The sequence below is a fragment of the Pseudomonas sp. Fl4BN1 genome (genome assembly GCF_009908285.1).
Taxonomy (GTDB): domain Bacteria; phylum Pseudomonadota; class Gammaproteobacteria; order Pseudomonadales; family Pseudomonadaceae; genus Aquipseudomonas.
Window position 1 is genome coordinate 1 of record NZ_JAAARM010000047.1, and the last position, 40,456, is coordinate 40,456.

34 protein-coding genes and 2 pseudogenes are annotated in these 40,456 nt (G+C 62.1%); 13 read left to right on the top strand and 23 right to left on the bottom strand.

The features are described 5' to 3' along the window. From GV818_RS30470 to GV818_RS30480, 3 genes and pseudogenes are all read right to left on the bottom strand, one after another. Positions 1-283: pseudogene (locus tag GV818_RS30470) on the bottom strand (ShlB/FhaC/HecB family hemolysin secretion/activation protein); the annotation flags it as partial. 141 nt (positions 284-424) lie between these two features. Further along, a complete protein-coding gene (locus tag GV818_RS30475) occupies positions 425-802 on the bottom strand; it encodes a hypothetical protein (protein WP_161757545.1) in 378 nt (125 codons plus the stop codon). A 140-nt stretch (positions 803-942) separates the two neighbouring features. Next, a complete protein-coding gene (locus tag GV818_RS30480) occupies positions 943-2,283 on the bottom strand; it encodes a DEAD/DEAH box helicase (RefSeq protein WP_161757546.1) in 1,341 nt (446 codons plus the stop codon). 193 nt (positions 2,284-2,476) lie between these two features. Between GV818_RS30480 and GV818_RS30485 the strand changes: the two genes are divergently transcribed. After that, positions 2,477-3,775: a mechanosensitive ion channel family protein gene (locus tag GV818_RS30485; protein WP_161757547.1), complete on the top strand. Its 1,299-nt coding sequence runs from the start codon at positions 2,477-2,479 to the stop codon at positions 3,773-3,775. A 113-nt stretch (positions 3,776-3,888) separates the two neighbouring features. Here GV818_RS30485 and GV818_RS30490 read toward each other — a convergent pair whose 3' ends face one another. The 4 genes from GV818_RS30490 to GV818_RS30505 all read right to left on the bottom strand — a co-directional run bounded on the left by GV818_RS30490 (position 3,889) and on the right by GV818_RS30505 (position 7,629). Further along, positions 3,889-5,124: an MFS transporter gene (locus tag GV818_RS30490; protein ID WP_218579766.1), complete on the bottom strand. Its 1,236-nt coding sequence runs from the start codon at positions 5,122-5,124 to the stop codon at positions 3,889-3,891. A gap of 321 nt (positions 5,125-5,445) precedes the next feature. Further along, positions 5,446-6,312, bottom strand: coding sequence for a carboxylate/amino acid/amine transporter (locus GV818_RS30495; protein WP_161757548.1), 867 nt, complete (start codon positions 6,310-6,312; stop codon positions 5,446-5,448). A gap of 243 nt (positions 6,313-6,555) precedes the next feature. Further along, a complete protein-coding gene (locus tag GV818_RS30500) occupies positions 6,556-7,155 on the bottom strand; it encodes an FMN-dependent NADH-azoreductase (RefSeq protein ID WP_161757549.1) in 600 nt (199 codons plus the stop codon). 159 nt (positions 7,156-7,314) lie between these two features. Continuing rightward, positions 7,315-7,629, bottom strand: coding sequence for a 3-phosphoglycerate kinase (locus GV818_RS30505; protein WP_161757550.1), 315 nt, complete (start codon positions 7,627-7,629; stop codon positions 7,315-7,317). A gap of 49 nt (positions 7,630-7,678) precedes the next feature. Between GV818_RS30505 and GV818_RS30510 the strand changes: the two genes are divergently transcribed. From GV818_RS30510 to aqpZ, 5 genes are all read left to right on the top strand, one after another. Then, positions 7,679-8,602, top strand: coding sequence for a LysR family transcriptional regulator (locus GV818_RS30510; protein WP_161757551.1), 924 nt, complete (start codon positions 7,679-7,681; stop codon positions 8,600-8,602). A gap of 30 nt (positions 8,603-8,632) precedes the next feature. Beyond that, positions 8,633-9,436, top strand: a complete 804-nt coding sequence (locus GV818_RS30515; RefSeq protein ID WP_161778361.1) for an alpha/beta fold hydrolase — start codon at positions 8,633-8,635, stop codon at positions 9,434-9,436. Between the two features lie 3 nt (positions 9,437-9,439). Continuing rightward, positions 9,440-10,003 carry a peptidylprolyl isomerase gene (locus GV818_RS30520; RefSeq protein ID WP_161757553.1) on the top strand — a complete coding sequence of 188 codons (564 nt, stop codon included), beginning with the start codon at positions 9,440-9,442 and terminating at the stop codon, positions 10,001-10,003. An 88-nt stretch (positions 10,004-10,091) separates the two neighbouring features. Further along, a complete protein-coding gene (locus GV818_RS30525) occupies positions 10,092-11,924 on the top strand; it encodes an ABC transporter ATP-binding protein (protein WP_161757554.1) in 1,833 nt (610 codons plus the stop codon). A 337-nt stretch (positions 11,925-12,261) separates the two neighbouring features. Next, positions 12,262-12,960 (top strand): aquaporin Z, encoded by a 699-nt coding sequence (aqpZ, locus tag GV818_RS30530; protein WP_161757555.1) that lies wholly within the window; start codon positions 12,262-12,264, stop codon positions 12,958-12,960. Between the two features lie 3 nt (positions 12,961-12,963). On the opposite strand, the gene GV818_RS30535 is transcribed toward aqpZ, so the two are convergent. Continuing rightward, entirely contained in the window at positions 12,964-14,088 is a 1,125-nt protein-coding gene (locus tag GV818_RS30535; RefSeq protein WP_161757556.1) for a GNAT family N-acetyltransferase, read from the bottom strand. Positions 14,089-14,174: 86 nt separating this feature from the next. Next, positions 14,175-15,080, bottom strand: a complete 906-nt coding sequence (locus tag GV818_RS30540; RefSeq protein ID WP_161778362.1) for a LysR family transcriptional regulator — start codon at positions 15,078-15,080, stop codon at positions 14,175-14,177. Between the two features lie 84 nt (positions 15,081-15,164). Between GV818_RS30540 and GV818_RS30545 the strand changes: the two genes are divergently transcribed. Beyond that, complete coding sequence (locus tag GV818_RS30545; RefSeq protein ID WP_161778363.1) at positions 15,165-16,532, top strand: MFS transporter; 1,368 nt, start codon at positions 15,165-15,167, stop codon at positions 16,530-16,532. After that, positions 16,513-16,914 (top strand): DUF4440 domain-containing protein, encoded by a 402-nt coding sequence (locus GV818_RS30550; RefSeq protein WP_178125201.1) that lies wholly within the window; start codon positions 16,513-16,515, stop codon positions 16,912-16,914. Before GV818_RS30545 ends, GV818_RS30550 begins: the two co-directional genes overlap by 20 nt. A gap of 107 nt (positions 16,915-17,021) precedes the next feature. Here GV818_RS30550 and GV818_RS30555 read toward each other — a convergent pair whose 3' ends face one another. The 6 genes from GV818_RS30555 to aceK all read right to left on the bottom strand — a co-directional run bounded on the left by GV818_RS30555 (position 17,022) and on the right by aceK (position 26,882). Further along, positions 17,022-18,356: an OprO/OprP family phosphate-selective porin gene (locus tag GV818_RS30555; protein WP_161757559.1), complete on the bottom strand. Its 1,335-nt coding sequence runs from the start codon at positions 18,354-18,356 to the stop codon at positions 17,022-17,024. A 406-nt stretch (positions 18,357-18,762) separates the two neighbouring features. Beyond that, entirely contained in the window at positions 18,763-18,996 is a 234-nt protein-coding gene (locus GV818_RS30560; protein WP_025127985.1) for an anti-sigma factor family protein, read from the bottom strand. After that, positions 18,990-19,604, bottom strand: coding sequence for an RNA polymerase sigma factor (locus tag GV818_RS30565; RefSeq protein ID WP_161757560.1), 615 nt, complete (start codon positions 19,602-19,604; stop codon positions 18,990-18,992). The genes GV818_RS30560 and GV818_RS30565 overlap by 7 nt, the downstream gene beginning before the upstream one ends. 80 nt (positions 19,605-19,684) lie before the next feature. After that, the gene (locus GV818_RS30570; RefSeq protein WP_161757561.1) at positions 19,685-20,806 is read right to left on the bottom strand and encodes a beta-ketoacyl-ACP synthase III; all 1,122 of its coding nucleotides are present in this window, start codon (positions 20,804-20,806) and stop codon (positions 19,685-19,687) included. Between the two features lie 310 nt (positions 20,807-21,116). Then, positions 21,117-25,028 (bottom strand): ATP-dependent RNA helicase HrpA, encoded by a 3,912-nt coding sequence (hrpA, locus tag GV818_RS30575; protein WP_161778364.1) that lies wholly within the window; start codon positions 25,026-25,028, stop codon positions 21,117-21,119. Positions 25,029-25,160: 132 nt separating this feature from the next. Continuing rightward, entirely contained in the window at positions 25,161-26,882 is a 1,722-nt protein-coding gene (gene aceK, locus GV818_RS30580; RefSeq protein ID WP_161778365.1) for a bifunctional isocitrate dehydrogenase kinase/phosphatase, read from the bottom strand. Positions 26,883-27,203: 321 nt separating this feature from the next. On the opposite strand from aceK, the gene GV818_RS30585 reads away from it, so the two are divergent. Further along, a complete protein-coding gene (locus GV818_RS30585; RefSeq protein WP_161757564.1) occupies positions 27,204-28,097 on the top strand; it encodes a DMT family transporter in 894 nt (297 codons plus the stop codon). A 101-nt stretch (positions 28,098-28,198) separates the two neighbouring features. Here GV818_RS30585 and GV818_RS30590 read toward each other — a convergent pair whose 3' ends face one another. The 4 genes from GV818_RS30590 to cysK all read right to left on the bottom strand — a co-directional run bounded on the left by GV818_RS30590 (position 28,199) and on the right by cysK (position 32,272). Then, the gene (locus tag GV818_RS30590; RefSeq protein ID WP_161778366.1) at positions 28,199-28,576 is read right to left on the bottom strand and encodes a type 1 fimbrial protein; all 378 of its coding nucleotides are present in this window, start codon (positions 28,574-28,576) and stop codon (positions 28,199-28,201) included. 344 nt (positions 28,577-28,920) lie between these two features. Further along, a complete protein-coding gene (locus GV818_RS30595; RefSeq protein ID WP_161778367.1) occupies positions 28,921-29,784 on the bottom strand; it encodes a DMT family transporter in 864 nt (287 codons plus the stop codon). Between the two features lie 352 nt (positions 29,785-30,136). Further along, the gene (locus GV818_RS30600; protein WP_161757567.1) at positions 30,137-31,075 is read right to left on the bottom strand and encodes an aspartyl/asparaginyl beta-hydroxylase domain-containing protein; all 939 of its coding nucleotides are present in this window, start codon (positions 31,073-31,075) and stop codon (positions 30,137-30,139) included. Between the two features lie 222 nt (positions 31,076-31,297). Then, positions 31,298-32,272, bottom strand: coding sequence for a cysteine synthase A (gene cysK, locus GV818_RS30605; RefSeq protein ID WP_161778368.1), 975 nt, complete (start codon positions 32,270-32,272; stop codon positions 31,298-31,300). A gap of 96 nt (positions 32,273-32,368) precedes the next feature. Between cysK and GV818_RS30610 the strand changes: the two are divergent. The 3 genes and pseudogenes from GV818_RS30610 to GV818_RS30620 form a co-directional block, all read left to right on the top strand. Next, a pseudogene (locus GV818_RS30610) lies at positions 32,369-32,735 on the top strand (DUF748 domain-containing protein); the annotation flags it as partial. Between the two features lie 142 nt (positions 32,736-32,877). After that, the gene (locus GV818_RS30615; protein WP_161757569.1) at positions 32,878-33,723 is read left to right on the top strand and encodes an AAA family ATPase; all 846 of its coding nucleotides are present in this window, start codon (positions 32,878-32,880) and stop codon (positions 33,721-33,723) included. A gap of 12 nt (positions 33,724-33,735) precedes the next feature. Then, the gene (locus tag GV818_RS30620) at positions 33,736-34,914 is read left to right on the top strand and encodes a vWA domain-containing protein (protein WP_161778369.1); all 1,179 of its coding nucleotides are present in this window, start codon (positions 33,736-33,738) and stop codon (positions 34,912-34,914) included. A 70-nt stretch (positions 34,915-34,984) separates the two neighbouring features. Here GV818_RS30620 and GV818_RS30625 read toward each other — a convergent pair whose 3' ends face one another. The 4 genes from GV818_RS30625 to GV818_RS30640 form a co-directional block, all read right to left on the bottom strand. Beyond that, entirely contained in the window at positions 34,985-35,902 is a 918-nt protein-coding gene (locus tag GV818_RS30625) for a biotin-dependent carboxyltransferase family protein (RefSeq protein ID WP_161778370.1), read from the bottom strand. Further along, positions 35,899-36,603, bottom strand: a complete 705-nt coding sequence (pxpB, locus tag GV818_RS30630; RefSeq protein ID WP_161757572.1) for a 5-oxoprolinase subunit PxpB — start codon at positions 36,601-36,603, stop codon at positions 35,899-35,901. Before pxpB ends, GV818_RS30625 begins: the two co-directional genes overlap by 4 nt. Next, positions 36,600-37,352 (bottom strand): 5-oxoprolinase subunit PxpA, encoded by a 753-nt coding sequence (locus GV818_RS30635; protein ID WP_161757573.1) that lies wholly within the window; start codon positions 37,350-37,352, stop codon positions 36,600-36,602. Before GV818_RS30635 ends, pxpB begins: the two co-directional genes overlap by 4 nt. A 71-nt stretch (positions 37,353-37,423) precedes the next feature. Continuing rightward, positions 37,424-38,707 carry an MFS transporter gene (locus GV818_RS30640; protein ID WP_368668916.1) on the bottom strand — a complete coding sequence of 428 codons (1,284 nt, stop codon included), beginning with the start codon at positions 38,705-38,707 and terminating at the stop codon, positions 37,424-37,426. 138 nt (positions 38,708-38,845) lie between these two features. On the opposite strand from GV818_RS30640, the gene GV818_RS30645 reads away from it, so the two are divergent. Beyond that, complete coding sequence (locus tag GV818_RS30645) at positions 38,846-39,766, top strand: LysR family transcriptional regulator (protein ID WP_161778371.1); 921 nt, start codon at positions 38,846-38,848, stop codon at positions 39,764-39,766. The last annotated feature ends 690 nt before the right edge of the window (positions 39,767-40,456 follow it).

Consider the following 40,456-nt stretch of genomic DNA (forward strand, 5'->3'; position numbering starts at 1 on the left):
ACAGCGAGTCGGCGCCCTTGAGCTGGATGTCCTTGATCGCAAAGCAACGGCTGTCGGCCGGGGTGGTCGGCGCTGTGGGAGCGGCGCTCTTGCCGGGCAGGTCCTTGAGTTCTTCGAGACGCCGCTGTTGGTCTTCCAGCAGACGGTTCTGCCGGTCGCGGATCAACTCCTGATCACCGGGATTATTAAAAGGGGCGGCAAGGATGCTGCTTGGCACAATGCTCAAGCACAACAGGCAAGACAATACCTGACACAACCTCATCCCGAGGGTGGAGAGAGACATATTCGGTCCTTCGAAAGGGCAGCAAGGGTCAAGACAAGGCGGGCGATGTTAATGTGCCACCATACTGACGTCAAATAAACGCTGCACACCCCGAAAAACTGTCGTACCCCCAGAATCCGGGCCCTGTAGTGGGTGCCGATACTAGATTTGCTCCGGTAACCGACACATCAGACGTTTCTGAATCTTTAGGAAAGGTTTCTTGGTAGCGGACTGTTGATCGGCCAGCACCGCGATGTCAGTGCAACTGTCGCCGACGTAGAGCGCCTCTGCGCTCAAGCGAAACTCATGCACCATGCGTTCGAAAAAAGCGCTGAACACCTCAGTCCTGTCCTGTCGACGCTCAGCCACTCCGGTCACCAGGAATGGCATCTGCTGCCAATCAGGACGCAGGTTCCTGATAGGCAACAGGGCTTTCATCAGGCTGAAGCAATGATCGACATCCAGAGAAAGCCTGAGCCGCCCGGCGGCGACAAGCGCCTTCAAGTCCTCACGCAACGCCTGATCAAAATAGTCACTCATCGTCTATTTCCACTGAGCGGGTTCAAGACGTAACGCCCAACCAGTGTTCATCAGGCACAACCGGCGCGGTCTGCGGCACGCACAAGCCATAAAAAAGCCCGGAGCAAGTCCGGGCTTTTTGTTCGCATCAGGCTGCAGGCTTATTCAGCCGCCGGCGCCTCTGGCTTGCGGCGCTTGAGCGGCGCCATACCATCCTGGCTGACCAGGCTGTCGCTTTTCGGCCGGTTGGCGCTCTTGCGCTTGGTCGGTGTCTTGGCCACGGACTTTTTCTTGTCGCCCTTGGCGTCGGTCTTTTTCTTCTTCACGCCAACGGCCTTGCCGGACGCCTTGACCTTTTTCGGGCCACTGTAGGTGCCTTTGACTTCCTTGATGGTACGGCGCTCGAAGCTCTGCTTGAGGTAGCGCTCGATGCTCGACATCAGGTTCCAGTCGCCGTGGCAGATCAGCGAGATGGCCAGGCCGTCATTGCCGGCACGGCCGGTACGACCGATGCGGTGCACGTACTCATCGCCGCTGCGCGGCATGTCGAAGTTGATCACCAGGTCCAGGCCGTCAACGTCCAGGCCACGGGCGGCCACGTCGGTGGCCACGAGGATCTTCACCCCGCCCTGCTTCAGGCGGTCGATGGCCAGCTTGCGGTCCTTCTGGTCCTTTTCACCGTGCAGCACGAACGCCTTGTAGTCCTGGGCCACCAGGCGGCCGTAGATACGGTCAGCCATGGCCCGGGTGTTGGTGAAGACGATGGCCTTCTGGTAGGTCTCATTGGCCAGCAGCCAGTTGACGATCTGTTCTTTGTGCTGGTTATGGTCGGCGGTGATGATCTGCTGACGGGTAGTTTCGTTCAGCTGGCTGACGCTGTTGAGTTGCAGGTGCTCAGGGTTGTTGAGGACCTTGGCGACCATCTCGCGCAAGCCGGAGCCACCGGTGGTGGCGGAGAACAGCATGGTCTGCTGGCGATTCGGGCATTCGTCCACCAGGCGCTGCACGTCTTCGGCAAAGCCCATGTCGAGCATGCGGTCGGCTTCGTCGAGCACCAGCACTTCGACTTCCTTGAGGTCGAGGTTGCCAGCGTTGAGTTGCTCGAGCATGCGGCCCGGGGTGCCGATGAGGATGTCCGGGACCTTGCGCAGCATGGCGGCCTGGACCTTGAAGTCTTCACCGCCGGTGATCAGGCCGGACTTGATGAAAGTGAACTGCGAGAAGCGCTCGACTTCCTTCAAGGTCTGCTGGGCCAGTTCCCGGGTCGGCAGCAGGATCAGGGTCTTGATGCTGACCCGGACCTTCGCCGGGCCGATCAGACGATGGAGAATCGGCAGGATGAAGGCCGCGGTCTTGCCGCTGCCAGTCTGTGCCGTCACCCGCAGGTCACGCCCTTGTAGCGCGAGCGGAATAGCCGCTGCCTGCACCGGCGTCGGCTCGACAAATTTAAGCTCGGCCACGGCTTTGAGCAGGCGTTCGTGCAGGGCGAATTGGGAAAACACGGGTGCTACCTCGAAGATATGCAAAAAAACAGCTGCATAGGGTAACGGTTTCGAGCGCGAAGGCCGAGTTTCTTTGTGCAAACGGTCGTAAAGAATTGGTTTTTTGTTAACCGATTTGTCCTTGACCGTAACTTTGCTGGGGTTAAATGCTCTAATCCATCCCTTGTGCCATATAGAAGAATCGATTTAGCCCATGGATTTCAAACAGCTCTGGCTCAATACCCAGGATCTCTGGGGAGCACTCGATCAACACCCTCTCCTGCATGCCGGCATCGGCCTGACCCTGCTGCTGGTGGTCGCCCTGGTACTCGGACGGGTGGCACGCTACATCATCCTCCACGCCGTCAGGCTGCTGGGGCGCCAGCCGGCCCTGCACTGGCTCAATGACCTGCGCCACAACAAGGTGTTCCACCGCCTGGCGCAGATGACCCCGTCCCTGGTGATCCAGTTCGGCCTGCACCTGGTGCCGGAGTTAAGCAAGACCAGCATGCTGTTCCTCGGCAACCTGGCCATGGCCTTCACTATCCTGTTCCAGCTCCTGGCCCTGAGCGCCCTGCTCAATGCCCTGCTGGACATCTACGCGCGCACCGAGCACGCCCGCACCCGCTCGATCAAGGGCTACGTGCAACTGGCGAAAATGGTGCTGTACGTGTTTGGCGCGATCATCATTGTCGCCACCCTGATCGACCGCTCGCCGCTGTTGCTGCTGTCCGGGCTAGGCGCCATGTCGGCGGTGATCCTGTTGGTCTACAAGGACACCCTGCTGTCCTTCGTCGCCAGCGTGCAACTGACCAGCAACGACATGCTGCGGGTCGGCGACTGGATCGAGATGCCCCAGGTCGGCGCCGATGGCGACGTGGTGGACATCACCCTGCACACGGTCAAGGTGCAGAACTTCGACAAGACCATCGTCTCCATCCCCACCTGGCGCCTGATGAGCGAATCGTTCAAGAACTGGCGCGGCATGCAGCAGTCCGGCGGTCGGCGGATCAAGCGCAGCCTGTACATCGATGCCAGCGGCGTGCGTTTTCTGCATGACGACGAAGAAGTACGCCTGAGCAAGGTGCGCCTGCTGACCGACTACATCGGCCGCAAGCAGGCCGAGCTGAAAAGCTGGAACGAAGCCCAGGGCAACGTCGCGGCGCTGTCGGCCAATCGCCGGCGCATGACCAACATCGGTACCTTCCGCGCCTATGCCCTGGCGTACTTGAAGAGCCATCCGGAGATCCAGCCGAACATGACCTGCATGGTGCGCCAGATGCAGACCACGGCCCAGGGCATCCCGCTGGAGATCTACTGCTTTACCCGCACCACCGCGTGGGTGGATTACGAACGGATCCAGGGCGACATCTTCGATTACCTGCTGGCGGTGATGCCGGAGTTCGGCCTGAACCTCTACCAGCAGCCCAGCGGCACCGACCTGCGGGCTGGGATCCTGCCAGCCGTGCTCGGCGCCAGCCATATTCCGCAGGTGGAAAAGCACGCGCTCTGAGCCAGTCTTGCCATCCACACGGCCCGGCAGGGGCGCCTTGGCGCCTCGCGCCTGGTCCGTCAGCAGACGCTGACCGGATACGGACGCAGAACCCGAGGCGCTGCTGCCTCAAGTCACGCCTCTGTCACCGACGCGGCAACCGCAACCTCGGGCAGTGGGCGCGCGGCCATCAGGATGCACAGCACCGACAGCACTGCGCACAGCGCCCCCAGCATGATCGAGGCGGCGTAGCTTTGGTAAAGGTCAAACAGCAACCCGGCAATGCTCCCGCCAATCAGCGCCGCGCCCCCCACTGAAAGGTACAACGCCCCCAGGATCGCCCCCAGGTTGGCGGTGCCGAACCAATCGGCGGCCAGCGATGGGTAGAGAGAGATGCAACCGCCGTTGACCAGGCCGAAGCACAAGGCGAACAGCGCCAACGCAGCGAACCCATCGGCGCCGAGCCAAAAGAGATTGAGCAGCACCAGGACGAACGTCAGCGCCACCAGTAGACGCAGGGAACCGATGCGGTCACCCAGACTGCCGAGGAACAGGCGCCCGGCAACATTGCCGACACCAATCAACCCAATCAGCAAGTTGGCCTCGGAAACCGCAAGTCCAGCCTCCCGAGCGTAGGGATTGATGTGGACGACCGCCACAAACAGGCCGACCGAGCCGCAGAAAATCGCCACGAAGTACCACCAGAAACGTCCCGTGCACAGCGCTTGCGCCAAACCCATGCCAGTGGCGGCCGGTGGCGTTTCCTGACGACACGCCAGAGGTGCCTGCGTTTGCGCCTGCGGCTGCCCCTTGACCAGCCAGGCCCCGCCAAGACCGACGACGAATATCACCGCAGCAAAGATCTGCAGCGTGGTTTCCCAGGAAAAGTGCTCCATCAGCAGCCCCGCGGCCAAGGGTCCGATAAATGTCCCGACCCCGGTTCCGGCCAGGGCGATGCCCGAAGCCTGGCTGCGGTTCCTGACGAACCAGCGCTGCACCGCGGTCACGCTCGGCACATACACCAGTCCAACCCCGAGCCCCACCAGCACGCAAAAACTCAGCAGGAACAACCACAACGATCCGCCGGCCTGGCTACTGATGAAAAAACCCAGCGCCAACGAGAGGATGCCGGCGCCCACCACCCGCCGGGTCGATATGCGATCGGCCAGGGCACCGGCAAAGACTCCGACGGTGTAATAGATGAATGCGGTCAGTGAGAACACCGAGGCCACGGAAAAACGCCCGACCTCGAAGTTGGTCTGGATGTGGGAGAAAAACGCGCCAAAGGAGTAGGCGGCGCCAAAGATCAAGGTCAACAGGACGTGGGTCGCGAACACCACATACCAGCCTGGAAATATCTGCTTTCTCATCACCACTCGCTCTCCCTGCTGCATGAGGCTGAACCTTGAAGTCGCCTGGGCTCGCCACGGCTATCACATAGACTTGTATATACAGATGAATGCAACTTTGCGGCCAAGCATTCCCTGCCAATCGCTCCGACTTCCGGGCAGCCCCTCGACATCCTCTAACTGCTTGTTGCCAAAGCAGAAAAAAACCGCAAAAAAAAGGACTCGCCGATTGTCGAGAATCGGTGAGTCCTGGTTGATTGGCCACGCTGAGGCGTTTGGTAACGTCGTGCAGCCGCTACACGGCAATCCCGGTGAACGGTGTGTGCGGGAGTCCGCCGACCTCTACCCCAAGGCTCCCGCCGACCGCCGATCCTGGCGGCTGATCCACACCGCCCCCAGAATGACCAAGCCGCCCAGCAACAGCCGCCCCAGCGCTTCATGCTGGTTCCAGATCAGCAGGTTGATCAGCAGCCCCACCGGCACATGCAGGTTGTTCATCACTGCCAGGGTCGCGCCGCTCACCAAGCAGGCGCCCTTGTTCCACCAGTACAGACCCAAGGCCGTGGACACTAGCCCGAGAAACAGCAGTACACCCCATTGCAGGGGGGCTTGCGGAAGGAAGTTGGCCTTGCCGAACAGCAGGAACGCCGGCAATACCACCAGCAACGCCCCCAGGTAGAAGTAGCCAAAACGCCGATAATGCGGCAGGTCGCTGGGGTGCCGCGCCACCAGATGCCTGTACAGCACCTGCCCGGCGGCATAGGTGAAGTTGGCCAATTGCAGTAGCAAAAAACCCATAAAGAAGTCTGGGCTGATGCGGTCATAACGAATCACCGCCGCCCCTGCCACCGCCACCAACGCGGCCAGCAAGCCCCAGGGATTGAAACGCCGGTTCAGGGCATCTTCGATCAGGGTCACGTGCAACGGCGTGAGAATGGTGAACAGCAGCACCTCCGGCACCGTCAGCACCCGAAAGCTCAGGTACAGGCAGACGTAGGTGATACCGAACTGCAGGGCGCCGATCAGCAACATGCCGCGCATGAACGCCGGTTCCACTCGGCGCCAGCGGGTCAGCGGAATGAACACCAGCCCGGCCAACAGCACCCGCACCAATACGGCGAAGTAACTGTCGACGTGCCCGGCCAGGTATTCGCCGATCAGGCTGAAGGAAAACGCCTGGATCAGCGTGACAAAAAGTAGATAGCCCATGTTCGCCTCATCTTGAATGGCGGCGACGATAGCGGTTTTGCCCCAGGAGATGAAATCCCGGGCAAAAAAAAGCCCGATCTCGCTAGGCGTGCAATCGGGCGGGGACACTGAAGGAGCAACCAGTGCAAAGGGAGGTTCGATGCGCGAACCGGCTTGAAGGGGGTGCGCAGGCGTTACTTGAACACTGGGCGATTATCTGGAGATTAACGGCAGCGCTTGCCCGCCAGACGGTCGCCTCGCGGCTCAGGCGACCTGGGACAGCTTGGCGTTGGCCTGATTCAGGCCCTTCTCGTGAAAGTCGCCCCCCAGGTTCATGCCCTCGGCATGGATGAACTCGACGTCATGGATGCCGATAAAGCCCATCACCTGGCGCAGGTAGGGTTCCTGATGGTCCGCGGCGCTGCCAGCGTAGATGCCGCCCCGGGCAGTGAGCACGTAGGCGCGCTTGCCAGTGAGCAGGCCTTGCGGGCCCGTATCGGTGTACTTGAAGGTCACCCCGGCGCGCAGCACGTGGTCGAGCCAGGCTTTCAGGGTGCTGGGAATGGCGAAGTTGTACATCGGCGCGGCCATCACCAGCACGTCGGCGGCCAGCAGCTCTTCGGTCAGCTCGTTGGAGCGCTGCAGGGAATCCTGCTCGGCGGCGTTGCGCTGCTCGGCGGGCTTCATCCAGCCCCCCAGCAGGTTGGCGTCCAGGTGCGGCACCGGGTTGCGGGCCAGGTCACGGACGGTGATCGAGTCGCCAGGGTGAGCGGCTTGCCATTGCTGGGTAAAGGTCTGGGTCAACTGGCGGGAAACGGAATCTTGCTGACGGGCGCTGCTTTCAATGATCAGGACGCGGGACATGGGCTGAAGCCTCCATCGGGGTATGCGTAAGTCGATGGAGCGCAGATTAAACAGAGTGATATCGATGAAAAAGCGCAAATAACTGCTATAACCAATCAATAAATTCGTTTATAAGCTGAGCCAGTTCCACCGTAATACGCCGCGCCGGCCCAGCTTCGATCATTTGGCCTGGCAGCTCAACTCCAGGCGCAACCTGATGATCTTGCGATTGAACTTGGCGGTGACGTTCTTGCTCTTGCCCGCGGCGACTTCCACCTTGCGCGTGCGTGGCGCCTCGGGGCCGTTGCGAAACACTACCGAACACACCGCGTCGGTGTTGCCGAAGTTGTTCAGTTGAATGGAGCCGATATCCTCATCGGTGTCGTAGGCGGTGTAGTCGATGCTCGTGCCGTTGAGCTGTTTCTCGACATCGATGGGATAGGCCCAGGCGCTCAAGGGCAACAGAGCCAGCAACACACAACAGAACTTTCTCATTCGGCAGTCTCCAATAAGGAGCGCCAGCTTAGGACAAGAGGAGCCCCTCATGAAAGCGCCCCGCGTGACCCTGGATCAATGGCGCACCTTGCAGGCCGTGGTCGACCACGGCGGCTTCGCCCAGGCCGCTGAAGCCCTGCACCGCTCGCAATCCTCGGTCAGCTACACCGTGGCGCGCATGCAGGACCAGCTCGGCGTGCCGCTGCTGCGTATCGACGGCCGCAAGGCCGTGCTCACCGAGGCCGGCGGCGTGTTGCTGCGCCGCTCCCGGCAACTGGTCAAGCAGGCCAGCCAGCTGGAAGACCTGGCCCACCATATGGAGCAAGGCTGGGAAGCCGAAGTGCGCCTGGTAGTGGACGCCGCCTACCCCAACGCGCGCCTGGTGCGGGCCCTGACCGCTTTCATGCCGCAAAGCCGTGGCTGCCGCGTACGCCTGCGCGAAGAAGTGTTGTCCGGGGTCGAGGAAGTGCTGCTCGAAGGCGTCGCCGACCTGGCCATCAGTGGTTTCAACATTCCCGGCTACCTGGGCACCGAGATGAGTGCGGTGGAGTTCGTCGCCGTGGCTCACCCCGAACACGCCCTGCACCGCCTGCAGCGGGAACTGCATTTCCAGGACCTGGAAAGCCAGCTGCAAGTGGTGATCCGCGACTCCGGTCGCCAGCAGCCGCGCGACGTCGGCTGGCTCGGCGCCGAACAACGCTGGACCGTCGGCAGCCTGGCCACCGCCGCCAGCTTCGTCAGCAGCGGCCTGGGCTTCGCCTGGCTGCCGCGGCACCTGATCGAGCGGGAGTTGCGCGAAGGCCTGCTCAAGGTACTGCCCCTGGACCAGGGCGGCAGTCGCCACCCGACTTTCTTCCTCTATTCCAACAAGGACAAACCCCTGGGCCCGGCGACGCAGATCCTCGTGGAACTGCTGCGCACCTTCGACACCGCGCCCCTGGATGCGCCCTTTGCCGCCCCCGAGCAAGCCTGATTTCCCAACCACCAGAACAGGAGTTCTGCCATGGCGTATTTCGAGCATGAAGGTTGCACTTTGCACTACGAGGAATATGGCCGGGGGGACCCCCTGCTGCTGGTTCACGGCCTGGGCTCGAGCGCCCTGGACTGGGAGAAACAGATCCCCGAGCTGGCGCTGCGATATCGGCTGATCATCCCGGACATTCGTGGCCACGGCCGCTCCGACAAGCCCCGGGAGCGCTATAGCATCAAGGGCTTCAGCGCCGACCTGATAGCCTTGATCGAACACCTGAACCTTGGGCCCGCGCATTTTGTCGGGCTGTCCATGGGCGGCATGATCGGCTTCCAGCTGGCGGTGGATCAGCCGCAGTTGCTGAAAAGCCTGTGCATCGTCAACAGCGCGCCCGAGGTCAAGGTACGCAGTGCCAATGACTACTGGCAGTGGTTCAAGCGCTGGAGCCTGACCCGCCTGCTCAGCCTGGCCACCATTGGCAAGGCCCTGGGCGACCGGCTGTTTCCCAAGCCGGAGCAGGCAGAGCTGCGGCAGAAGATGGCCGAACGCTGGGCAAAAAACGACAAACGTGCTTATCTCGCCAGCTTCGACGCCATCGTTGGCTGGGGGGTTCAGGAACGTCTGGGCCGTATCACCTGTCCAACCCTGGTGGTCAGCGCCGACCGCGACTACACGCCAGTGGCGGTCAAAGAGGCTTACGTAAAACTGTTGCCGGACGCACGGCTGGTGGTGATCGAGGATTCCCGACACGCCACGCCACTGGACCAGCCGCAGCGCTTCAACCAAACCCTGCTCGAATTCATAACCACAGTCGACACCACCACCCAGGATCACTGACCCATGCTGAAAAAAATCGCCCTCGTCGCCGGCTCCGTGCTGTTCGCTGCCAACCTGATGGCCGCACAACCGGCCAAGGCGCCTCACGTCCTGCTGGACACCAGCTTCGGCAAGATCGAAGTGGAACTGGATCCGGTCAAGGCACCGATCTCCAGCAAGAACTTCCTCGACTACGTCGACAGCGGCTTCTACACCAACACCATCTTCCATCGGGTGATCCCGGGGTTCATGGTCCAGGGTGGTGGTTTCACCGCGCAGATGACGCAGAAGGACACCCGCGACCCGATCAAGAACGAAGCGTCCAACGGCCTGCATAACGTGCGCGGCACCCTGTCCATGGCCCGTACCTCGAACCCCAACTCGGCCACCAGCCAGTTCTTCATCAACGTCGCCGACAACGCCTTCCTCGACCCGGGCCGCGATGCCGGCTACGCGGTGTTCGCCAAGGTAGTGAGCGGCATGGACGTGGTGGACCAGATCGTCAATTCCCAGACCACCACCAAGCAAGGCATGCAGAACGTGCCGATCGACCCGGTGCTGATCAAGTCGGCCAAGCGCATCGACTGAATCCAGCGGCCTGTCCCGGCGGCGGCGCCTACCCGGCGCCCCGTCCGTTTTCTGAACAGGAGAGCCCGTACCACGGGCTGCAGCCCCCATGCTCTATCGTCGTTTTGAACAACTGATCGACATCTTCCGCGACGCCCCCAGCGCCACCCCGCCCAATCGGGTACTGCCCTTCTACCTCCACTACATCAAGCAAGTCTGGCCGAGCTTCGTCGCCTTGTTGGTGGTGGGCCTGTTCGTGGCCCTGATCGAGGTGTCGCTGTTCAGTTACCTGAGCACCATCATCGACCTGGCCCAAGGCACGCCCAACGCCCAGGTGTTCAGCGAGCACGGCCTGGAACTGGCGTGGATGGCCGTGGTGGCATTGCTGTTCCGGCCACTGATGGTGGGCCTGCACGACCTGCTGATGCACCAGACCATCAACCCCGGCATGACCAGCCTGATCCGCTGGCAGAACCACAGCTACGTGCTGCGCCAGAGCCTGAATTTCTTCCAGAACGACTTCGCCGGGCGCATCGCCCAGCGCATCATGCAGACCGGTTACTCGCTGCAGGATTCCTCGGTACAGGTGATCGACGCCCTGTGGCACGTGACCATCTACGCCATCGGCTCGCTGATCCTGTTCGCCGATGCCGACTGGCGCCTGATGATCCCCCTGCTCCTCTGGATCGCCGGCTTCATCGGCGCCATGCGCTTTTTTGTCCCGCGTATCCAGAAGCGCTCGGTGGACGCCTCCGACGCCCGTTCCAAGCTCATGGGCCGGATCGTCGACGGCTACACCAACATCACCACCCTGAAGCTCTTCGCCCACACCCATTTCGAACAGAGCTACGCCCGCGAAGCCATCGCCGAGCAGACCGAGAAAAGCCAGCTGGCAGGCCGGGTGGTCACCGCCATGGACGTGACCATCACCAGCCTCAACGGTCTGCTGATCGTCAGCACCACCGGCCTGGCCCTGTGGCTGTGGAGCCAGTCGCTGATCAGTGCCGGCGCCATCGCCCTGGCCACCGGCCTGGTGATCCGCATCGTCAACATGTCCGGCTGGATCATGTGGGTGATCAACGGCATCTTCGAAAACATCGGCATGGTCGAGGATGGCCTGAAGACCATCGCCCAGCCGCTGCAACTCACCGACCGCGAGCAAGCGCCGAAGCTTACGGTGAGCGAGGGCGGCGTGCGTTTCGAGCACGTTGAGTTCCACTATGGCCAGGCCAACAAGGTCATCAGCGACCTCAACCTGGACATCCGTCCCGGGGAGAAGATCGGCCTGATCGGCCCGTCCGGGGCCGGCAAGTCGACCCTGGTCAACCTGCTGCTGCGGCTCTATGACCTGCAGGGCGGGAAGATCCTGATCGACGGCCAGAACATCGCCGAAGTGAGCCAGGAAAGCCTGCGCGAACGCATCGGCATGATCACCCAGGACACCTCGCTGCTGCACCGCTCGATCCGTGACAACCTGCTCTACGGCCGGCCCGATGCCAGCGACGAGGAGCTCTGGGAAGCCGTGCGCAAGGCCCGCGCCGACGAGTTCATCCCGCAGTTGTCCGACGCCGAGGGCCGCACCGGCTTCGATGCCCACGTCGGCGAGCGCGGGGTCAAGCTGTCCGGTGGTCAGCGCCAGCGCATCGCCATTGCCCGGGTGCTGCTCAAGGACGCGCCGATCCTGATCATGGACGAGGCCACCTCGGCCCTGGACTCAGAAGTCGAAGCAGCGATCCAGGAAAGCCTGGAGACCCTGATGCAGGGCAAGACCGTGATTGCCATTGCCCACCGCCTCTCGACCATCGCCCGCATGGACCGCCTGGTGGTCCTTGAGCATGGTCGCATTGCCGAGACCGGCACCCACGCCGAACTGCTGGCCCATGGCGGGCTGTACGCACGACTGTGGCAGCACCAGACCGGGGGGTTCGTCGGCATCGACTGATCCGGCACCTGCCGTGCAGTTGTTGCCCAAGGCGGCGCCGGGGCCGAAAAACCCGGCGCTCCGGTCCTGCAGAGAAACCGCCAAGCGCCAGGGCAAGTCCTGCCGCCTCGATCACTGCCGGCGACAGTCACTAGCAAGCAGCGGTGCCAGCGAAATACCGCGATAAAAACGCCAGAGCTCCTGGTCCAGGGAGCCCTGGCGTTTTTTTTGCTGCCTCTGGAATTGCGCCAAAAGCCTGCTGTACTGAGCCTAGGTTCCGGGGCGGAATCTGTAGTTGACCCGAGGGATGCATAACCGCGGTATCGCGTTGATAGGTTGACCTATCAAGGACTCATCCATGTCTTTGTTCAAACGTTCTGTCACTGAGTTGCTCGGTACGTTCTGGCTGGTCTTGGGCGGTTGCGGCAGCGCCGTGCTCGCAGCGGCATTCCCCAACGTCGGCATCGGTTTGCTCGGAGTCGCCCTGGCGTTCGGCCTGACAGTGCTGACCATGGCCTTCGCCATCGGCCATATTTCCGGTTGCCACTTGAACCCCGCCGTGTCCGTGGGGCTGGTAGTGGGTGGACGCTTTCCAGCCAGGGAGCTGCCCGCCTATGTAGTCGCGCAAGTCCTCGGCGGAGTGATCGCCGCAGCCCTGCTGTACTTCATCGCCAGCGGCAAGCCCGGCTTCGAACTGGCTTCGGGGCTGGCCTCCAACGGCTATGGCGAACACTCCCCCGGCGGCTATTCGATGGCTGCGGGGTTTGTCTGTGAACTGGTGATGACCGGGATGTTCGTGGTGATCATTCTCGGCGCCACCGACAAGCGCGCCCCGGCAGGGCTGGCACCAATCGCCATCGGCCTGGCCCTGACCCTGATCCACCTGATCTCGATCCCGGTGACCAACACTTCGGTCAACCCGGCCCGCAGCACCGGCCCGGCGTTGATTGTCGGCGGCTGGGCCCTGCAGCAGCTGTGGATGTTCTGGCTGGCTCCGATCCTCGGCGCGGTGATCGGTGGCGTGGTCTATCGCTGGCTGGGCAAGGAAGACAGCTGAGAATCAGGCCTGCCGATAGGGCAAGGCGTTCTTCGCCTCTTCGGCATAGGCCTGGACGCCCGCTCGCTCCTGCTGCAGGAAATCCTTCACCGCGGCGTTCAACCCGGGGTGGCGCAGGTAGTGCCAGGACCGCGTGAGCACCGGTTCGAAGCCGCGGATCAGCTTGTGCTCGCCCTGGGCTCCTGCGTCAAAACGCTGCAGTCCCTGGGCGATCGCATACTCCATGCCCTGATAGAAGCAGGTCTCGAAATGCAGGCGGTCGAACTCCGCCAGACAGCCCCAATAACGACCATAGAAACTGTCTCCCCCCAACAGACTGAATGCCATCGCCACCGGCCGCCCGCCCTGCTTGGCCAGGACCACGCGAATCGCCTCGGGCATGCGTTCGGCCAGCAGGCTGAAGAAGGTTCGGGTCAGGTAGGGTGACTGGCGCCGCACCGCATAGGTATTGGCGTAGCAGGCGTAGACGAAATCCCACTGTGCCTCCTGCAGCTCATGGCCTTCGAACCACTGGAAATCAAAGCCCTGCCCCGCCACCTGCTCGCGCTCCTTGCGCATCTGCTTGCGCTTGCGCGAGCTCAAGGCGTCGAGGAAATCCTGAAAGTCCCGGTAGCCACGATTCTGCCAATGGAACTGGCAACCCAAGCGTTGCAACCACCCCGGTTGCTGCGCCAGGGCCTGGTCGCTGAAGTCATCGGTGAAGTTGATATGGGCGCTGGAAAGACCTTCGATTTCCAGGTAGCCAGGCAGGCTTTTCAGCAGTTCGAGCGCGTCCGCCTGAGTCGCCGCCAATACCCGCGCACCACTTACCGGACTGAAGGGCACCGCTGTCAGCAACTTGGGGTAATAGTCGATCCCGGCCCGCTCGCAAGCCTCTGCCCAACCGTGATCAAAGACATATTCGCCATAGGAGTGCCACTTGCGGTAGCTGGGCAGGGCCGCCAGCAGACGGCCATCTTCCACGTGCAACAGGTGCTCGGCCTGCCAGCCGGAGCGAGGGCCGAGGCTGCCGCTGTCTTCCAGGGCACTGAGAAAAGCGTGACGCACGAAGGGTTGCCCGTCCTTGAGCAAGCCATCCCATTGCACGGGATCGACGGCGGACAGACTGTTCAAGGATTGCAGCGGCATCGGGGTCCCCGGAATTCAGATCGAACAACCCGGCGAGTATCCCCCATCACCGGGCTCACCGAAACAGCCAGGCCCCTGCAACGCGGTCAACGCCCCAGATGCTCCGCCAGAAAGTCGATGAACACCCGCGACTTGCGTGGCAGGTGGGCAGTGTTGGGAAACAGCACATGCACCGGCTGCGTCGCCAGGCGGTACTCCGGCAGTACCCGCACCAGGCGCCCGTTGGCCAGGTCATCAAGGACCACCCATTCCGGCAGCACCGCCAGCCCCAGGCCGGCCACTGCCAGGGCGCGAATCGCCGTTGCCGAGTTCGACTCGTGCCCGGGGTTGACCCGTACCTCCACCTCGCCCCGGCGTGGATGACTGAACGTCCAGCTGGCTGGCCCCGCCAGATTGCTGTTGCCAATCCACGGCAGCTCACCGAGGTCTTCGGGCTGAGCCGGAGTACCGCCCTCGAACACCCCCGGGCTGGCCACCAGGGTGATCGCATAATCTGCCAGCTTGCGGCCCTTGAACCCCGAGTCCGGCAGATGCCCGAGGCGGATTACCAGGTCGAGTTTTTCCGCCACCAGGTCATTCAACGACGAATTGAAGTGGTAACTCAGGCGCACCTCGGGGTAACGCGCAGTGAACAACGGCAGGATCGGCAGGATGAAGGTCTCCGCATATTCCGCCGTGGAGCTGATGCGCAGCTTGCCCGTTACGCGGTTGCGCCCGTGCAGCACATTGTCAAAAGCCGTGTCGATATTGGCGACAATCCCCTTGAATTCATCATAGAGATCCTGGCCGGTTTCAGTCAGCGCGACATGCCGCGTGGTACGGATCAGCAAGGTCGTCGCCAACGCTTGCTCCAGTGCCTTGATATGCAAGCTGGCCATGGCCTTGCTGATACCCAGATACTGCGCGGCGCGGGTGTAGGAGGCAAAATCCACCACCGCGAGAAAGGTCTGAACCCGGTGCAACTGGCCGTGCAAAGCTTCGCTCACTGTCAAATATCCTTAAACAATGAGTCAAGTATAGGCGCCTCGACAGCCACACCCCAAGCTCCCTAAGCTGCGCGCAAAAAGGGGGACGGCATGACCTATAGATACAAAGTGGCGGTGGTATTCCTCCTCGGGTTCTTTATCGACTGCGTGAACATCTTCATGTCGGCTGTGGCCATGCCCAGCATTGCTGCCCAGCTGCAGGTGTCCAGCGCCGCCGTGGCCTGGGTCGCCAATGCCTACATCCTCGGCCTGACCCTGGTGATTCCCATCAGCACCTGGCTGGCGGGACGTTTCGGCAATCGGCAAATCCTCTGCGCCTCGATGCTGCTGTTCAGCCTCGCAGCCTTGCTCTGCGGACTGGCCGATGGCTTCCTGTCATTGGTGTTCTGGCGACTGGTCCAGGGCATGGCCGGCGGCCTGCTGATTCCCTTGGGACAGGCGCTGACCTTCAACCTGTTCCAGGGCGCGCAACGGGCCAGGATCTCGACCCTGGTCATGGCGGTGGCGCTGCTGGCCCCGGCCCTGTCGCCGGCCCTGGGCGGGGCGATTGTCGACCACAGTTCATGGCACTGGGTGTTCCTTGCCAGCCTGCCGCTGTCACTGCTGGCGGCATTGTTGTCCTGGTGCTGGATCAAGGCTGAACGCAACACGCCGCCGCCCCGCCCGGACCTGCGCGGCCTGCTGTTGCTGAGCGCGACCCTGGGCTCCCTGCTGCTGTGCATGTCGCTGTATGGCAGCGGTTATCCGCCGTACCAGGCCTTGCTGTGCCTGGCCACAGGCCTGTTGTTCGCCGTGCTGTACCGGCGTCACTGCCGAGGTTGCGAACAGCCCATCGTCGACCTGCAACTGCTGAAAAATCCCCGTCTCGGCCTGTCGGTCGGGATCTATTACGCGATTCCCGGGATCTTCACCGGGGTCAACCTGCTGAGCCTGTTCTTCCTCCAGGACAGCCTGCACCTGAGCGCCCAACACAGCGGCATGTTCATGCTGCTGTACGCGGCCGGCGCCCTGCTGGCGATGCTCGCCTGCGGCCGCTACTACAACCGCCTTGGCGCGGCGCGCCTGTTCGCCATCGCCCTGGTGCTGCACAGCCTGGGCATTGCCGCCTTGTGCGGGGTCGACTCGACGTCCGACCTGCCACTGATACTGCTCGCCTACACCTTGATGGGCCTGGGTGGTGGCGCCGGCGCCAATACTGCACAGACCACTGCCCTGCTGGACTTCGCAGGCACTGATACGCACAAGGCCAGCGTGATCTGGAACATCAACCGGCAGATGGCGTTCAGCCTCGGCGCGGCCTTGCTGTTGATGATCTACAACCTGCTGCTCAGATTCCTCGAAGTCATACCGGCCTATCACCTGAGCGTGCTCCTGGCCGCCCTGGCCGGACTGATGCCGCTCCTGAGCCTGAACCGACTCAACCCACCCAAGGACTCCCATGCCCCACTCGATCATTAAGCAGGCGCAGTACAGCGTGCACTGGATTCATCAACTGATTCACAGCGTCTTCACCAACCAGCAGGGGGACGGTGCGGCCTGCATCGAGCAATTGCTGCCGCTGTTCGCCGAGGATTTCCAGATGGTCACCACCGGCGGTGCGATGGTCGGCCGCGAGCAGGTCGAGCAGCTGTTTCGCAGCGCCCTGGGCAGCCGGGCCGGGTTGCAAATCCATCTCAGCGACCTGCATTGCGTGTGGCAGGAAGGCCGCAGCGCGGCCATCCGTTACAAGGAAACCCACAGCCAGGACCAGGTCGAAACCTCGCGCCTGTCCCTGGCAATCATCCGCGTGCAGGCCGACTCGGTGCAGTGGCTGTACCTGCATGAAACCGCCTGCCCCTGAAGCGCGCCAGGCCAAGCATCAGGCAAAAAAAACCCCGCCGGAGCGGGGTCAAAACAACAGGAGCTATAACGGATGAGAAAGAGCTCTAGCAGGGTTAAGCGACAGCCTTAGAACACGTACTGCACACGGGCCACGAGGGCATCGCCGCTGTCATCGCCAACGCTGTTGGTGATTTTGTCGGTGTTGACCTTGATGTAGTTGGCGGAAACCTTGATCGCCTCGTTGGCGTACCAGTTGACCCCGATGGTGTTCATGGTGGCCTTGGCATCGCCGACGTCACGGGTAGCGGTGGCGGCTACGACGTTCTTGTCATCAACCTTGATGTTGTCGTAGCGGTAGAACACTTCCCAGGCGCCGAACTGCTTGTTCGTCGGCTTGATGGTGTCGAACTTGGCGCCGTCGAGTTTGTACACCCGCGCCTCGCCGGTCAGGGTGTAGGCCAGTTGGCCGTAGAAGCCGGTGGCCTTGACGTCCTTGTAGGCGTTGCTGTCGGCCTGCAGCTTGCGGGTCAGGTATTCCGCCTGGGCCGAGAACGGGCCGGTGGCGAAGGCGAATTCACCGCCGAACACCCGGTCGTTGTCGTAGGCGCCGACTGCGGTCTGGCTCGAAGCGTTGAGGCCGGCGCCGCCGCCGAAGGTGGCACGGTTGCCGTTGGTGCCGGCATCATTGCCGCCGTTAGTGGCGATACCACGAACGCCCAGGCGTGGACGGATCCGCGAGTCGAAAGCGGTGTCGCTGACGTCACGGCTGGCGAAGTCCAGGCCGAAGTGCAGGACGTTGCCGGTTTCGTGCATCGGGGCGAACACGGCACGGGCGTTGAACTGCTTGACGCTGTCGCCGTCCTTGTCGTTGATGTCCTTGGCCGCCACGCTGCCGGACAGGTAGGCCATGTCGGCGACTACCGAGCTGACTTGCAGGCCCATGCCGTTCTCGTGGGAGTTGATCCAGTCAGCCAACTCGTAGGCGGCGTTACGCTCCATGGAGGTGACCCACTTGGAGCTGGTGGCTTTCTCCAGACCGAAGTCTTCGTCGAAGCGACCGGCGCGGATGGTCACCGGCTTGAAGCCAACGTAGGAAATCGACGCCTCGTCGAAGTAACCGTCATCGGCGGTCCCCGAGTTGTGAGAGAAGTCGTAGTTGATCTGGTATTTCCAATCCTTGTAGGCGGTACCGCCCAATTCCAGATAGGCACGGCGGAAGTAGGCGCCGTCGCCGCTGTCACCATTCTTGGTGTAGAACCCGTCGAAGCGGCCATAGTCGGCTTGCAGACGACCGCCCAGCTTGAAGCTGAACGCGGAGTCGGTGGTAGCAACCTCAAGGCCGCCCTTGGTCTTGACTACGATATCGGCGCCGTCAGTGGTGACGGTGCCAGCGAAAGCCTGGGCGGTTACTGCCAGGGCCAGGGCGCTGGCGGCAAAACCGGCGAAGTGCTTACGGATCATCGAAGAGTTCCCCTAATTGGTGGTCTGTAGCGTTGGAAAACACGCGGGGTTGGCCCGCTGGTGTTGGGTGGGAATCTTGGCGACGGGTTATTTCAGCTGGATTGCTGCCAGATAAAGATTTGATTACAGGGGAACTTTTTTACTTCGAAAAGAAATAAGGCAAAACGCCCGTATTAGAGCCATCGCAGAGGTTTTTGCAGGGGAAAACCGGGACGATCCGCAGCTGTCACCTTCGATCGGATGACATTTTCGTGGCGGCTGACAGCCTGTCCTGCAACCGCTGGCGAAGGCCGTGCGAATACCAGGACGAACACAGAATGGGCAGGTGCGGGTGGATCCGGGAGGGGTTGCCTTGCAAGGCAGATACCGAGGCGGGTTCGCTGACGGCACCCACGTTCCAGCGCAATCAGAGGTCGCGTTTTTTCTCGGCAGCCAAGCGCTCGGCCAACTCGTCAAGACCTTCCAGAGGCGGCTCGGGAAGCACGCGCAAGGTGGCCTGGAGCAGGCGCATCTGGCGAATGAAACGTCGGCAGTTGGGGCAGAACAGCAAGTGATGACGCACCATCAAGCGTTCACGAAAGCTCAGTTGGCCATCGAGATAATCGCTTGAACGTGCCACTTGTTCCTTACAGGTCAGCATTGGCCGGTTTCCTCAAAATGCTCCACGGTGGCAAAGACCTTCAAGCGCGCCCGGTGCAGCAGCACCCGAACATTGGAGAGCGTGAGCCCCAAAAGATTACAGATTTCCTCCAGCTCCAGGCCCTGACGTTCGCGCAGCAGCAACACACTGCTTTGCAGTTCCGAAAGGCTGAGCAGGGTGTGCTCCAGGCAGTCGCGCAATTCCGCCTCGGTCAGCAAGGCTTCAGGGGTGTCTTCGTGCCAGGCAAAAGGCGCCACCAGCCAATGGCCATCGCTGGATGAAAAGCGCTCGTCGCCGACCGTACCGTGGGGTGCGGGCAAATCATCGAGCAACACTTCCCGACGGTTCTGCTTGTAGCGGTTCTTGGCCGCATTGGCAGTGATGGTCAGCAACCAGGTCTTGAGACTGGAGCGCCCCTGGAAACCTGAGAGATTGCGCACCACCGAGAGCCAGGCATCCTGTACCACCTCATCGGCGTTACGGCTGCCGACAATTGCATAAGCCACCGCGCGCATGGCGCTCTGGTAGGTACTGACCAGTTCCTTGTAGGCCTTTTGTTCGCCCGCCAAAAGGCGTTCTAGCAGTTGCGTATCATCAGCAGCGGCCATTCATGCCTCGTTCATCATGCGGGTTTGAGTGGGGTGTGACGCGCCGAAAGCCCGCGACGCCACACCCCGACCAGCGTAGATCAACGCTTACGCAGAAGGACGCTGCCGATCGAATAACCCGCGCCGAAGGAGCTGAGTACTGCCAGGGCACCGCTGGCCAGGTCATCCTGGTACTTGTGGAAGGCAATCACCGAGCCCGCCGAGCTGGTATTGGCATACGTGTCGAGAATCACCGGCGCCTCCTCCACCGAGGCTTCGCGGCCCAGGAGCTTCTTGACGATCAGGTGGTTCATGCTGAGGTTGGCCTGGTGCAGCCAGAAGCGTTTCACGTCACTGACGTTGAGCTGGTTTTGTTCCAGGTGAGCGGCGATCAGTTCCGCCACCATCGGGCATACATCGCGGAAGACTTTGCGGCCCTCCTGGACGAACAGCTTGTCGGGGGCGCCGACACCCTCTTGCGCCGCGCGGTTGAGGAAGCCAAAGTTGTTGCGGATGTTGTTGGAGAATTTGGTCAGCAGCTTGGTGCTGACAATCTCGAACTGGTGCTTGGATGTGGCCAGGTCGGCACGCTCGATAATCACCGCGGTGGCCGCGTCGCCGAAAATGAAGTGGCTGTCGCGGTCACGGAAGTTCAGGTGCCCGGTGCAGACTTCCGGATTGACCATGAGGATCGCCCGGGCCTGGCCCAGTTGCACGCTGTTGCAGGCAGCCTGGATGCCGAAGGTCGCCGAGGAACAGGCCACGTTCATGTCAAAACCGAAGCCCTGGATCCCTAGGGCTTCCTGGACTTCGATGGCGATCGCCGGGTAGGCGCGCTGCAGGTTGGAGCAGGCGACGATTACCCCATCGATGTCGGCGGCGGTCTTGCCGGCCCGTTGCAGGGCCTGTTCGGCGGCGGCGACAGCCATCTGGCAGAGCACCGACCACTCGTCATTGGAGCGCTCCGGCAGGCGCGGGGCCATGCGTTGCGGATCGAGGATGCCCTCCTTGTCCATGACGAAGCGGCTTTTGATACCCGAAGCTTTCTCGATGAACGCGGCGTTGGATTCCGTCAGCGCCTGTACTTCACCACGCTCGATGGCCGCGGCATTGTCGCGGTTGAACTGGTGGACGTAGGCATTGAAAGATTCCACCAGCTCTTCGTTGGAGATGCTGTTGGCCGGGGTAAACAGGCCGGTGCCGCTGATGACGACGTTATGCACGGTCGTTCCTCTAGTGTGTTGAGGCAAAAGGTATTGGCACCCTCGTGCCAAACCGTAAAGGGACGGTCCCGCTGGTGGGACCCTCCCTGGCATCGCTTTATTCCGATCCGCCCGGGCTGCCTGTGGTGCAGATAACCGGGGCCGGCATTTATGACGGCGGAGTTTGCCATAACCTCCGAAATTTCGCCGCAACTGCAAGATCGACGGAGTTGACTTGTAGGAGCCGGCTTGCCGGCGAACCGGGCCTTGAGCCTTGCATTGCCTTTGATGGCGCCTTCGCTGGCAAGCCAGCTCCTACGGGGGTGTTGGCTCAGGCGTCGACCTGGCTCCATTGCTTGCTCAGGCGCTTGTCGGAGATCGGCACCTTGGTCCCCAGTTGCTGGGCAAACAACGACACTCGATATTCCTCCAGCCACCAGCGGTACAGCTCCAGCTGCGGATCGCGCTTGCCCTCCTGGGCATGTTTCTGGGCGCGAGCCTGGTACTGGTTCCAGAGATTTGTCAGCTCGCTGCTCCAGACCCGGTCCTTCTGCACCTGGCTACCGAGTTTTTCGAAGCGCTGCTCCACCGCCTTGAGGTAGCGCGGCAGTTCCTTGAGCCACAGGGCCGGGGTTTCGCGGACGAAGCCCGGGTACACCAGATGACTGAGCTGGGACTTGATGTCGTTGAGCGCCACCGCCTGGGCCAGGTCGATCTTGCCCTTGAAGCGCTTTTGCAGGCCGTGCCAGAGCTTGAGGATTTCCAGGGTCAAGCGCGCCAGGCGCTCGGCGTGCTCGGTCCAGGCACCGCGTTTGCGCTCGGCCAGGGAAGCCAGCCCGGCGCCGTCCCGGGGCAAGGTGGCCTCGCCTTCGAGAATGCAGCTGTCGAGGCTGGCCAGGAGAATGTCTTCCACCAGCGCATCGACCCGGCCCAATTCGCGGTACAGCAGGCCCAGTTCGGTGAGCCCCGGCAATTTGCCACGGAGGAATTTGGCCGGCTCGGCCAACTGCTGCAGCAGCAGGCGCTGCAACGCCCGGCGATGTTGGAACTCGGCTTCGGCGGCAGTCGAGAAACGCCCCTCCTTGACCGTCCCCGCCTCTTCCACCAGCGCCGGATACACCGTCATCGACAGCCCGGCGATCTTCTGCTGGGTCTTTTCTGCTACCGCAGCAAACACCTTGGCTTCCACCGGCTGCTGGCTCTTGGCGGTCTGCGGCACCGCCAGAGCAGCCTGGCTGGCTTCGGCAAAACGCGCGGTCAGCTCGGCCAGGTCACGGCCCTCGCCGAGGAACTTGCCCTGGGCGTCGACGATTTCCAGGTTCATCCGCAGATGGCTTTCCACCTGCTGCTCGGCTTCGCTCCAGGCTTCATCGCTGACCCGCGCGCCGGTCATGCGCAGCAGTTCGCGGCCCAGGGCCTGGGGCAATGAGCCCTCGGCAAAGGTCATGCGCTGCAGGGCGGCCTTGACGAAGTCCGGCACCGGTACGAAGTTCTTGCGCAAGGCCTTGGGCAGGTTGCGCACCAGGGCAATGCACTTGGCCTCGATCAGCCCCGGCACCAGCCATTCCAGGCGTTCGGCGGGCAGCGCCGGCAGCAGCGGCGCCGGCACCCGCAGGGTCACGCCGTCCCGAGGATGGTTGGGTTCGAAGTGATAACTCAGGGCCAGTTCCAGGTCGCCGATGTGCAGGGTATCCGGATACTGCTTGGCGGTGACTTCACTGGCTTCGCGGGCCAGCACGTCTTCCTCGCGCATGATCAGCAGTTGCGGGTCCTTCTGGCTGTGGACCCGGTACCAGCTGTCGAAGGTCGCCGTCTGGTGGATCTCCGCTGGCAGGCGCTCATCATAGAAGGCGAACAGGGTTTCTTCGTCCGCCAGGATATCCCGGCGCCGCGCCTTGGCTTCCAGGGCATCGAGTTGCTCCAGCAACTGCGTGTTGGCGGTCAGGCACTTGGCCTTGGACTGGATTTCGCCGCGCACCAGCGCCTCGCGGATAAACAGCTCGCGAGACACCACCGGGTCCACCGGACCGTAGTGCACCGGCCGCCGGCCGACCACGATCAGGCCGAACAGGGTGATCTGCTCGTAGGCCACCACCTGGCCGCGCTTCTTCTCCCAATGGGGTTCGAAGTGGTTCTTCTTGATCAGGTGCCCGGCCAGGGGCTCGATCCAGTCCGGCTCGATCTTGGCCACCATGCGCGCATACAGCTTGGTGGTTTCCACCAGCTCGGCGGTCATCAACCACTGCGGGCGTTTCTTGCCCAGGCCCGAGGAGGGGTGAATCCAGAAGCGCCGCTGGCGGGCGCCAAGGTAGTCGCCGTCTTCGGTCTTCTGGCCAATCTGGCTCAGCAGGCCAACCAATACCGCCTTGTGCAGTTTTGGATAGTCCGCCGGTTCCTTGTTCAGGCTCAACTGCAGGTCGCGACAGATCAGGCTCAGTTGGCGGTGGGAATCACGCCATTCGCGCAGGCGCAGGTAATTGAGGAAGTTCTTGCGGCACCAGTTGCGCAGCGGGCTGGCAGTCAGCGCCTGGCGCTGCTCTTCGAAACCGCGCCACAGATTGACCAGGCCGGCGAAATCCGAGTCCACGTCCTTCCATTGCGCGTGGGCCTGATCGGCCGCTTGCTGACGCTCTGGCGGACGCTCGCGAGGGTCCTGGATCGACATCGCACTGGCCACGATCAGCACTTCCTGGAGGCTGCCGAGTTTCGCCGCTTCCAGCAACATGCGGCCCATGCGCGGGTCCACCGGCAGTCGCGCCAGCTGCCGGCCCAACGGGGTCAGCTGGCTGTTGCGGTCCACCGCCGAGAGTTCTTGCAGCAGGTTGAAACCGTCGCTGATGGCCTTGCCATCCGGCGGTTCGATAAAAGGGAATGCGGTGATTTCACCGAGGCGCAGATGGAGCATCTGCAAGATCACCGCCGCCAGGTTGGTGCGCAGGATCTCCGGGTCGGTGAACTCCGGCCGGCCGAGGAAATCCTCCTCGCTGTACAGGCGTATGCAGATGCCCGGCTCGACCCGGCCGCAACGGCCTTTACGCTGGTTGGCACTGGCCTGGGAAATCGCTTCGATGGGCAGGCGCTGGACCTTGGCCCGATAGCTGTAGCGACTGATGCGCGCGGTGCCGCTGTCGATCACGTAGCGGATGCCCGGCACCGTCAGCGAGGTTTCCGCAACGTTGGTCGCCAGCACCACGCGCCGCCCCGGATGGGACTGGAAGATGCGCTGCTGTTCCGCTGGCGATAGCCGCGCGTACAACGGCAGGATCTCGGTGTGCTTGAGCTGGGCCTTGCGCAGCATCTCCGCGGCGTCGCGAATCTCCCGCTCGCCGGGCAGGAACACCAGCACATCCCCGGGACTGCGGCGTTCGCTGCGTTCGTAGGCGGCGATTTCATCCAGGGTGGCGAGAATCGCCTGGTCCACCGTCAGGTCATCCTCGACCCGATTGCCCTCCTCGTCCTGCTCCAGGGTCAGCGGTCGGTACCAGGTGTCCACCGGGAAGGTACGGCCCGAGACTTCGACAATCGGCGCATCGTCGAAGTGCTTGGAGAAGCGCTCCAGGTCGATGGTCGCCGAGGTGATGATGACTTTGAGATCCGGGCGCCGTGGCAGCAGGGTCTTCAGGTAGCCGAGGAGGAAATCGATGTTGAGGCTGCGCTCGTGGGCCTCGTCGACGATGATCGTGTCATAGCGTTCCAGGTAGCGGTCGTTCTGGGTTTCCGCCAACAGGATGCCGTCGGTCATCAGTTTGATCAGGGTGCTGGAATCGCTCTGATCCTCGAAGCGCACCTGATACCCCACCAAGGCCCCCAGTGGCGTGGCCAGCTCTTCGGCGACCCGGCTGGCAACGCTGCGGGCGGCGATCCGCCGCGGCTGGGTATGGCCGATCAGCCCGTGCTGGCCACGACCGATTTCCAGGCAGATCTTCGGTAGCTGGGTGGTTTTACCCGAGCCGGTTTCACCGGCGATGATCAGCACCTGATGCTTGAGCAGCGCCTCCTTGATCTCGTCGCGCTTGGCGGCAATCGGCAGGCTGTCGTCGTAGCGAATCCGCGGCACGCTGTCACGCCGTGCCGTCACCAGATTGCAGGATGCCTGCAGCCGTTCCAGCCACTGGGCGAGCTTGGCCTCGTCGGGCTTCTTACGCAGTTCGAGCAACTGCCGACGCAACCGGTGACGGTCGGCGAGCATGGCTTGATCGAGGTTTTTCAACAGCTGGTCAATTGCAGGCGATTCGGAAGTCATCAGGTACGCAAAAGTCGTCATATGTAGGCAGGGCGCGATTGTCGCAGAAAAGCGCAGGTAATACGTAAGAGCCGGCTTGCCGGCGAAAGGGCCCGTGAGGATGCCTTCGCCGGCAAGCCGGCTCCTACACTTTCATTCGTCTTCCAGGCCCTTGCGCCGGTAAGGGAAGACGTCGATCACCTTGCCGGCACGAATGGCCTCTTGCAGGCTCTTCCAATAGTCGGCGTTGTACAGCTCGCCGTGGAGCTGGTCGAACAGCCTGCGCTGCCCGGCGTCGGCAAACAGGAACGGGGGAAACTCCTCGGGGAATACGTCGTGGGGGCCAATGGAGTACCAGGGCTCGGAGGCCATTTCGTCTTCCGGGGTGCGCGGCGCCGGGATGTGACGGAAGTTGGCTTCGGTGAGAAAGCAAATCTCGTCGTAGTCGTAGAACACCACCCGCCCATGCCGGGTGACGCCAAAGTTCTTCAGCAGCATGTCACCGGGAAAGATGTTGGCCGCCGCCAGTTGCTTGATCGCCAGGCCGTAATCCTCCAGCGCCTCGCGCACCTGGGCCTCGTTGGCGTGCTCCAGATAAAGATTGAGCGGGGTCATCCGTCGCTCGGTCCAGCAGTGGCGGATCAGCACCGTTTCACCCTCCACCGACACGGTCGACGCCGCCACCTCCAGCAGCTCCTCAAGGCAGGCCGGTTCGAATTTGCTCAGGGGGAAACGGAAGTCGGCGAACTCTTGGGTGTCGGCCATGCGCCCGACCCGGTCGACGCTTTTCACCAGCCGGTACTTTTCGATCACCGTGGCTCGGTCGACGTTCTTGGACGGCGAGAACCGGTCCTTGATGATCTTGAACACAGTGTTGAAGCCCGGCAGGGTGAACACGCTCATGACCATGCCACGGACCCCGGGGGCCATGATGAAACGGTCATCGGTGCTGGCCAGGTGATTGATCAGGGCCCGGTAGAATTCCGACTTGCCGTGCTTGTAGAAACCAATGGAGGTGTACAGCTCGGCGATGTGCTTGCCCGGCAGGATGCGCTTGAGAAAGCCGATGAACTCCGCCGGCACCGGCACGTCCACCATGAAGTACGAGCGGGTGAAGGAGAAGATGATCGAAACATCCGCCTCGTCGGTGATCAGCGCATCGATCTGGATGCCCCGGCCCTCACGGTGCAGCAGCGGGATCACCAGCGGCCATTGTTCTTCATGGGTAAAGATGCGCCCCACCAGGTAGGCGCCCTTGTTGCGATAGAGCACCGAGGAAAACAGTTCCAGGGTCAGTTCCGGGTCCTTGCACACCCAGTCCGGCAGGCTTTCCCGCAGCTGCGCCTCCAGGCGTCGCAGGTCTCCCGGCAGGTCGGCGTAGTCCTCGCTGAAGCGGTAGTCGGCGAACACCTGCGCCAGCACCCCGGAAAGATCGCCCTGGGGTTTGTAAGTGCGGGTCTGCGCAGCCCGGGCACGACGCAGGCTGGGCCGGGTGGTGTGGATGAACATGCAGCCGTCGCTGATCAGGTCATGGCTGAACAGCCCACAGAAGATCGAGTTGTACCAGGTCTCGGAGAGTTCATCGTCGAAGCGCAGGTCGATCAGGCTGATGTAGGCACTTTTCACCAACGGCCACTGGCTCACGTCCATCAGCGAGTCTTCACTGAAGGCCTGATGCAGACGGGCAACGGTTTCCCCGACCTTTTCCTCATACAGGTTGATCCGCGCCGCCGAGGCCGTCTGCGCCTCTTGCCACTGCGCGCCCTCGAAACGTCGCCGGGCGCCGTCGGTGATCTGGCGAAAGTGTTCGCGGTAGTCGTCGAAGCCCTCAAGGATCATTCGAGCGATATCGGCGGCGGGCCATGACTGCGACATAAGGAGACCTCTGCGGGAATTTGCGATGCCAGAGCTTAGCCAGTGAAACGGCTTCAGGAGAAGCGTATTTTTGTGATCAGGCGCAAGCCGAAAAATGACCCGGCAGTCGCCCCGCCGGCCATCCTGTCGAGCCCAGGCCGCCTGATCCGTCTACGCGCCTGCGCCACAACCCTGCCGCCCGGCCCCCACCGGCAGTTCACTGGCCGGACAATTGAACGCAACAACCGGGGTGCAGGCTTCTTTACCTTATGCGGCAATAGCATTTGCCACATTCACCCGTGCTGGGCAAGATTCGCGCCCTTCCCCCCTGAGGATCCTTCCGTGAGACTTGTCGATCTCCTGCGCCTGCTGTCATTGGCCGCCATCTGGGGCGCGAGCTTTCTGTTCATGCGCATCATTGCCCCGGTGCTGGGTACAGTGCCCACGGCATTTTTCCGGGTGTCGATTGCCGCCACCGGGCTGCTGGTGATGCTGGTATTGATGCGCGTGAGCTGGAACTTTCATGGCAAGTTCAAGACCGTACTGCTACTGGGGGTGATCAACTCAGGCATTCCGGCCACCATGTACTCGGTGGCGGCCCAAGTGCTGCCTGCCGGCTACTCGGCAATCTTCAACGCCACCACGCCATTGATGGGGGTATTGATTGGCGGGCTGTTCTTCCATGAACGCCTGAGCCCGAGCAAGATCGCCGGAGTCTGCCTGGGGCTGTTCGGCGTCGGCATCCTCACTCGCGCGGGCCCCGTGGCCTTTGATCATGATCTGCTGCTGGGCGCCCTGTCCTGCCTGATGGCCACCACCTGCTACGGCTTTGCCGGGTTCCTCGCCCGGCGCTGGCTGGATCAGGCCGGCGGCCTGGACAGTCGCCTGTCCGCCCTGGGCAGCATGCTGGGGGCAACCTTGTTGCTGTTGCCCTTGTTCGCCTACAACGCCATCAGCCAGCCACCGGCCAGTTGGGGGGGCTGGAGCGTGTGGTTGTCGTTGCTGGGATTGGGCCTGGGCTGCACAGCGTTTGCCTATGTGCTGTATTTCCGTCTGCTCAGCGCCATCGGGCCGGTGCGTTCGATGACCGTGACCTTCATGATTCCGCCATTCGGCGTGCTGTGGGGGGCCTTGTTGCTGGATGAACCGCTGTCCATGGCGCACCTGTATGGCGGTGCGCTGATTGCCGTCGCCCTGTGGCTGGTGCTGCGGCCAACGGCGAAAACGGCGGCCTGATCATCCGGCGGCGTTGAACTCAGTCGCCAGCGATGCAGCCCTGCATGAACTCCGCGCCCAAGGAGCATGCGCTGACTCGAGGCTACATGCAGGCAACGGACTCAGGGAACGCTCAGGGTGATCAGGTAGGTACCAGAGGTCACAGTCTTCCCGGCCTGGTCGACAAACGCATAGTGCTGGTCGTAATAGCGACCCTGGGGACCGCTGTCGGCCAGGAGTTTGACCTTGACGGCGGAACGATCCAGCCCGCTGACACTGGCCACCGGGCCGACGCGTTTCACATCGATCGTTCCCCCGCGAGAGCCCTGAGGACACTTGCGCAAATTCAAGCCGGTGCTGGCGGCGCTAGAGTCGCAGTTGCCTTCTACAATGCTGCCGCTAAAACGGATGATGCCGTGTCCCACGGGAGTAGCGGCAAAGCAGTTGCTCGATATTCCCAAGAGCAACCCGAAAGCTGTTGAAGCGAACACTACGTTCATCCTGACTCTCCTTTGTATAAGGACTATGTCGTCAGTCTAGGTACCGGCTTTAATTTTTAAGAATTACCTGATGGACCATTTCGGAATACCCACAGAAAAGTCCAATCGGCTGGTTATCAAAAACACCTTGAGGGCTCACTTCAGTCGCTCTTTTGTGCTCAAGCTCAAGGGCATGAAAGCGCCATTCATTCAGCGGCCGGGTCTCTTTTCGACGATGATGCCATATGGCCACCATTGGTACTCATAGTCGACCATTCGCACCTTCAATGCAATCAATAACCGACCAGGCATTGCACCTGGTCGGTGTTGCCAGCAGCGACCTGGAGGGCCGCCGCTCTAGCCGATCAAGCGCTCTTACGGAACACGAACACCAGCCCGACAATGATCAGGCCCATGCCGATCAGGCTCAGCAGCGCCAGCCGATTACCGAAAAAGGCGTAGTCCATCAGCGCCGTCACCGCCGGCACCAGGTAGAACAGGCTGGTGACATTCACCAGATTGCCCTGGGCAATCAGCCGGTACAGCAACAACGTGGCCAGCACCGATACCACCAGCCCCATCCACAGCACCGGAATCACCAAGCCGGCACTGTGCTCGAAATGAAACGGCTGGAACGGGACGAACAGCGCACACAGCACCAGCCCCGCCAGGTATTGCACCGGCAGGGTGCCCAGTGGATTGTCGGTGATGCGCTTCTGCATGATCGAGCCGGCGGTCATGCTCACCAGCGCCAACAGGCCGCAGAGCATGCCGGAGATGGAGATTCCCGCCAGGCCGATACCCTGGTAGACCACCATGATCAGCCCGGCAAGCCCCAGGCTCAGGCCGAACACACGGCTCCAGGAACGCTGGCGCTCCATCAGTACCACCGTGAGGATCGGTTGCACGCCCATGATGGTGGCCATGACGCCAGGGGTGACTTTCAGGCCCAGGGCCAGGAGGTAGAAGATCTGATAGGCCCCCAGCAGCACCAATCCCGTGGCCACGGCAAAACCCATGGCCCGGCGGCCCTTGGGCAGCCTGAGCTTGAGCAAGGGCATCAGCAGCACCAGCCCGATCAGGGCGATGACAAAGCGCAACAGCAAAAAGGCAAAGGGCGAAGCGTGGGCCAGACCCCATTTGGAGAAGATCGCGCCGCTGCTCCAGAGCAGAACGAACAGGCTCGTGGAAGCCGCCGCCAGCGCGGATTTTTTGGAAATGAGCAACATGAAGACCACCTGTAGTCAGGCAACAAGCCAATTCAGCCAAGGCTGAAGTTCAGTAGTGTTTTTTCAGGCGGGCACAGGCAACAGCAACGGTTGCTGATCAGCCCGAGAAGCCAACGCCTGGCGGTGATACGACTGCGTACACCGGCGTGCTACTGAGAGGTGGGGGGTACTGACCGATCTGCGCAGGCTGCTGATTCCCGCACGGCACGACGCCAGCGTTGAACGCTGAAACCATTGCCGCGTTGAGAGGGGAACCTGTCATGTGCTGATCTTTACCGAGGAGAGAAAAACGCTGATTCAGGGCAATCACCGAGCGCCGAATATAACCAGCGCCCGATACCCACTGCAAGATTTATCCGAACAGCCACTTCCACAAAACCACCAGCACCACCACCGCCAGGACCGGGCGCAGGATGCGGTACAACTTGGGATTGCGGCGCTTCCACTGCTTGACCACGCCACTGAAGCTGTCGCTGAAGCGCTTGCTCCAGGCGTAGGCCTGGTTGATCCCGCCGACGCGCTCGTCATCCAGGTTCTGCGGCGCCGTGGCGCGGCCCAGTTGGGCGCTGACCCAGCGGTTGATGCGGGTCATCAGGCGACTGCTCAGCGGTCGCTCGATATCGCAGAAAAGGATTACCCGGGTGGTCTCGGTTTCGTTCTTCACCCAGTGCACGTAGGTTTCATCGAACATCACGTCTTCACCGTCGCGCCAGGCGTATTCCTCGCCGTCGACAAAGATCCGGCAGTTGTCGGAATTGGGGGTCGACAGGCCCAGGTGATAACGCAGGGAGCCGGCAAAGGGATCGCGGTGCGGGTTCAGGTGGCTGCCACCGGGCAGCAAGGCAAACATCGCGCCCTTGACGTTGGGAATCGCGCTGACCAGCTCGACGGTCTTCGGGCACAGGGCCTCGGCCGACGGCAGCGGCTTGTCGTACCACTTGAGGTAAAAGCGCTTCCAGCCCTTCTTGAAGAACGAACCAAAACCGGCGTCGTTGTTCTTCTCGGCCGCGCGGATGTACCCCTCGTCGAACAGGTGCATGGCCTCATCGCGGATCACTTCCCAGTTGTCCCGCAGCACGTCCAGTTCAGGAAACTTGCTGCGGTCCAGGTAAGGCTTGGAGGGCACCCCGGAAAACAGATACATCAACGCGTTATAGGGAGCGAACAGCGCCGAATGGTTGACGAACTGGCGCAGTACCGGCAGACGCGCCTTACCGCGCAGATGCACGTACAGGATGCTGCCGACGAACAGCGACAACACCGCGAACTTGGCGGCAAAGGAAAAGCTCATGCAACAACTCCTTGGAAATAGGCACCTGTGGGGGAGTGCTCACCCGACCTGGCAGCCGGCAATGATAAACACTCCTGGGCCCTGGAAAAACCCGCACAACCCAACATTCAGCATTAACGGCCGTGCAATAAAGGCGTTAAGTAGCATAAGCCGCAGAAAGATCGACTGATGTGGATCAGCCATTCGCCGCCAAGCCGGCTAAGGCGAATGGCCATCTTTTCCTTACTGCTGGTTTTCCTGCTCGGTGAACAGATCGCTGAACAACATGCTCGACAGGTAGCGCTCACCGGAGTCCGGCAGGATCACCACGATGGTCTTGCCCTGCATCTCCGGGGTTTCCGCCAAGCGCACTGCCACCGCCATTGCCGCGCCACAGGAAATCCCGCAGAGGATGCCCTCTTCCTGCATCAACCGCAGGGCCATGGCCTTGGACTCCTCATCGGTCACCAACTCAACCCGGTCGACCATTTCCAGGTCCAGGTTGTTGGGCACGAAACCCGCGCCGATGCCCTGGATTTTGTGGGGGCTGGGCTTGATTTCTTCGCCGGCGAGCTTCTGGGTGATCACCGGTGAAGTGCTGGGCTCCACCGCCACCGACAGGATCGGCTTGCCCTGGGTCTTCTTGATGTAGCGCGACACGCCGCTGATAGTGCCGCCGGTGCCAACCCCAGCCACCAGCACGTCCACCGCGCCGTCGGTATCGTTCCAGATTTCCGGGCCAGTGGTCTTTTCATGGATCGCCGGGTTGGCCGGGTTATCGAACTGCTGCGGCATGAAGTACTGGGCAGGGTCGCTGGCGAGAATCTCCGCGGCCTTTTCAATCGCGCCCTTCATGCCCTTGGCCGGCTCGGTCAGCACCAGCTCGGCACCGAGGGCCTTGAGCACCTTGCGCCGCTCGATGCTCATGGACGCCGGCATGGTCAGCATCAGCTTGTAGCCACGGGCCGCAGCGACGAACGCCAGGCCAATCCCGGTGTTGCCCGAGGTGGGCTCGACAATGGTCATGCCCGGCTTGAGCCGACCCGTGCTTTCAGCGTCCCAGATCATGCTCGCGCCGATCCGGCATTTCACCGAATAGCCCGGGTTGCGACCTTCGATCTTGGCCAGGATGGTCACCCCGCGCGGGGCGATGCGGTTGATCTGCACCAACGGTGTGTTTCCGATGGAATGGGCATTGTCAGCAAAAATCCGGCTCATGGCTGGGTCCTTATGCAGCAGTGAAGAAGTCCTCAAGGGTATGCCTGGCGCCCATGAGCGTCCAGTCGCACCGAACCCCGCTGACGACACGCAGTCAGTGCCTATGGCAAGTTCGACTTCCATGCCGGCCACCGCGATGTGGTGATCGAGGCCCGGGCCGAAAAGGGCCAGTTGCACGGCTACATCAAGCCGCTGCTGGGGGATGTGCAAGTCTTCAACGGGCAGCAGGACGTGGAGAACCGCAACCAGAGCATTTTCCGCTCGGTGTGGGAGCCCCGGGTGGGGGCCGGCGAACCCTGCTGAAGAACCCGGCAAGAACCAGTTCGCTACCCGGGTCGAACTCAATGGCAACCTGCACCAGCAAGATACCAGCGCGTTCTCCACGCTTTTGCAGATTTTGCGCAATGGATTCATCCAGGCCTTCAATGCCGGATATGAGCAACCCAAGCCTTCGACTGACTGAGTCACCCCGTGACGCCTCATTCAGAGACTGAATGGGGCGTCTGCGTTCACAGTCGACCGGGCGCCGCGTTATAGTCGGCCATCGCGTTTATTCATTCGACCTGCCCCGGGCAGCTCGCCGTCACCGTTTCGAGGAATTGCAGATGAAGTTCGAAGGCACCAGCGCATACGTCGCCACTGATGACCTGAAGCTGGCAGTCAATGCCGCCATCACCCTGGAGCGGCCGCTGCTGGTCAAGGGCGAACCCGGCACCGGCAAGACCATGCTCGCCGAGCAACTGGCCGAGTCCTTCGGGGTCAAGCTGATCACCTGGCACATCAAGTCCACCACCAAGGCCCACCAGGGGCTCTACGAGTACGACGCGGTCAGCCGCCTACGGGACTCGCAGCTGGGCGTGGACAAGGTCCACGACATCCGCAACTACCTGAAGAAGGGCAAGCTGTGGGAGGCCTTCGAGTCCGAGGAGCGGGTGATCCTGCTGATCGACGAGATCGACAAGGCCGACATCGAGTTCCCCAACGACTTGCTGCAGGAACTCGACAAGATGGAGTTCTACGTCTACGAGATCGACGAGACCATCAAGGCCAAGCAGCGGCCGATCATCATCATTACCTCCAACAACGAGAAAGAGCTGCCGGACGCCTTCCTGCGCCGCTGCTTCTTCCACTACATCGCCTTCCCCGACCGCACCACCCTGCAGAAGATCGTCGACGTGCACTACCCGGACATCAAGAAGGACCTGGTCAGCGAAGCCCTCGACGTGTTCTTCGATGTGCGCAAGGTGCCGGGCCTGAAGAAGAAACCGTCCACCTCCGAGCTGGTGGACTGGCTCAAGCTGCTGATGGCCGACAACATCGGCGAAGCGGTGCTGCGCGAGCGCGATCCGACCAAGGCCATCCCGCCCCTGGCCGGTGCCCTGGTGAAGAACGAGCAGGACGTACAGCTGCTCGAACGCCTGGCATTCATGAGCCGTCGCGGCAGTCGTTAAGAGGCTGATGCCATGTTGCTCAACCTGTTCAATGAAATGCGCGCGGCCAAGGTGCCGGTCTCGGTACGCGAGCTGCTGGACCTGATCAACGCGCTCAAGCAACGCGTGACCTTCGCCGACATGGACGAGTTCTACTACCTCGCCCGGGCGATCCTGGTGAAGGACGAACGGCATTTCGACAAGTTCGACCGGGCCTTCGGTGCCTACTTCAATGGCCTGGAAAAACTCGACGATCACCTGCAGGCGCTGGTCCCCGAGGATTGGCTGCGCAAGGAGTTCGAACGCTCCCTGAGCGATGAAGAGCGGGCGCAGATCCAGTCCCTGGGTGGCCTGGACAAACTCATCGAAGAGTTCAAGAAACGCCTGGAAGAACAGAAGGAACGCCACGCCGGCGGCAACAAGTGGATCGGCACCGGCGGCACCAGCCCCTTTGGCTCCGGCGGCTTCAACCCGGAAGGCATCCGCGTGGGTGACGCCGGCAAGCGCCAGGGCAAGGCGGTGAAGGTCTGGGACCAGCGCGAGTACAAGAACCTCGACGACTCGGTGGAACTGGGCACCCGCAACATCAAGGTGGCCCTGCGTCGCCTGCGCAAATTTGCCCGCCAGGGCGCGGCCGAAGAACTGGACATCGACGGCACCATCGACCACACCGCCCGGGATGCCGGGCTGTTGAACATCCAGATGCGCCCGGAACGGCGCAACAGCATCAAGCTGCTGTTGCTGTTCGACATCGGCGGCTCGATGGATGCCCACGTGAAGATCTGCGAGGAACTGTTCTCGGCCTGCAAGACCGAGTTCAAGCACCTGGAGTACTACTACTTCCACAACTTCATCTATGAGTCGGTGTGGAAGAACAATATGCGCCGCGGCTCGGAGCGCACCTCGACCCAGGATCTGCTGAACAAGTACGGCGCCGACTACAAGGTGATCTTCGTCGGTGACGCGGCCATGGCGCCCTATGAAATCACCCAGGCCGGTGGCAGCGTCGAACACTGGAATGAAGAAGCCGGTTACCTGTGGATGCAGCGCTTCATGGCGAAGTACAAGAAGCTCATCTGGATCAACCCCTATCCGAAGGACACCTGGGGCTACACCGCCTCGACCAACATTGTCCGCGACCTGGTCGAGGACCAGATGTACCCCCTGACCTTGCGTGGCCTGGAAGAAGGCATGCGATTCCTCTCCAAGTAAGCGCGTTCGCCAGCAAGCGGGCTCCGACGCAACCCTGTAGGAGCCGGCTTGCCGACGAAGCCCTTGCCCCTCACCCAAAACGCCGCAAGAACGCCACCTGCTGCCGATGGGCCGTCTCCTGCACCACCGGCGCCAATCGCACTTCATTGCCCGGCAGGCACTGCGCCAGCCGCGCCAGGGACAACGGCGTCAACGCCCCCAACCGTGGATAACCGCCAATGGTCTGGCGGTCATTGAGCAGGATGATCGGCTGGCCGTCCGGCGGCACCTGGATCGCCCCTAGAGGAATGCCCTCGGAAATCATCGACTGCCCCTGATAGTGCAACTGTGGCCCCAGCAGACGCGCCCCCATGCGATCGGCACGGCTGTCCAGGGTCCAGGTGCTGTTGAAGGCATCGAACAGGCTCAAACCGCTGAACTGGCCGATCTGCGCCCCCAGGATCACCTCCAGCGGTGCAGCGGATTGCCATTCCGTCAACTGGGCAGGCCCCAGGCTCCTGAGTGCGCCACCGGTTCCCGAGTAGCCCAGCACCCCGCCCTCGCTCAGCGCCCGGCCATAACCGTCTGGTCCGCCCAGGGCCTCGCGCAGTACGCTGGCGCAACTGCCCAGCACCTTGGGCGCATCGAAACCGCCTGGCGCCGCCAGATAGGCCCGGGCACCAAGGAATGGTTGGGTGAAACGCAGCCGCTGGCCCTTTTGCAGGATGAAACTGCGCCCCGGGCTCAAAGGCCGCTCATCCACATAAGCCCCCAGATCAGCCCCTGCCAGGGCCAGCAGGCAATAGTCCTCGGCCAGCAGGGTGAAACCGCCCAGGGTGATTTCCACCACTGCGGCATCCAGGGCATTACCCAGCAGCCAGTTGGCCCAGGACATCGAAACCCAATCCAATGCTCCACCCTGGGTCACCCCCAAGTGGCGCACGCCAAAACGCCCAGCGTCCTGCAGCAGGCACAAGGGCGTGCTGGCCTCGATCAACAGACGGCTCATGCCGACACCTCCAGCGGCGTATCGTCGCCGCCCAGGCGAATGAACTCGGCATGCTCCACCGGCGCAAAACGCACGCGGTCCCCCGGCTGCATCAGGCTGTAACCGTCACGCTCACGGTCGAAGAGTTTGCTCGGGGTGCGCCCGATCAGGTTCCAGCCTCCAGGAGACACCACCGGGTAGGCCGCCGTCTGGCGCTCGGCAATGCCGACGCTGCCGGCTGCCACGCGCTTGCGCGGGGTGTTCAGCCGAGGCGTTGCCAACAGTTCTTCCACCAACCCCATAAAGGCGAACCCAGGAGCAAACCCCAGGGCGAATACCTGATACTCACGCTGGCTGTGGTGCTGGATCACCTCGGCCACCGACAACCCGCTGCGCCGGGACAGCAGTGCCAGCTCCGGACCGACACTGGGGTCGTACCACACTGGCAATACATGCTCACGCCCGGCCTGGGCACTGCCGGGTGCCAGGCCGCTCAAGGCTGCGTCGATCCGTTCCCGAGCCTCGGCCGGGCCCAGGCCCTGCAAGTCGTAATGCACCATCAGGGTGGTGTAGGACGGCACCAGATCGATCAACTGCGGCCCAAACGCCTGGCGCAGACGCTCACCGGCAGCCAGCATCCAGGGCATGTTCTCTTCGGCGATTGCCTCGAACAAACGCACCATCAAACAATCGATGGCCACCACTTCAACCTGCGGTTTCATAGGCTCGACTGCGCGTTCAAGGCCTCGCGAATCCGCTGCACCGCCGCTACCGAACTGGCGTTGTCGCCATGCACGCACAGGGTGTCGGCACGCAGCAACAAGGCGCTGCCGTCACTGGCAGTCAAGGTCTCGCCACGGGCAATGGTCAGGGCCTGGCCAATGATCGTCGCCGAGTCGTGGTGCACCGATCCCGGCAACTGTCGCGACACCAGATGCCCGGCGCTGTCGTAGGCACGGTCGGCAAAGGCCTCGAACCACAGGGTCACGCCGAACTCATCGCCGAGCGCCTGGGCGGCGCTGTTGTCGCGGGTGGCCATGAGCATCAGTGGCAACTGCGGGTCGTAGGCCGCCACCGCCTGGATCACTGCGCGCAACTGGGACGGCTTGGCCATCATGTCGTTGTACATCGCGCCGTGGGGCTTGACGTAGCTGACGCGCGCGCCCTGGGCCCGGCAGATGCCGTCCAGCGCGCCGATCTGATAGTGCATCAGGTCCTGGATTTCCTCGGGCGAGTAGCTCATGGAGCGGCGGCCAAAGCCTGCCAGGTCCTGATACGCCGGGTGAGCACCGATGCGCACGCCATTGGCCAGGGCCAGGGCCACGGTCTTGCGCATGATGCCCGGGTCGCCAGCATGGAAACCGCAGGCGATGTTGGCGCAGTCGATAAAAGGCATGACCTCGACATCCAGGCCCAGGGTCCAGTTGCCAAAGCTTTCGCCGATGTCGCAATTCAATAGCAAGCGGCTCACGGTCAGTGCTCCTGTGGTTTTTATAAGGTTCAGCTACGGGGCAGTCAGTGGATTGCCCCGCAGATTATCAGTTAGCGGGCCTCAAGTTCCTTGCCGCGGGTTTCCGGCAGGCTCAAGGCCGCCAGCACCACCACGCCGTAGGACACCGCGGCAAACGCGCCAATGGCCACGCTCAGGGCCACGTGCTGGCTGAGCAGGCCGATCAGCAGCGGGAACAACGCCGCTAGCGCCCGACCGCTGTTGTAGCAGAAACCCTGGCCGGAACCGCGAATCCGCGTGGGGAACAATTCGGTGAGGAAAGCGCCCATGCCACTGAAGATGCCCGAAGCGAAAAAACCCAGGGGAAAACCCAGCCAGAGCATCACCGCGTTGCTTACCGGCAACTGGGTGTAGAGCAAGACGATGGTGAAAGAGCCGGCGGCGAACAGCACGAAGTTCTTCTTGCGCCCGAGAATATCGGTCAGGTAGGCGCTGATCACATAACCCACGTAAGAACCGGCAATCACCATGGCCAGATAGCCGCCAGTACTGAGCACGCTCAGGCCGCGCTCGGTCTTGAGAAACGTTGGCAGCCAGAAGGTGATGGCGTAGTAACCGCCCTGAGCACCTGCCGCCAGCAATGAAGCCCGCAGGGTGGTACTGAGAATGCCCGGGGCGAAGATCTCGTAGAAACGCGCCGGGTTGCTCGGCAGCTCACGCGCCCTGGTTTGTCGATAGACCTCGGGGTCCTTGACCAGGCGGCGGACGAAGATCACGAAAATCGCCGGCAGGATGCCCAGCAGGAATAGCCCGCGCCAGGCATCTTCCGGCGGCAACAGGGAAAACAGCAGCGCATAGAGGATCGCCGTCAGGCCCCAACCCAGGGCCCAGCCGGATTGCACCATGCCCACCGCCTTGCCACGGTTCTTGGCGCGGATCACTTCGCCGATCAGCACCGCGCCGGCAGTCCACTCGCCACCGAAACCAAACCCCATCAAGGTCCTGGCGATCAGCAATTGTTCGTAGTTCTGCGCCAGCCCGCAGAGAAAGGTGAAGACCGCGAACCACAGCACGGTCAGTTGCAGGGTGCGCACCCGGCCGATGCGGTCGGAAAGAATCCCGGCAATCCAGCCACCCAGGGCCGAGGCCAGCAAGGTACTGGTGTGGATCAGCCCGGCTTCGGCGGAGCTGATGCCCCAGAGCGCGATCAGCGTCGGGATGACGAAGCTGAGCATCTGGGTGTCCATGCCATCCAGGCCATAACCGATCTTGCAGCTCCAGAACGTCCGTCGCTCCTGCTGGTTGATGTCCCGGTACCAGTCAAACGGACCGGCGCGACGCGGGGCTTTGTCGACCGGTGTTTCAGACGCACTCATGGCGATCTCCAGGGTAGTTTTATTGGTGTTGTTCTGGGCCCCGACGACGCCTATCGTGGGTTGGCGCATTCTTCGATGCTGGCGCCGACCCCGTCCAACTAATAAAAACCGCCCCAACGCATAAGAAAAGTTGATTCCATGAATCTCAAGTTTCTCGAAACCTTTGTCTGGGTGGCGCGGCTGAAGAGCTTCAGCCTCACCGCGGAAAAACTCTTCACCACCCAGGCGGCGATCTCCAGCCGGATCGCCGTGCTGGAAGGCGAGTTGGGGGTGAAGCTGTTCCTGCGCGATTCCCGCGGCGTCAGCCTGACCCCGGAAGGGCTCAAGGTGCTGGAGCATGCCGAACAGATGCTCGACACCCTGCAGGTACTGAAACAGTCGATCGAGGCACCGTCGAGCAAGGTCGGGCGGATTCGCATCGGGGTCATGGACACGGTGATCCACACCTGGCTCAGCCCCTTGGTGGCCGAAATGATGGACCACTACCCGCAAGTGGAGATCGAGCTGGTGGCCGATACGTCGCTGAACCTGTGCGACCAGCTGCAAAAAGGCTTTCTCGACCTGGTGCTGCAAACCGACCTGCTGCGCCAGGAAAGTATCCGCAGCTTGGAACTGGCCAGCCACCCGGTGGCCTGGATCGCCGCCAGCACTTCGATCTACAACCGCGACTACGCCAATCTCGCCGAGCTGGCCCGGGAGCGGATCGTCACCTATTCGAAAAACTCCCTGCCCCACCAGCAAGTGTTGAGCCTGCTACAAGCCAACGGCGTGCTGGCGCCACGGCTCAATTGCGTCAACTCGGTGTCGGCCATCACCCGCCTGCTGCGGGACGGTTTCGGCATCGGTGCCTTGCCGCCGGTGCTGGTGAGGGAGGAACTGGCCCGGGGCGAACTGACCCTCCTGGCCATCGACCAGCGCCCGCCGAACCTGCAAGTGGTGGTGACATGGCGGGTGGGCGTGGAGTTGGTGGAAGACATTGTGCAGCTGTGCCAGCGCGTAGTGCAGCGCTATGGGCAGAAGGTCGGCGAGGATTACCTGGTGCTGATCGCCCCCCAGTAAAAACCGCCATCCCCCTTTGTAGGAGCTGGCTTGCCAGCGAAGGCGATCTTCAGCCAGGCGCAAGGCTTGCGGACCCCTTCGCCGGCAAGCCGGCTCCTACACAGAGAACCAACTCGACACGACTCCCGTAGGAGCTGGCTTGCCAGCGAAAGCGATCTTCAGCCAGGTGCAAGGCTTGCGGGCCCCTTCGCCGGCAAGCCGGCTCCTACACAGAGAACCAACTCGATACGACTCCCGTAGGAGCTGGCTTGCCAGCGAAGGCGATCTTCAGCCAGGTGCAAGGCTTGCGGGCCCCTTCGCCGGCAAGCCGGCTCCTACACAGAGAACCAACTCGACACGACTCCCGTAGGAGCTGGCTTGCCAGCGAAGGCGATCTTCAGCCAGGCGCAAGCCACGCGGCCCCCTTCGCCGGCAAGCCGGCTCCTACACAGAGAACCAACTCGATACGACTCCCGTAGGAGCTGGCTTACCAGCGAGGGCGATCTTCAGCCAGGCGCAAGCCACGCGGCCCCCTTCGCCGGCAAGCCGGCTCCTACACAGAGAACCAACTCGATACGACTCCCGTAGGAGCTGGCTTGTAGTGGTCCAGTTTTTTTGGACCATCCTGTAGGAGTATTAGGCCGCCAGCCTTTCAAAAGCAGCTGGCGGCAGGTTGTTCGAGGCAGAGTGACAACGCCGATGGTTGTAATG

What these genes read in the sequence shown, in the direction of transcription:
- GV818_RS30535 (WP_161757556.1), bottom strand. Translation starts at nt 14,088, where the DNA reads ATGCCGCTGCAATCCTTGAACAGTCTGTCCGCCGTCGATCCCGTGCAA.
- GV818_RS30645 (WP_161778371.1), top strand. Translation starts at nt 38,846, where the DNA reads ATGAATCTCAAGTTTCTCGAAACCTTTGTCTGGGTGGCGCGGCTGAAG.
- cysK (WP_161778368.1), bottom strand. Translation starts at nt 32,272, where the DNA reads ATGAGCCGGATTTTTGCTGACAATGCCCATTCCATCGGAAACACACCG.
- aqpZ (WP_161757555.1), top strand. Translation starts at nt 12,262, where the DNA reads ATGTCTTTGTTCAAACGTTCTGTCACTGAGTTGCTCGGTACGTTCTGG.
- pxpB (WP_161757572.1), bottom strand. Translation starts at nt 36,603, where the DNA reads ATGAAACCGCAGGTTGAAGTGGTGGCCATCGATTGTTTGATGGTGCGT.
- GV818_RS30505 (WP_161757550.1), bottom strand. Translation starts at nt 7,629, where the DNA reads ATGAGAAAGTTCTGTTGTGTGTTGCTGGCTCTGTTGCCCTTGAGCGCC.
- GV818_RS30625 (WP_161778370.1), bottom strand. Translation starts at nt 35,902, where the DNA reads ATGAGCCGTCTGTTGATCGAGGCCAGCACGCCCTTGTGCCTGCTGCAG.
- GV818_RS30555 (WP_161757559.1), bottom strand. Translation starts at nt 18,356, where the DNA reads ATGATCCGTAAGCACTTCGCCGGTTTTGCCGCCAGCGCCCTGGCCCTG.
- GV818_RS30595 (WP_161778367.1), bottom strand. Translation starts at nt 29,784, where the DNA reads ATGTTGCTCATTTCCAAAAAATCCGCGCTGGCGGCGGCTTCCACGAGC.
- GV818_RS30485 (WP_161757547.1), top strand. Translation starts at nt 2,477, where the DNA reads ATGGATTTCAAACAGCTCTGGCTCAATACCCAGGATCTCTGGGGAGCA.
- GV818_RS30615 (WP_161757569.1), top strand. Translation starts at nt 32,878, where the DNA reads ATGAAGTTCGAAGGCACCAGCGCATACGTCGCCACTGATGACCTGAAG.
- GV818_RS30495 (WP_161757548.1), bottom strand. Translation starts at nt 6,312, where the DNA reads ATGGGCTATCTACTTTTTGTCACGCTGATCCAGGCGTTTTCCTTCAGC.
- GV818_RS30515 (WP_161778361.1), top strand. Translation starts at nt 8,633, where the DNA reads ATGGCGTATTTCGAGCATGAAGGTTGCACTTTGCACTACGAGGAATAT.
- GV818_RS30520 (WP_161757553.1), top strand. Translation starts at nt 9,440, where the DNA reads ATGCTGAAAAAAATCGCCCTCGTCGCCGGCTCCGTGCTGTTCGCTGCC.
- GV818_RS30510 (WP_161757551.1), top strand. Translation starts at nt 7,679, where the DNA reads ATGAAAGCGCCCCGCGTGACCCTGGATCAATGGCGCACCTTGCAGGCC.
- GV818_RS30545 (WP_161778363.1), top strand. Translation starts at nt 15,165, where the DNA reads ATGACCTATAGATACAAAGTGGCGGTGGTATTCCTCCTCGGGTTCTTT.
- GV818_RS30565 (WP_161757560.1), bottom strand. Translation starts at nt 19,604, where the DNA reads ATGGCCGCTGCTGATGATACGCAACTGCTAGAACGCCTTTTGGCGGGC.
- GV818_RS30475 (WP_161757545.1), bottom strand. Translation starts at nt 802, where the DNA reads ATGAGTGACTATTTTGATCAGGCGTTGCGTGAGGACTTGAAGGCGCTT.
- GV818_RS30500 (WP_161757549.1), bottom strand. Translation starts at nt 7,155, where the DNA reads ATGTCCCGCGTCCTGATCATTGAAAGCAGCGCCCGTCAGCAAGATTCC.
- GV818_RS30600 (WP_161757567.1), bottom strand. Translation starts at nt 31,075, where the DNA reads ATGAGCTTTTCCTTTGCCGCCAAGTTCGCGGTGTTGTCGCTGTTCGTC.
- GV818_RS30550 (WP_178125201.1), top strand. Translation starts at nt 16,513, where the DNA reads ATGCCCCACTCGATCATTAAGCAGGCGCAGTACAGCGTGCACTGGATT.
- hrpA (WP_161778364.1), bottom strand. Translation starts at nt 25,028, where the DNA reads ATGACTTCCGAATCGCCTGCAATTGACCAGCTGTTGAAAAACCTCGAT.
- aceK (WP_161778365.1), bottom strand. Translation starts at nt 26,882, where the DNA reads ATGTCGCAGTCATGGCCCGCCGCCGATATCGCTCGAATGATCCTTGAG.
- GV818_RS30490 (WP_218579766.1), bottom strand. Translation starts at nt 5,124, where the DNA reads ATGAGAAAGCAGATATTTCCAGGCTGGTATGTGGTGTTCGCGACCCAC.
- GV818_RS30525 (WP_161757554.1), top strand. Translation starts at nt 10,092, where the DNA reads ATGCTCTATCGTCGTTTTGAACAACTGATCGACATCTTCCGCGACGCC.
- GV818_RS30560 (WP_025127985.1), bottom strand. Translation starts at nt 18,996, where the DNA reads ATGCTGACCTGTAAGGAACAAGTGGCACGTTCAAGCGATTATCTCGAT.
- GV818_RS30590 (WP_161778366.1), bottom strand. Translation starts at nt 28,576, where the DNA reads ATGAACGTAGTGTTCGCTTCAACAGCTTTCGGGTTGCTCTTGGGAATA.
- GV818_RS30640 (WP_368668916.1), bottom strand. Translation starts at nt 38,707, where the DNA reads ATGAGTGCGTCTGAAACACCGGTCGACAAAGCCCCGCGTCGCGCCGGT.
- GV818_RS30620 (WP_161778369.1), top strand. Translation starts at nt 33,736, where the DNA reads ATGTTGCTCAACCTGTTCAATGAAATGCGCGCGGCCAAGGTGCCGGTC.